Source organism: Streptomyces sp. NPDC050658 (genome assembly GCF_044457025.1).
Taxonomy (GTDB): domain Bacteria; phylum Actinomycetota; class Actinomycetes; order Streptomycetales; family Streptomycetaceae; genus Streptomyces.
Window position 1 is genome coordinate 1 of record NZ_JBITGM010000015.1, and the last position, 49,150, is coordinate 49,150.

Annotated in this window: 47 protein-coding genes and 7 pseudogenes; 23 read left to right on the plus strand and 31 right to left on the minus strand. The window is 68.4% G+C overall.

The window, feature by feature from the left end; all coding sequences use genetic code 11:
* The first annotated feature begins 300 nt into the window (after positions 1–300).
* A complete protein-coding gene (locus ACIBKX_RS36755; RefSeq protein ID WP_363277996.1) occupies positions 301–1,134 on the plus strand; it encodes an IS5 family transposase in 834 nt (277 codons plus the stop codon).
* A gap of 337 nt (positions 1,135–1,471) precedes the next feature.
* Here ACIBKX_RS36755 and ACIBKX_RS36760 read toward each other — a convergent pair whose 3' ends face one another.
* The gene (locus tag ACIBKX_RS36760; RefSeq protein ID WP_363277997.1) at positions 1,472–2,065 is read right to left on the minus strand and encodes a TetR/AcrR family transcriptional regulator; all 594 of its coding nucleotides are present in this window, start codon (positions 2,063–2,065) and stop codon (positions 1,472–1,474) included.
* 154 nt (positions 2,066–2,219) lie between these two features.
* On the opposite strand from ACIBKX_RS36760, the gene ACIBKX_RS36765 reads away from it, so the two are divergent.
* Positions 2,220–3,239, plus strand: a complete 1,020-nt coding sequence (locus ACIBKX_RS36765) for an aldo/keto reductase (RefSeq protein WP_363277998.1) — start codon at positions 2,220–2,222, stop codon at positions 3,237–3,239.
* Positions 3,240–3,623: 384 nt separating this feature from the next.
* On the opposite strand, the gene ACIBKX_RS36770 is transcribed toward ACIBKX_RS36765, so the two are convergent.
* Together ACIBKX_RS36770 and ACIBKX_RS36775 are read right to left on the minus strand one after the other, a co-directional pair.
* Positions 3,624–4,052 (minus strand): Dabb family protein, encoded by a 429-nt coding sequence (locus ACIBKX_RS36770; RefSeq protein WP_363277999.1) that lies wholly within the window; start codon positions 4,050–4,052, stop codon positions 3,624–3,626.
* On the minus strand, positions 4,049–4,696 hold the full coding sequence (locus ACIBKX_RS36775) for a TetR/AcrR family transcriptional regulator (RefSeq protein WP_363278000.1): 648 nt from the start codon (positions 4,694–4,696) through the stop codon (positions 4,049–4,051). Before ACIBKX_RS36775 ends, ACIBKX_RS36770 begins: the two co-directional genes overlap by 4 nt.
* Positions 4,697–5,215: 519 nt before the next feature.
* Here ACIBKX_RS36775 and ACIBKX_RS36780 point away from each other — a divergent pair.
* From ACIBKX_RS36780 to ACIBKX_RS36805, 6 genes and pseudogenes are all read left to right on the plus strand, one after another.
* On the plus strand, positions 5,216–7,537 hold the full coding sequence (locus tag ACIBKX_RS36780) for a hypothetical protein (protein ID WP_363278001.1): 2,322 nt from the start codon (positions 5,216–5,218) through the stop codon (positions 7,535–7,537).
* Complete coding sequence (locus ACIBKX_RS36785) at positions 7,534–7,935, plus strand: hypothetical protein (RefSeq protein ID WP_363278002.1); 402 nt, start codon at positions 7,534–7,536, stop codon at positions 7,933–7,935. The genes ACIBKX_RS36780 and ACIBKX_RS36785 overlap by 4 nt, the downstream gene beginning before the upstream one ends.
* 19 nt (positions 7,936–7,954) lie before the next feature.
* The gene (locus ACIBKX_RS36790; RefSeq protein ID WP_363278003.1) at positions 7,955–8,419 is read left to right on the plus strand and encodes a hypothetical protein; all 465 of its coding nucleotides are present in this window, start codon (positions 7,955–7,957) and stop codon (positions 8,417–8,419) included.
* Between the two features lie 117 nt (positions 8,420–8,536).
* Positions 8,537–8,764, plus strand: coding sequence for a hypothetical protein (locus ACIBKX_RS36795; RefSeq protein ID WP_363278004.1), 228 nt, complete (start codon positions 8,537–8,539; stop codon positions 8,762–8,764).
* A 1,078-nt stretch (positions 8,765–9,842) separates the two neighbouring features.
* Complete coding sequence (locus ACIBKX_RS36800; RefSeq protein WP_399377048.1) at positions 9,843–10,508, plus strand: helicase associated domain-containing protein; 666 nt, start codon at positions 9,843–9,845, stop codon at positions 10,506–10,508.
* Between the two features lie 107 nt (positions 10,509–10,615).
* Positions 10,616–11,526 (plus strand): annotated as a pseudogene (locus ACIBKX_RS36805) (transposase).
* 7 nt (positions 11,527–11,533) lie between these two features.
* Here ACIBKX_RS36805 and ACIBKX_RS36810 read toward each other — a convergent pair.
* Entirely contained in the window at positions 11,534–12,463 is a 930-nt protein-coding gene (locus ACIBKX_RS36810; protein WP_363278008.1) for an NADP-dependent oxidoreductase, read from the minus strand.
* A gap of 50 nt (positions 12,464–12,513) precedes the next feature.
* Between ACIBKX_RS36810 and ACIBKX_RS36815 the strand changes: the two genes are divergently transcribed.
* Positions 12,514–13,140, plus strand: a complete 627-nt coding sequence (locus tag ACIBKX_RS36815) for a helix-turn-helix domain-containing protein (RefSeq protein ID WP_363278009.1) — start codon at positions 12,514–12,516, stop codon at positions 13,138–13,140.
* A gap of 154 nt (positions 13,141–13,294) precedes the next feature.
* On the opposite strand, the gene ACIBKX_RS36820 is transcribed toward ACIBKX_RS36815, so the two are convergent.
* Both ACIBKX_RS36820 and ACIBKX_RS36825 read right to left on the minus strand, forming a co-directional pair.
* Positions 13,295–13,978 (minus strand): response regulator transcription factor, encoded by a 684-nt coding sequence (locus tag ACIBKX_RS36820; protein WP_363278010.1) that lies wholly within the window; start codon positions 13,976–13,978, stop codon positions 13,295–13,297.
* A complete protein-coding gene (locus ACIBKX_RS36825; protein WP_363278011.1) occupies positions 13,975–15,165 on the minus strand; it encodes a histidine kinase in 1,191 nt (396 codons plus the stop codon). Before ACIBKX_RS36825 ends, ACIBKX_RS36820 begins: the two co-directional genes overlap by 4 nt.
* A gap of 141 nt (positions 15,166–15,306) precedes the next feature.
* On the opposite strand from ACIBKX_RS36825, the gene ACIBKX_RS36830 reads away from it, so the two are divergent.
* The 4 genes from ACIBKX_RS36830 (at position 15,307) to ACIBKX_RS36845 (ending at position 18,662) form a co-directional block, all read left to right on the plus strand.
* Positions 15,307–15,453: a hypothetical protein gene (locus tag ACIBKX_RS36830; protein WP_363278012.1), complete on the plus strand. Its 147-nt coding sequence runs from the start codon at positions 15,307–15,309 to the stop codon at positions 15,451–15,453.
* Positions 15,454–15,458: 5 nt separating this feature from the next.
* A complete protein-coding gene (locus ACIBKX_RS36835) occupies positions 15,459–17,558 on the plus strand; it encodes a multicopper oxidase family protein (RefSeq protein WP_363278013.1) in 2,100 nt (699 codons plus the stop codon).
* 145 nt (positions 17,559–17,703) lie between these two features.
* The gene (locus ACIBKX_RS36840; RefSeq protein ID WP_399377052.1) at positions 17,704–18,180 is read left to right on the plus strand and encodes a helicase associated domain-containing protein; all 477 of its coding nucleotides are present in this window, start codon (positions 17,704–17,706) and stop codon (positions 18,178–18,180) included.
* 125 nt (positions 18,181–18,305) lie between these two features.
* Positions 18,306–18,662, plus strand: coding sequence for a helicase associated domain-containing protein (locus ACIBKX_RS36845; protein WP_399377053.1), 357 nt, complete (start codon positions 18,306–18,308; stop codon positions 18,660–18,662).
* Between the two features lie 226 nt (positions 18,663–18,888).
* Here the strand turns inward: ACIBKX_RS36845 and ACIBKX_RS36850 are convergent, their stop codons facing one another.
* The 16 genes and pseudogenes from ACIBKX_RS36850 to ACIBKX_RS36925 form a co-directional block, all read right to left on the minus strand.
* Positions 18,889–20,103 (minus strand): NADH:flavin oxidoreductase, encoded by a 1,215-nt coding sequence (locus ACIBKX_RS36850; protein ID WP_363277862.1) that lies wholly within the window; start codon positions 20,101–20,103, stop codon positions 18,889–18,891.
* Positions 20,104–20,480: 377 nt separating this feature from the next.
* Entirely contained in the window at positions 20,481–21,071 is a 591-nt protein-coding gene (locus tag ACIBKX_RS36855; RefSeq protein ID WP_363277863.1) for an NAD(P)H-dependent oxidoreductase, read from the minus strand.
* Between the two features lie 151 nt (positions 21,072–21,222).
* The gene (locus ACIBKX_RS36860) at positions 21,223–21,699 is read right to left on the minus strand and encodes a GNAT family N-acetyltransferase (RefSeq protein ID WP_363277864.1); all 477 of its coding nucleotides are present in this window, start codon (positions 21,697–21,699) and stop codon (positions 21,223–21,225) included.
* Between the two features lie 164 nt (positions 21,700–21,863).
* Positions 21,864–22,184 (minus strand): SMR family transporter, encoded by a 321-nt coding sequence (locus tag ACIBKX_RS36865; protein WP_363277865.1) that lies wholly within the window; start codon positions 22,182–22,184, stop codon positions 21,864–21,866.
* Between the two features lie 144 nt (positions 22,185–22,328).
* Positions 22,329–23,219: a LysR family transcriptional regulator gene (locus ACIBKX_RS36870; protein WP_363277866.1), complete on the minus strand. Its 891-nt coding sequence runs from the start codon at positions 23,217–23,219 to the stop codon at positions 22,329–22,331.
* A 44-nt stretch (positions 23,220–23,263) separates the two neighbouring features.
* The gene (locus ACIBKX_RS36875) at positions 23,264–24,037 is read right to left on the minus strand and encodes an SURF1 family protein (RefSeq protein WP_363277867.1); all 774 of its coding nucleotides are present in this window, start codon (positions 24,035–24,037) and stop codon (positions 23,264–23,266) included.
* Between the two features lie 298 nt (positions 24,038–24,335).
* A complete protein-coding gene (locus ACIBKX_RS36880; protein ID WP_363277868.1) occupies positions 24,336–25,238 on the minus strand; it encodes a sigma-70 family RNA polymerase sigma factor in 903 nt (300 codons plus the stop codon).
* Positions 25,238–26,174: pseudogene (locus tag ACIBKX_RS36885) on the minus strand (IS5 family transposase). Before ACIBKX_RS36885 ends, ACIBKX_RS36880 begins: the two are co-directional and overlap by 1 nt.
* A gap of 211 nt (positions 26,175–26,385) precedes the next feature.
* Positions 26,386–26,565, minus strand: coding sequence for a hypothetical protein (locus tag ACIBKX_RS36890; protein WP_363277869.1), 180 nt, complete (start codon positions 26,563–26,565; stop codon positions 26,386–26,388).
* A gap of 191 nt (positions 26,566–26,756) precedes the next feature.
* A pseudogene (locus tag ACIBKX_RS36895) lies at positions 26,757–26,921 on the minus strand (transposase); the annotation flags it as partial.
* A gap of 19 nt (positions 26,922–26,940) precedes the next feature.
* Positions 26,941–27,093, minus strand: coding sequence for a hypothetical protein (locus ACIBKX_RS36900; protein ID WP_363277884.1), 153 nt, complete (start codon positions 27,091–27,093; stop codon positions 26,941–26,943).
* A complete protein-coding gene (locus tag ACIBKX_RS36905) occupies positions 27,042–27,611 on the minus strand; it encodes a transposase (RefSeq protein WP_363277870.1) in 570 nt (189 codons plus the stop codon). The genes ACIBKX_RS36900 and ACIBKX_RS36905 overlap by 52 nt, the downstream gene beginning before the upstream one ends.
* The gene (locus ACIBKX_RS36910) at positions 27,566–28,039 is read right to left on the minus strand and encodes a hypothetical protein (protein ID WP_363277886.1); all 474 of its coding nucleotides are present in this window, start codon (positions 28,037–28,039) and stop codon (positions 27,566–27,568) included. The genes ACIBKX_RS36905 and ACIBKX_RS36910 overlap by 46 nt, the downstream gene beginning before the upstream one ends.
* Positions 27,949–28,494 carry a transposase gene (locus ACIBKX_RS36915; RefSeq protein WP_363277871.1) on the minus strand — a complete coding sequence of 182 codons (546 nt, stop codon included), beginning with the start codon at positions 28,492–28,494 and terminating at the stop codon, positions 27,949–27,951. The genes ACIBKX_RS36910 and ACIBKX_RS36915 overlap by 91 nt, the downstream gene beginning before the upstream one ends.
* Before the next feature lie 184 nt (positions 28,495–28,678).
* Positions 28,679–29,247, minus strand: a pseudogene (locus ACIBKX_RS36920) (transposase); the annotation flags it as partial.
* A gap of 387 nt (positions 29,248–29,634) precedes the next feature.
* A complete protein-coding gene (locus ACIBKX_RS36925) occupies positions 29,635–29,925 on the minus strand; it encodes a DUF6479 family protein (RefSeq protein WP_363277885.1) in 291 nt (96 codons plus the stop codon).
* Between ACIBKX_RS36925 and ACIBKX_RS36930 the strand changes: the two are divergent.
* Together ACIBKX_RS36930 and ACIBKX_RS36935 are read left to right on the plus strand one after the other, a co-directional pair.
* A pseudogene (locus ACIBKX_RS36930) lies at positions 29,891–29,971 on the plus strand (hypothetical protein); the annotation flags it as partial. The gene ACIBKX_RS36925 and the pseudogene ACIBKX_RS36930 sit on opposite strands and share 35 nt — an antisense overlap.
* A gap of 34 nt (positions 29,972–30,005) precedes the next feature.
* Positions 30,006–30,149, plus strand: a complete 144-nt coding sequence (locus tag ACIBKX_RS36935; RefSeq protein ID WP_363277872.1) for a DUF5958 family protein — start codon at positions 30,006–30,008, stop codon at positions 30,147–30,149.
* 140 nt (positions 30,150–30,289) lie between these two features.
* Here the strand turns inward: ACIBKX_RS36935 and ACIBKX_RS36940 are convergent, their stop codons facing one another.
* Positions 30,290–30,745, minus strand: a complete 456-nt coding sequence (locus ACIBKX_RS36940; protein WP_399377058.1) for a hypothetical protein — start codon at positions 30,743–30,745, stop codon at positions 30,290–30,292.
* 877 nt (positions 30,746–31,622) lie between these two features.
* On the opposite strand from ACIBKX_RS36940, the gene ACIBKX_RS36945 reads away from it, so the two are divergent.
* Positions 31,623–31,892, plus strand: a complete 270-nt coding sequence (locus ACIBKX_RS36945; protein ID WP_363277874.1) for a hypothetical protein — start codon at positions 31,623–31,625, stop codon at positions 31,890–31,892.
* A gap of 88 nt (positions 31,893–31,980) precedes the next feature.
* Here the strand turns inward: ACIBKX_RS36945 and ACIBKX_RS36950 are convergent.
* Positions 31,981–32,579 (minus strand): annotated as a pseudogene (locus ACIBKX_RS36950) (TSUP family transporter); the annotation flags it as partial.
* Positions 32,580–32,804: 225 nt separating this feature from the next.
* Between ACIBKX_RS36950 and ACIBKX_RS36955 the strand changes: the two are divergent.
* A complete protein-coding gene (locus tag ACIBKX_RS36955; RefSeq protein WP_363277875.1) occupies positions 32,805–33,371 on the plus strand; it encodes a hypothetical protein in 567 nt (188 codons plus the stop codon).
* Between the two features lie 13 nt (positions 33,372–33,384).
* Here ACIBKX_RS36955 and ACIBKX_RS36960 read toward each other — a convergent pair whose 3' ends face one another.
* From ACIBKX_RS36960 to ACIBKX_RS36980, 5 genes and pseudogenes are all read right to left on the minus strand, one after another.
* The gene (locus tag ACIBKX_RS36960; RefSeq protein ID WP_363277876.1) at positions 33,385–33,804 is read right to left on the minus strand and encodes a hypothetical protein; all 420 of its coding nucleotides are present in this window, start codon (positions 33,802–33,804) and stop codon (positions 33,385–33,387) included.
* Entirely contained in the window at positions 33,801–34,154 is a 354-nt protein-coding gene (locus tag ACIBKX_RS36965; protein ID WP_363277877.1) for a hypothetical protein, read from the minus strand. Before ACIBKX_RS36965 ends, ACIBKX_RS36960 begins: the two co-directional genes overlap by 4 nt.
* Positions 34,155–34,809: 655 nt before the next feature.
* On the minus strand, positions 34,810–35,595 hold the full coding sequence (locus tag ACIBKX_RS36970; RefSeq protein WP_363277878.1) for a class I SAM-dependent methyltransferase: 786 nt from the start codon (positions 35,593–35,595) through the stop codon (positions 34,810–34,812).
* A complete protein-coding gene (locus tag ACIBKX_RS36975; RefSeq protein WP_363277879.1) occupies positions 35,592–36,638 on the minus strand; it encodes an MFS transporter in 1,047 nt (348 codons plus the stop codon). The genes ACIBKX_RS36970 and ACIBKX_RS36975 overlap by 4 nt, the downstream gene beginning before the upstream one ends.
* Positions 36,635–37,180, minus strand: a pseudogene (locus ACIBKX_RS36980) (enolase C-terminal domain-like protein); the annotation flags it as partial. The pseudogene ACIBKX_RS36980 and the gene ACIBKX_RS36975, both read right to left, overlap by 4 nt.
* A gap of 992 nt (positions 37,181–38,172) precedes the next feature.
* Here ACIBKX_RS36980 and ACIBKX_RS36985 point away from each other — a divergent pair.
* The 5 genes from ACIBKX_RS36985 to ACIBKX_RS37005 all read left to right on the plus strand — a co-directional run bounded on the left by ACIBKX_RS36985 (position 38,173) and on the right by ACIBKX_RS37005 (position 45,302).
* Positions 38,173–38,409: a hypothetical protein gene (locus tag ACIBKX_RS36985; protein ID WP_363277880.1), complete on the plus strand. Its 237-nt coding sequence runs from the start codon at positions 38,173–38,175 to the stop codon at positions 38,407–38,409.
* 181 nt (positions 38,410–38,590) lie between these two features.
* On the plus strand, positions 38,591–38,980 hold the full coding sequence (locus ACIBKX_RS36990) for a hypothetical protein (RefSeq protein WP_363277881.1): 390 nt from the start codon (positions 38,591–38,593) through the stop codon (positions 38,978–38,980).
* Between the two features lie 1,035 nt (positions 38,981–40,015).
* Entirely contained in the window at positions 40,016–40,171 is a 156-nt protein-coding gene (locus ACIBKX_RS36995; protein WP_363277882.1) for a hypothetical protein, read from the plus strand.
* A 172-nt stretch (positions 40,172–40,343) separates the two neighbouring features.
* A complete protein-coding gene (locus ACIBKX_RS37000; protein ID WP_399377062.1) occupies positions 40,344–41,084 on the plus strand; it encodes a class I SAM-dependent methyltransferase in 741 nt (246 codons plus the stop codon).
* Between the two features lie 1,698 nt (positions 41,085–42,782).
* Positions 42,783–45,302 (plus strand): Helicase associated domain protein, encoded by a 2,520-nt coding sequence (locus tag ACIBKX_RS37005; protein ID WP_399377064.1) that lies wholly within the window; start codon positions 42,783–42,785, stop codon positions 45,300–45,302.
* 1,054 nt (positions 45,303–46,356) lie between these two features.
* On the opposite strand, the gene ACIBKX_RS37010 is transcribed toward ACIBKX_RS37005, so the two are convergent.
* Positions 46,357–47,031 (minus strand): DUF6766 family protein, encoded by a 675-nt coding sequence (locus tag ACIBKX_RS37010; protein WP_363278029.1) that lies wholly within the window; start codon positions 47,029–47,031, stop codon positions 46,357–46,359.
* Positions 47,032–47,193: 162 nt separating this feature from the next.
* Positions 47,194–47,625 (minus strand): hypothetical protein, encoded by a 432-nt coding sequence (locus tag ACIBKX_RS37015; RefSeq protein WP_363278030.1) that lies wholly within the window; start codon positions 47,623–47,625, stop codon positions 47,194–47,196.
* 462 nt (positions 47,626–48,087) lie between these two features.
* Between ACIBKX_RS37015 and ACIBKX_RS37020 the strand changes: the two genes are divergently transcribed.
* On the plus strand, positions 48,088–48,924 hold the full coding sequence (locus ACIBKX_RS37020) for a VOC family protein (RefSeq protein ID WP_363278028.1): 837 nt from the start codon (positions 48,088–48,090) through the stop codon (positions 48,922–48,924).
* Positions 48,925–49,150 lie beyond the last annotated feature (226 nt).

Below are 49,150 nucleotides of genomic sequence, written 5' to 3' on the forward strand. Positions count from 1 at the left end.
GGCGGCCCGCCACCCGCTATGACGTGGGCAAGACCGCGAAACGGCCCGAGAGCATCATCGAACGAAACCGACTCAGACCTTAAAGAACAAGCTGACTGAGCGTTTCGCCCTGTCTGATGCCGTTCCATGATGGTTCGAGGAGGTTGGCAGGGCGGCACTGAAGTGAGAGGCGGGCCACCAGTTCACTGTGAGGCGCCAGAGGGCTGTTTGATCCCAATCCCTCCTGTCTGATCCAACCCGGGCCCGCTCGTTGGTCTTTGGCCGCTGGTCGGAGCGGCCACCTCGCAGTACATCTGAAACATGACCGCCAACAGCGGCTACCCCAGCGACCTGTCCGACGAACGCTGGCAGCTGATCGAGCCGGTGCTGTCCGCCTGGCGGGCCGAGCGCCGCGGCCGTGGGTTGGACATCGGCCGCCCGCCCGAGCACGACCTGCGCTCGCTGATGAACGCGATCTTGTACGTGGACCGCACCGGCGTCCCCTGGCGCTATCTGCCGCACGACTTCCCGCCCTGGTCCACGACCTACCACTACTTTGCCTGCTGGCAGGAGGACGATGTCTTCGCCCAGCTCACCGGCCTGCTGCGGCACCTGGTCCGCACGACCGAAGGACGCGACGGTGAACCGCCCGCCTGCGTGCTGGACTCTCAGACCATCAAGACCTCCGCCAACGTTCCCCTTGCCGACCAGGGCACCGACGCGGGCAAGCGGATCATCGGCCGCAAACGCCACCTCGGCTGCGACACCCTGGGCCTGCTGCTGACCGTGCTGGTCACCGCCGCGAGCGTCTCCGCCACCGCGGCCGGTGTCACCCTGCTCACCCGCATCGCCGCCGCCCATCCGCAGATCCGCAAGGCGTGGGTGGACGCCGGCTACCGGACCACCGCCATCACCCACGGCGCCCGCCTGGGCATCGACGTCGTCCAACGCCCGCCGGGCGTCAAGGGATTCACGGTCATTCCGAGACGCTGGACGATCGAGCGGAGTATCGGGTGGCTCATGCACCACCGCCGACTCGCCCGCGACTACGAAACCCATCCGCACCGGTCCGAAGCCATGGTCCACCTCGCGATGATCGACCTCATGGCCCGCCGCCTCACCGGCGAAGCCACCCCCACCTGGCGCGGAACCTGACCTGGGATCAAACACACCTCACACGATGAAACACTCAGTCAGCCTCAGCCCTGATGACTCGTCATGAAGACGCAGTGACAACGAATTTGGCGGATGTGAACAGGCGACCGGGTCCATAGTGTTGCGCTGTCTCGCTACTGGGACAGGTCCGATTCCCAGCGTGGAGGCTTGAGTCCGCGCAGGCCGTAGTCGGGCGGCAGCCATCCCTTCCTCCTGTCGATGGTCTTCTGGGTGTGATGACGACGACAGCGCGGATGAGGGCGGGTAGTGGGCCGGGCTTGCCCTGTCGAGGTGACGGATCACGGATTCGGGTATGGCCTTTCCGATGGCGCCGAGGTCAGTGGTGTGGTCGGCGCAGTCCTGCGACGAGGAGTTCGATCATGCGGCGTGCGTCGTAGCGGGGATCGCTGTCCGCGCCGATGCAGAGGTTACCGACGCCGCGCATGAGCTGGTACGCATCGATGTCGGGGCGGATCTCGCCGGCGACGGCTGCGGCTTCGAGCAGTTCGGTGCAGACGGGTACGAGGCGGTCGAGGAAGTAGGCGTGCAACGCCTCGAAGCCGGCGTTGTCGGCCTGCAGCACTGCGGCGAGTCCGTGTTTGGTGACCAGGAAATCAGCGAAGAGGTTGATCCACTGCCCTAGTGCGGAGTGCGGAGAAGGGCTAGTCGCCAGCAGGGCCGGACCGGCATCGGCGCAGGCGTCGACCTGGTGTCGGTAGACGCCGATGATGAGGTCCGCTCGCGTCGGGAAGTGGCGGTAGATCGTGCCCACCCCGACGCCGGCCCTGGCCGCGATGTCGCGTACCGGCGCTTCCACGCCCGACGTGACGAAGACCGCGGCGGCCGCATCGAGCAGGGCCTTCTGGTTGCGCTGGGCGTCCTTCCGCCGGGCCGGGGCCGCCTGCCCTGCGCCCTCGTCGCTGTCGTTCACCGCGCCGCTCCTTCCACTCGCCTCTTGCGAAAACGGAACGAGGTTCCGTATCGTTCCGGAACGAGGTTCCGTTTTGCTCATGATGCCAGAGCAGGGACCCGGCAACCAAGCCATGCCATGCATCACGCTTCACCCACGATGAGGAGACACGGCCATGCAGTACCGCACTTTGGGCCGCACCGGTGTGCAGGTCAGCACCCTCGCGCTCGGGGCGATGAACTTCGGAAAGATCGGGCGCACCACCCAGGAGGAGGTCACCGCCATCGTCGACGCCGCCCTGGAGGCGGGGGTCAACCTGATCGACACTGCCGACGTGTACAGCGGCGGCGAGTCGGAAGAAATGGTCGGCAAGGCCATCGCGGGCCGCCGCGACGACATCGTGCTGGCCACGAAGGCGACCATGCCGGTGGGCGACGAGCGCAATCGCCAGGGCAGCTCGCGCCGCTGGCTGGTCACCGCGCTGGAGGACAGCCTGCGTCGGCTCGGCGTCGACCACGTCGATCTCTACCAAATCCACCGGTGGGACCCGAACACCAGCGACGAGGAGACCTTGTCGGCGTTGACCGACCTGCAGCGCGTGGGAAAGATCCGCTACTTCGGCTCCTCGACCTTTCCGGCCTACCGCATCGTGCAGGCCCAGTGGGCCGCCGGCCAACACCACTTGAGCCGTTACGTCGCCGAACAGCCCAGCTACTCGATCCTGCAGCGCGGCATCGAGGCCCATGTACTGCCCGTGGCAGAGCAGTACGGGCTCGGTGTGCTCGCATGGAGCCCGCTGGCCTCGGGCTGGCTGTCGGGCGCGATCCGCGAGGGCAGCGCGATCACCACCAGCCGCTCAACGTTCATGCCGCAGCGCTTCGACACCGCCATCCCCTCCAACCAGGCCAGGCTCGACGCCGTCGAGCAACTGGCCAAGGTCGCCGACGAGGCGGGCCTCACGATGATCCAGCTCGCGCTCAGCTTCGTGACCGCGCACCCCGGCGTGACCAGCGCGCTCGTCGGCCCCCGCACACTGGACCACCTGCACTCGCAGCTCGCCGCCGCGGACATCACGCTCTCCGCCGACGTACTCGACGCGATCGACGCCATCGTCGCCCCCGGCACCGACCTCGCCGCACACGAGAAGAACGACACCCCGCCCGCGCTGCTCGACCCGTCCCTGCGGCGCCGCTGAGCTTGACTCTGACGGGGATCTTGGCGGCCTGCTCAGTCTCTGGCGGACCGCCAAGACCTCGGCCTGGCATGCCGCGAATCCCGCCTGGGGCCCCGGCCCGCTGCTGCAGCGACTGCACCGCCGCTTCAGCGGAGCGGGAAGTTGAGCGTGAAAAGCACTCGCCGTGAACGCGTGCCGAAAGGCTCCAACCGCTACCGGACTGGGTCGGGCAAAGGCCCTGAAGCGCACCAGACAACTGGTCCCCACCGCGCCTCTGGTTGCCGCCAGGGCGCTCATTGGTGACGCACCCCTCACTGGCTCGCCGCCTGTCAACGGTGGTGACGCCGTTGAGGCGCTGGCGTCCCCGGTGTCCGGAGGGGCGGCCTGGCAAGGCCCGGCGTCCGGTCAGATCTTGCTGCCCGTCCCGGTGGGGGCTGGTGTGCCGCTGCCGCTGTAGGAGGGGAGATCGGCTACCAGCTTGGTGAGGACCGGGTCGCCCGTATAGCGGCGGGCATGCAGATCGGCGATTTTCCGGGCGATATCGGGGTCATTGCTGTCGGTGGTGTCGTAGGAGACGAAGGTCTCGAGCAGCGGCAGGCCGATCCGGTCGGTGTGGGCGTGCGAGGGCGCCATCAGGTACTCCCAGTATCCGTCGAGGTCCTCGATGACGAAGACGGCGCCGTACTCGAACTCGCCGCCGACGTCCCTGCCGACGACGTATCGCACGACGGCGTCGATCGACTCGCCCTGGTGACGCAGGCTCGCAAGGGCCTCCTCGCGCTGCTCGGCGGTGACGGTCTCTTTGAAGGCAAAACGGTTGTGGTGGTAGATCATTTCTCTCTCCCTGCGGTCGGACGGTCGGCGGAACGAAGGTGCTGTTCGGGGTTCGCTGGCGGGCTGGACCAGTAGCCGAGCAGGGCCGACACCGCCTGCCCGGCCAGGCGCACGGCACGATCGAATCCCACGTCCTCGATCGATCCGATGCCCGCGAGGCCGTGCAGCGTGCCCCATAGCAGGTCGCAGGCATCCTCCAGGTCGGCCGGGGCGGCTCCGGTCGCGGCCGCCCATGCGTGGATGAGCTGCCGGGTGAAGACGAGCACTTCAGCGGCCGACGCGCGGCGGGCGGACGCGTCGACGTCCGTGCCGAAGGCGCCCGAGACGAGCCGGTACAGACCCGGCCGCGATCGAGCGAACTCCAGGTATGCGGCGGCCGCCAGATATGGCCCCCGCGACGCCGGTTCGTCGGCCACCGCGGTCCGCATCCGTTCCAACAGGTCGGCGTTGGCCCGCTCCAGCAGCTCTCGCAGTACGGCCTCTTTGCTCGGGAAGTGCTGGTAGATCACGGGCGCGCTGTAGCCGATCTCGGCGGCGATCCGCCGGATCGTCACAGCCTGCCAGCCCTCGGTTTCGGCCATCCGGCCTGCGGTCTCCACGATCTCGGCGAAGGTCCGCCGGCGCACCTCGTCCCGCTTCCCCACCTGAACTCCTAACGACGTTAGAATATCTAACATGGTTAGGGTTTATCCTGCGTTCGGATCTGTCAACCCTTGCGACGCATTCCGGCGAACCTCGCCGTGAGCTCGACGGGCCATCAAGGTCCGACACCGCCTCGGGCCGGCTGCGTCAGCTGTCCGCCCCTGACGCCCGACCGCTCTGGAGCCTGCTCACCGAAGGCGACGCCGCCTACACCTGGGGGAGAAGCCCGGCTGAGGCGACCCCGACGGCGACTGGTCTCTTCACGCATGGTCTGGCGCTGACACACCGCGGCCATCAGGAATTCCCCATCATCGCCCGCCCTTGGGGGGGACGGGCCTGTCACTGGAGCGCTCGATCGGGTGGCTCTGGGCCTGCAGGACGCAAGGGACCTGGCCTGCGCGTGCGCTGGGCCTTCCCCGGCGCCCGGTGTGGGGTGGGGTGGCGTAGTGCCCGGCAACGTCCGTACCGTGTAGGGACGTTGAGCCTCCACTGATCCTGCGACGGGCGCGCGGAGAGGGCTGATGATCAAGGGTCGGGCGGGAATGTCTGCGCGTGATCAGACCGTGGTCGATCGTGTGGAGTCTCTGCTTCGTCGCCATCCCGGTCAGGCCGGGGCCTGGCCTGTCACGGTACTGATGGGGCCGCGGGGCAGCGGCAAGTCGAAGCTGCTGCAACGAATCTACCAAGACGTCTATCCGGGCCCATCGGCCGTCGTCGACCTGGGACGCTTCCAGACCAAGTCGGCGGCGGGTGCGATGGCGGAGATCGCGTTCGGTCTCAACGAGAGCCGCCACGGGGTACCCCGCATCTCCTTCCCCTCCTTCGCCTTGCTGGCCATCACCCTCGTCGCTGACCCGGTTCCCAACCGTGTCGAGGAGCTACGGCAGCTCGCTGCCTCGGGGAGCACGAGGCTGGACCTTGTGTCCGCCGAACTGATGCAGGCCGCTCGGGAAACACCGGCTGTGACGGGCGCCTTTCGGCTGCTGCCCCGCCGCTTGACGGGCCGAAGGCGGGGATCATCGAGATCCGTGCGTGACGCGCTTCCCGACGAGTTCGCGCATGCTCTCGACCAGGTGTACAGCCACTTGGCGGAGCCGGACCGCAGGGACATGACACAGCTTCTGCTCAACGCGCTGCTGACCGATGTGCGATCCGCCTACACGAATCGATGGCGACCGGACGGACCCTGTTTGGTCTTGCTGGACAACGCCGACGGAGCGGCCGGACGTGAGGTGCTGCAGGCGCTGCTCGAAGTACCTGCAGAGGCGCAGGGCGCAGCCCCCCTTGTCGTGGTGGCGGCCGTCACCGCATACCCCTACGCGCTCCGGGACAGCCGCGTCGACGAGATCGAGATCCACCGTCTGGGGGACCTGACCCGCTCCGACGTACTGGCTGCCACCCGGACAGCAGCAACCGGGCGCAACGTCGACGTCCACTGGCTCAGCTGGGCTGTGTACGAACTGACCCGCGGCCAGCCGGCGGGTACCGGTCTCGTACTGCGAGCGCTGCTCGACTTCGACGACTCCGTGCCCTGGGACCAACGGCTGCGCAGGATCCTCAGTCCGGCACACGGCCTGGTCGAGGAACTCCTTGACCGACTGCTCCCCCATGACCGACCGCTCCCCCGTGACGGGCTGTTCACGGACGATCTGCGGCCAGGTGCGCTGCTCCGGGCAGCCAGCCGGCTGGCTGCTGCCCCAGACCTCGAAAGGGCCTCTCCCGGCCCGGTGTTGGACATGCTGCTCCTCGACGAGGGCGCTGACCGCTCCGCCTGGCAGACTCGCGCCCTGCACCCGCTGTTGCGTCTGCTCCTGCTGCGCGTGCTCGAGGATCCAGACTCAGTCCATGCCCGGCTGCGGGCGGAGGCTGCCGACCGCGGACAGGAGGGCCGGGTCGCCTATCACGCTCTGGCCGAAGGTGACCTGCCGACTGCGGCGGCCTACCTGGACGGTCTTTTCGAGCGGGCGGATCCGGATGTGTGGTGCGCCGAGTGGTGCCGGCTCCGCCGCGCACCCCTGCGGGCGTCGGAAGATGACCAACCCGCACGCGAACGGTACGAGGGATATGTCCGGCACCTGAACGACGGCACGATCGCCCCGCGGCTGCGCTGCATCACCCGCCTCCTGGCGGCTAGTTGGATCAGTCCGGAACCGCGGGAGGCTCCGTACACAGGACGCGTCGAAGACCCCTACCGGGACCCACTCGGCGACCCGTTGGCCACTCTCTACCCGGAGATCATTGACCACCTGGCGGCACTGTCGCAGGCCCACAGCAACTCCCGGGGCATGCGGCGGGCGCTGTACGAAACGGCCGTCCAGTACGACCAGGCCCCGTGGTCCGGACGCGCTTCCCAGACTGCAGAGGTCGCCAGATCCGAAGCGCTGGCAGCCTCCGCCGGTGGCTGGCGCTTCGCATCGCCCCGCCGCAGCCGGATTCATTCGACCGCTCTGGTGTGGCTGGCCGCGTTCGGGGGGATGCTCGCAGTCTTTGCTCTTGTGTCATGGCTGCCGCGCGTCCACGGCTGGTGGTGGCCCGCAACACTGGTCGCCGTATGGGCGATCCTGACCGTCGCCCAGCTGCGCTGGGCCCGCCCTTCAGGTCCAGCTCCACCAGCCTCCGGCGCACGCGTGGATCCGCACCCTCCGCGATCGCGTCACCGGGCCTTCCTGGACGGCGTGCTGACGGCCTGGGCATGGCCCGGGCCATACTCTCCCGGTCCGCGAGCGCCGGCTTCGGTGGAGCCACCCCGCCGGGAAGACAGCCGTGCAGCGGTAGAGGCCTCACTGCGGCATCTGTATGACCGGCTCACCCGTCCCTCAGATGACCGCCGGGAGGCGCCGTGAGCAGCCCGGAACCTCCCACGCCATCGGAGCCGGAAAGGCCGGGCCAACCTCCCTCCGAGGAACGCCAGTTACCGCTGGCCGCGGAGGCTGAGCACTGGAACCGGATGCTGCCGGACTCCGCCAAGCGGATGATGGACTTGGTCGAGCAGGACTTCGAGCTGAAACGCCGGCGCGTGGAGCAGCAGATCCTGGATTCCGTGCACCAGCGGCGCCTGGACATCGTTCACACCTGCTTCCACGGCCTGGGAGTGGCCGTGGGCACCGGGATGCTGGTCGGCTTCGTCTGGCTTGCCAAGTACGCCATCGACCACGGCGCGGCGAACGCTGGGATGCTGGGGGGTGGGATCGCCGCGGCAGCCGCCTTGGTCGCGGGTAGCCGCTACCGCAAAGGTCCATGACACCTGAAGAGGAACCGCAGTGTCCCGCCGGGCCGTCCACAGTGGACGCAGCGGAAGGTGGGCCAAGAATCCGCGCCGCACCGTCTCCTACCTCACCCTGCGCGATCGCTTCGCCGCTTTCCAGGGCGACGACGCCGAACACATCATCACCGCGCCCGCGACCCGCGGCAGACGCCGAACACCAGCCCCCGACGCACCGACGCAGCGCGAACCGCGGCGCTGCCACAACTGCGAACGCCCCGTCACCACCGACGACGCCCGCTCCCGGTGCCACGACTGCACACGCAAGGGCACCGGAGCCGACTTGGCCCACCGCAAGGAGATCGCCGACGCGATCTTCTCCGAGACCACGCGCACCAAGCTCCTGCAGCGCCTGGCCCGCGGCGAACTACTGCCCGATGTCTGCAACGAGCTCGACCTCACCCCGCACCGCGTCCACGGCTACACCGCCTACGACGACATACCTGGCGCGAGCAGCAAATGAGGGCGGTCGAGTCCACCTTCAACCTCCTGGCCCACCTGGAATAGCTCCACGGAAGGCAACGGGCCGCGGCCGCCCAGCAGTTGGCTCCCCTCCCCGCGGTCGCGGCCCGGCCCTGCCATGCCGTCCCTGCCGCGCTACCGCTATCCCTCGGACCTGTCGGGCGGGCGCAGGGTGACGGCACGCGGGCAGATCCTCGGTCTCGCGCACAGCGACCGCGACGTGATCGAGTTTCTCCGCCATGCCGGACTGCCGGACGCGGAAGGGCTGCTTGATGATCCGGCGTGGGTGAAGTGGCGGGGCGGGCGGGCCCACCACTACGAGGCCCGCCTAGCGGCGCGAAGATGACTCCTGAGGGGTTGATGCCGCACGATCTCCGTCAAGGAGTCGTCCAGCGTTTGATCCGGCGGCCCGAAGTGCCTTGAGGATCTCGTCTTCCGGGCAGTTGCAGTACAGATGCCGATTGTCGGAAAGTACTGCCAGCCATCGGCCAGCCGGAGGCTGATGCTCCAGCGTCCACGCGATCTTCCATGTCCCGCCGGAAAGTAGGTCCGCCTTCGGTGAGACGAGCCACTTCGTGCCCTTTGGGGCTCCGTACGCTGGGGCCGACTTTGTCTCTGGTAGGCGAATGATGACCCGGACTTCCGCCCCCTTGGGCGGATTGATCACGCTGCCGTGGAAGACGTAGGCCCAGCTCGTCGAGGAAGAAGCAGCGCGAGTCTCCGTCCAGGAGGCGATGCTGACCTCCGGAGGACGCGGATCTCGTCCGTGGTTGGGGCCGGAGCTGATTAACCCACCAGCTATCGCGGTTACGAGCGCCGCGGCTACTGCTCCAGCAGCGCCGATCACTGCCACCCTGGTCGCCGTCTGCCATCGTCGCCAAGGCTGGAAGCGGGGACCGGCAGGCGGGTTCGGCTCGGGAGGCTGTGTGCTGGACGAACTCCCGTCCCCGGCCCCTGTCGAACCTGTCGCCCCCGACGCCATCAGCTCCCCTTGGCTTCAGAACTTCGCGACTGCCCAATTCATGATGCTGGAGCGAGTGCGATCCGTCCGGCGTTCTCCCCATCACGTGCCAGCTGTCCACAAGCACGCCTGTTCTCGTGCCCTGCCGGGCCGAGGAGGTCGGTGTGGTGATGACCCGATCCACCCTCGGCAACTTTGCGGCGCTCGACGCAGGCATCCGCTTCGGCGGATTCGCGACCACGCCGCGTCCATGGACCGTGCGCGGCTCCATGCCCGACCTCGTCCAGGCCGTGGGCCGCGCGCTGCGGATCCAGCCCGGCGAGGGCAAGGTCGCCTCACTCGTCGTGCCCGTCCTGCTCGGCCCCGGGGAGACGGCCGACAGCATGCTCACCTCCCGGGCATTCGGTGGGCTGGCAAAGTTGCTGGAGACACTTAGGGCACACGCCGCCCGGGTGGTGGAGAGTTGGCGCAGCAGCAGGCCCCCAGCGCCTACAAGCCCGTCCAGAAGGCCGCGCAGGGCCAGGAAAGCCGGGGCGAGGGGAACAGGTCCGGCAGGCCGTCGGCCCCGGCGCGCAAGCTGCTGAAGTTCTCCACTCCCCTGCGGGTCATCAACCCGGAACACGCGCACTGGCGGCGCGGCGTGGAGGCCGCCGTCATCTTCGCCCGCGCCCACGGGGACCTGAAGGTGCCCTTCACCTACCGCGTACCCGAAGGCGACGAGGCCGAAGGGATCGGATGGCCGGTCTCCCTCGCCGACTTCCCTCTCGGACAGTGGATCGCCGACAACCGCCGCTTCTACGCCCGCGGCGACATGGACGAAGACCGCATCGCGCAGCTCGAGAAACTCGGCATGGTCTGGTCGCACTTCGACGTCGCGTGGGAGGAAGGCCTCGCCGCCGCCCGCGGATGGGCCGCCGAACACGGACACCTCCTGGCCCCCTCGGACGCCACCTTCCAGGGCTACAAGGTGGGCATCTGGCTGAAGAATGCCTGCGCCGCCGCCCGCAAGGCTGCCGAGATCGAGCAGCGGCCTGCCCAGAGCCTGCCCGTGGAGTCGTCGGCCGGGGCGCTGTCCGAGGAGCGGCGCGAACAGCTAGTGCCGGATCAAGCAACGTTTGCCCTGTTGTGATGTGACGCGCCGTCCGGGGCCCTTCTCCAGATAGTGGGCGGCGGTCACCTGGGCGGGTCGCGGAACGAGTACGTGTACGCGAGATCGATGATGGCGAGGGGCGGCGGCTGCTGCGGATCATTCGCAGGGGCACCGGTTCGGTGGTGACCTGGCGGCGGGCTCAGATGGTCCTGCTGTCCGCACAGGGCATGCCGGTGGCGAAGATCACCGAGGTGTCTTTCACCAGTGACGACCGGGTCCGCGATGTGATCCACAACTTCAACACCGACGGCTTCGACTGCCTCTACCCGAAGTACAAAGGCGGCCGGCCCAAGACTTTCACCCTGCCCGAGCGGCGCGAGATCAAGAAGATCGCGAAGTCGAGGCCGACAGAGCATGACCTGCCGTTCTCGACCTGGAGCCTGACCAAGTTGACGGCGAGGTCATACCCGAGGACGGCGAGCCCCAGGTCGTCCTCCGCATGGATGAGTTCGGCCCGCTCAACCTGATGCCCCACCCCGGGAGGCAATGGGCCGAACGCCGCGGCAAGCACAAGGACCCCGACCGTGAACCACGCCGCAGGCGGCGCGCGACCTACAACCGCTACGGCGGAGTACGCCACCTGTTCGCCGCCTACGACCTGACCAAGGACAAGCTCTACGGCCACATCAAGCCGATCAAACGGCGAACGCAGTTCCTGGAGTTCTGCCGATACCTTCGCACGCTCTACCCGGCACACGTCCGCATGGCGATCGTCTGCGACAACTTCTCCCCGCACCTGACCACGAAGAAGTGCCAGCGCGTCGGCGACTGGGCCACCGCGAACAACGTCGAGATCGCCTACACCCCGACCAACAGCTCCTGGCTCAACCGCATCGAGGCCCAGTTCACCGCCCTGCGCTACTTCACCCTCGACGGCACCGACCACGCCACCCACAAGGCGCAGGGCAGCATGATCCGCCCCTACATCATCTGGCGAAACCGTCACGCTGACGATCAGCGGCTACTCGCCGTCGTCGGCAGAGCGAACGTTGCCTAATGCGGCACTAGAGAGTGAGTACGATCTTTCCCCGGGCGTGGCCGGTCTCGCTCAACTGGTGTGCCGCGGCCGCGTTCTCGATGGTGAAGGCGGCCGCGACCGGCACGGCAAAGCGGCCCTGCTGTGCGAGGTCGGCGGCCGCGGCGAGTCCTTCGACCGCTTGCGGGTCCGCTCCGGGGCCCGCCGAGCGCGACAGGTGGACTCCGTACTTCGCGGAGTCCAGGTCGGCGACCGTGACCACCCGGTCCGGGCTTCCGGCGAGATCTACCAGGTCGGGCAGCGAGCCGGATCCGGCGCAGTCCAGGACGACGTCGACTCCGTCTGGTGCCAGGGCAGTGACCCGCTCGCCCAACCCGGGGCCGTAGGTGGTCGGGGTCGCCCCCAGCCCCGCGACAAACTCGTGGTTGCGTGCACTGGCTGTACCGATGACGGTCGCGCCGCGGGCTGCCGCGAGCTGGATGGCGACCGTGCCGACCCCGCCTGCCGCGCCCTCGATCAACAGGGTCGTGCCGGTGCCGACCTTCAGCCGGTCGAGGGCCCGCGTGGCGGTCTCGACGTTCCCGGCCGCGCCGCCGGCCTGCTCCCAGCTCAGAGCGTCCGGCTTCAGCGCCCAGGCTGCCAAGACGGCGTACTCGGCGTTCGCACCGCCGAGCTCCGCGACGTCGACGATGCCGAAGACCTCGTCGCCCGGCCGGATACCGGTTACCCCTGTGCCGACCTCGTCGACCACACCCGCGGCATCCATGCCGAGCACATGGGGCAGGCGCAGCGGCGCCATGTCGCGGAACCGGCCTGAGCGGAGGTGGCAGTCGGCGGGAGTGAGGCCCGATGCCCGCACGCCCACCCGGATGTGGCCTGGTCCCGCGTGTGGTTCCGGTACGTCGGCGACCTCCAGGACGCTTGCGGGACCGTACTTGGAGAATGTCAGTGCTCTCATGGCGTCGGACGCTATCGGAACACCCCGTCCGTTTGGCTAAAGTGAGAGCGGTGACGAACCCTTTGCCTCACTCCCTGCGCTCCGATGCCCAGGACAACCGGGAGCGCATCCTCGCCGTGGCCGGCACGACGTTCGCCGAGCAGGGGCTGGACGTGGCGATGCGCGAGATCGCGCGGCGTGCCGAGGTCGGACCCGCGACCCTCTACCGGCACTTTCCGACCAAGGAGGCGCTGGTCACCGAGGCCTTCCGCGAGCAGATGACGGCCTGCACAGCCATCGTCGACGAGGCACTGGCCGATCCGGACCCATGGCGCGGCTTCTGCCTGGTGATCGAGGCAGTATGTGAAATGCAGGCGCAGGACCGGGGCTTCACCGCGGCGTTCGTCTCGGCCTTCCCCCGCGCGATCGACTTCGCCGCGGACCGGGAGCAGGCACTGGGCAAGGTCGCCGAACTCGCCCGCCGGGCCAAGGCGGGTGGCAAGCTGCGCCCGGACTTCGTCCTGGACGACCTGATCATGGTGCTCATGGCCAACGGCGGCATCCGGACCACCTCGCCGGCCGCCGCAGTGGCCGCCTCACGACGCTTCGCCGCGCTGCTGATCCAGGGCATGCGGGCCCAGCCGGCCATCCCGCCGCTGCCCCCAGCGGTCCGGCTGCCACTGGCGGTTATGACCTAGTGGCGCATCAGACAGCGGCCACAGGACGTGCGCCTCCGCGCGGTCGTCAACAGGGCAAACGTTGCCTGATGCGGCACTAGTCACCTCACCTGTATCCCGCACACTGCCCCTGGTCCCAGGGCTCGCACGAGTGACGGGGCTCGCGGGCGGCGGGCTAGTCCACGAGCCCCGCATGGTGCGCCAGGATCGCCGCTTGGACGCGGTTGGTGAGGGAGAGCTTCGACAGGATCCGGCTGATGTGGGTCTTTGCGGTGGCTTCGGTCACGTGCAGGGTCGCGGCGATGCCCGTATTGGAGAGGCCGCCGCTCAGAGCGATCAGGACCTCGCGCTCCTTTTCGGTCAGGGCCTCCAGCCGGCTGCGGGCCTCGGACCGGCGGCGCTGCCGCTCGGCGGAGGGGCCGTCGTCGTCCTCCGTGAAGCGGCGGATGAGGCGGCGGGTCACCTTCGGGGAGAGCATCGCGTCGCCGCGGGCCGCGCTGCGCACCGCAGCGATCATGTCGTCCGCGGTGGCGTCCTTCAGCAGGAAGCCGACCGCCCCGTGACGTAGCGCTGTCTGGACGTATTCGTCCAGGTCGAAGGTGGTCAGCACGACGACGTGCGGTGGGCTGGACGAGCGGGTGAGGCGCTCGGTGGCGGTCAGGCCGTCGGAGCGGGGCATCCGGATGTCCATCAGAACGACGTCCGGATTCAGGGTGGCGGCCATCGACACGGCCGTATTGCCGTCCGAGGCCTCGCCCACCACTTCGATGTCGGGGGCCGACGCCATGATGGTGCTGAGCATGGAGCGCACCATCCATTCGTCGTCCACGATCAGGACCCGGGTCGTCGTCTCGCTCATCGCGTGGCCTTCATGTGTGTGGGCTGCTTCTGGGGTACGTCGTCCAGCGGGATCTCTGCGGTGATCTCGAAGCCGCCGTCCGGGGTCGGGCCTGCGGTGAGTTCGCCGCCGACGAGCCGTATCCGTTCGGCGATGCCGAGCAGGCCGTGGCCGCCGCTGGGCAGAGCGGAGCCGCTGGCGCCGACACCGTGCTGGTTGGTCACTGTGAGGTGCAGCAGTCGGCGCGCGCAGTGGACCCGGACGCGGGTCTCGGCGTCGGCGGCGTGCTTGTGGACGTTGGTCAGGGCCTCCTGCACCACCCGGTAGACCGCGTGCTCGATCAGGGTCGGCAGCTCGGGTGGGCGAGCGGTGCCTTGCTCTCCGGTCAGCTCCAGGGTGGCCGGCGTGCCCAGGCTGCGGGAGTCGGCGATCAGGGTCTCCAGCTCGGCCAGGCCGGGCTGCGGGGCGAGCGGGGCCTCGGATTCGGTGTGCAGGACCTCCACCAGCGAGCGGAGCTCGGTCAGTGCCGCGCGGCCGATGGCGCCGATCTGCTTGCCGATGTCGACGGCGGACGCGCCCTTGGTCGCCTCGAGCGCGGTCGCGTGCAGCACCATCAGGGATACGCGGTGGGTGACGACGTCGTGCATGTCCCGGGCGATCTGGGCGCGTTCGTCGCTGCGGGCCTGCAGCACCCGCTGCTGCTGCTCGCGCTCGGCCCGCTCGGCGCGCTCGCGCAACTCGGCCACGAGGCGGCGGCGGGCCCCCGTGTACAGGCCGAGCAGGGCCGGGAAGACGCAGATGCCCACGCTCATGATCGCTGCGTCAAAACCGCCGCCACACCAGATCGGCGGGGCGACCACCGCGACGGCGACCGTGGAGGCGACGGCGACTCGGCGCCAGGAGGCGGTGCGGTCGGCCAGGGTGTACTGCGCGAACACCACGGCGAACCAGGCCGACAGCACCACATAGGCGCCGAGCGCGGCCGGCAGAAGCAGCGCGGGACGGCGATGGCGGAACCATGCCGCGAGGCCGACGAGCAGCCCGACCGGGATCGCCACGAAGAGCGGCGGGTGCGCGGGAAGGTAGTCGAACCGCGTGTGCATTCCGTCGACGGTGGCCGTGGCCGCAGCAAGGGCCAGCGCCACAAGGGCACCCGCCACCGGACGCAGGCGTTTTTGATGGTCCGTGAGGCGACTGTGCCAAGTCATGGCTGCAGGCTAGCCGCGGTGCGGAAGGCACGCGTCGTTCGATAGTTGTACGTGACGGCACCCGCCCCGCAACTTTCCGCCGAGGAAGAGACCGAGGATCGGCGGATGCCTGGCCGGTGCGGTGACCGCCAGGCTGACGGCATGCCTGAGATCACCGAATCCGCCGCAGCAGGACGCCGCCGCCTCCAGGTCCTCGGCGAGCAGATCGCCCGCGACCTGCGCCGGCCGCGCAGACGTCCACCACATCCGCACCCGACCGCGGCCCGACGGTCGCAGGGCCAGGGGTGACGGCCGTGTACGTTGCCGCATCCGGACTCGAGCTCGGGCTGGGCATCTTCCTGCTCCCCGCCTGGCTGATCGCCGCCGTCACGACGGGCCTGCAGCCAGGCCGCCGCACCGTCGGCCGCATGCGGCGGATGTCCCGTATCGCGCTGGTTCTGGTGTCCCTCGCCGTGCTGCTCACCGCGGCCAGACTCGTCGCGTACGGGCTGCTTGCCCGCCATGGGTGGGTGTTCGTCGCTGACCGGCGGCTGTTCACCACCTTCGTCATGCTGCTCCCGGCAGTGATCGCCACCGTCGTCTGGACGGTGCCTTGGCTGGCATCCGCCGCCCGGGTGCGGCTGGCCGACCCGGCTGCGCCGGTGCCGTTGGAGGAGCAGTCGCGCGCCCGGTCCCCGCGCCATGTCGTGCCGCCCCGGCTCGCGGCCTTCGGCGGCCTCGGCTGCTTCGCGCAGATGTTCCTGCCACCGGACCGGTCGTTCTGGATCAGCCTCGGCGCGTACGGGTTGATCACCGCCGCGGTCGCCGGGCTGCTGGTATGGCGCGCCAACGCGCGACTGCAGCGCCTGATCACCGGCCGTGAGATCCCCCTGCGACGGGCACTGGCGGTCCGGCTGGGCACGGCCGTGGTGGCGCTTGGCACCGTGGTGGGGCTGGTCAACTACGGGATCGTCGGCAGCCGACTTCCGCACACCTTCTCGATGATGAAGGGTGAGGCCGACTGGGGCGGCGGTGCCGCCGGGCAGCACCATGACATGGCCGGCGGCCACCACATGGCCTCCGGAACCGGCGGTGCCGACGAGGTCTCCGTCGACAAACTGCGCGGTCCCAGGAGTGGTACGCCCGACCGGCGCTTCTCCCTCACCGCACAGGCGAAGAAGGTGCAGCTGGCCTCCGGCAAGACGGTGGACGCATGGACGTACAACGGCCAGGTCCCCGGGCCCCAACTGCGGGTCACCGAGGGCGATCTGGTCGAGATCGAGCTGCGCAACGAGCTGCCCGGCAAGACCCCCGTCACCATCCACTGGCACGGCGTCGACGTCCCCAACGGTGAGGACGGTGTGGCCGGCGCCACCCAGGACGCGGTGCTGCCCGGCAAGTCCTTCACCTACCGCTTCCGGGTCCAGGAGTCCGGCACCCGCTGGTACCACTCCCACCAGGCCGCCTCCGAGCAGGTCGACCGCGGACTTTTCGGCGCCCTGATCATCGAGCCGAGGAAGCAGACTCGGCCGGTGGACAACGACGTCAGCGTCCTCGCCCACGACTGGCAGACCGACAAGGGCACGGTGCCCGCGATCGGCGTATTGGACGAGCTGGAGCGGCGCCGCGCCGAGCCGGGCGAGAAGGTGCGGATACGGCTCACCAACACCAGCGGCAACACTCGCGAGTTCGCAGTCGACGGCGTCCCGTACAAGGTCACCGCCCTGGACGGCACGGACGTGCACAAGCCGACGGCGCTCAAGGGCAAGCAGCTGGTGCTCGGCGGCGGGAACCGGATGGACGTCGAATTCACCATGCCTGATGGCCCGGTGCGGGTGACCGACGGCAGCGCCCCGGACGCGGGCATCGTGTATTCCCCGGACGGCAAGGGGGAGTTGAAGGCGGATCTGAGCGGCCCCGAATTCGATCCGTACAGCTACGGCAGCCCGAAGAGGACGGAACTAGGCCCGGACAGCGACTTCGACCGCGACTACAAGCTCGTCTTCGACGAGTGGCTGGGCTTCTACGACGGCAGCTTCGGGCTGAAGCAGACCATCAACGGCCGTGTCTTCCCGGACACCCCGATGCTGATGATCAAGGAAGGCGACGTCGCCCGCGTCACCTTCATCAACCGCGGGAACGAAGACCATCCAATGCATCTGCACGGCCACCACATGCTGGTGCTCGGCAAGAACGGCAAGCGCGCCTCCGGCAGCCCGATGTGGCAGGACACCGTGCTCGTCCGGCCGGGCCAGGAGGTCCAGGTCGCCTTCAAGGCCGACAACCCCGGCATCTGGATGGACCACTGCCACAACTTCTGGCACAGCAAGCTCGGCATGGTCATGCACCTTGCGTACGACAACGTCACCACGCCGTACGAGATCGGCGGCCCCGTCGGAAACAAGCCCGAGTGAGGAGTCCTGATGCGCCAGAAACGAGTCGCAGCCACCATGCCGACCGGGGCGCTGTGTCTCACCACGGCGACCTACAGCACCGCCGCGCCCCCGAAGGCGGCCACCTGGGGTACGAGCCCTCCTGTCTCAGCACTGGTGGCTCGGCGTGGAGGCCGCCGTCATCTTCGCGCGCGAGCATGGCGACCTGGAGGTGCCCTTCACCTACCGCGTGCCCGAGGGTGAGTTGGCGGAAGGGGTCGGGTGGCCAGCCTCGCTCGAGGGCTTTCCCCTCGGGCAGTGGATCGCCGACAACCGGCGCTTCTACGCCCGCGGCGACATGGACGAAGACCGGATCACGCAGCTGGAGAAGCTGGGCATGCTGTGGTCGCACTTCGACGTCGCGTGGGAGGAAGGCCTCGCCGCCGCCCGCGGATGGGCCACCGAACACGGACACCTCCTGGCCCCCTCGGACGCCACCTTCCAGGGCTACAAGGTGGGCATCTGGCTCAAGAACGCCCGCGCCGCCGCCCGCAAGGCTGCCGAGATCGAGCAGCGGCCTGCCCAGAGCCTGCCCGTGGAGTCGTCGGCCGGGGCGCTGTCCGAGGAGCGGCGCGAACAGCTAGAGGACATCGCCCCCTCCTGATGCCCCACCTGGCCTGTCGAGTGGCAGCATGCCTCCACCTCGTCCGGCTCCACCTGAACGCGGGCGAGGCGCTGCCCACCGAGGCGGGCGACGTCGTGCGCCAGGGCGAAGACCTCGGACGGTGAGTGCAGTCGGTCCGGTACGGCTGGGACAAACTCACCACCGTGCAGCAGTGGATGTGCGAGGAAGTCCTCGGAATCACACCCGCCGCCAAGGACGAGAAGCCCAAGCCACGCACCAGCCAGGCCGACAAATGGGCCATGCATTACGCAGCCGCCCGTCAGTTCTACGAACGCGAGGGACACCTCCGCGTCCCCCGCAAACACATCGAGACCATCACCGTCGGCAAGGCCACCGGCGAGGACCACGAGCAGCGGGAACTCCGGCTTGGATCCTGGATCAGCAACCAGCGCAGCAGGGCCGCAACCCTGTCCCCCGAGCGAGTGGAGCAGCTGTCCGCGATCGGCATGCGCTGGGCGTAGCGATCGCTGTGAGGACCGGGGCTGAAGGCTAATTCAGCTGGCAGCCACGCTCAGCTATTTGAGAGCCACCCAGGCGATGATCGCCGTCGCGACCGTGGCCACAGCTCCGATGGCTGTCCAGACGACGCTGCTGCGGTCCCAGAAGGGCTGCGGCGCTGGTGCCGGCGCAGGTTCGTTGATGTTCGCGCTCGCCGTTGCGCCGCGGTCGGCATGGGCCTGCCACGTCTCACTCCGTCTCTTGCGCCATGGGCGCCAGAGGGCATCGGGTGCCTGTGTAGATGGTGGGCATGCACTGGTTGCAATGGATGCACAGGGAGCGTGTGGCCGGTTTGGCGGCGATGGAGTTGATCAGGTCGGGTTCGCGGAGCAGGGCGCGGCCCATGGCTACGAAGCCGAATCCCTCGGCCATGGCCTGGTCCATGGTCTCGCGCTGCGTGATGCCGCCGAGGAGGATCAGGGGGATGTCGACTGCTGCCTTGATCTGGCGTGCCGACTCCAGCAGGTACGCCTCCTGATAGGGGTAGGTGTGCAGGAAACGGCCGCCGACGAAGCGGACACCGAGGCGTTGCGGTTGGGGGAAGTTGGCGGCGAATTGGCGTATCGGTGCGTCGCCGCGGAAGAGGTACATGGGGTTGAGCAAGGAGCTGCCCGCGGTCAGTTCGAGGGCGTCGACGATGCCGTCCGACTGGAGCCACTGGGCGACCTGTGCTGCCTCGTCGAGCCAGAAGCCACCGGGCACTCCGTCGTCCATGTTCAGCTTCGCGATGACGGCGATGCGGTCGCCGACCGCGTCCCGCACCGCCCGTGCGGCGCCGCGGGCCACCTTGGCGCGGTTGGCGAGGCTGCCGCCGAAGGCGTCGTCGCGGTGGTTGAGGCGGGGGCTGAGGAATGAGCTGACGAAGTAGTTGTGCCCCATGTGGATCTCGACGGCGTCGAAGCCGGCGTCGACGGCCAGGCGGGCTGCCGATCCGTGGGCTCGGATGATCCGTTCGATGTCGTCGCTGGTGGCGGGGCGGGGCATGCGCATGCTGATCGGGTTGAACCGTCTGCCGGGAGCCAGGGCCGGAGCCTTGTTGGACACGGAGTTCGCGACCGGCCCGGCATGGCCGATCTGCGCGCTGATTCCGGCCCCCTCGGCGTGTACGGCGTCGGTGAGCCTGCGCAGGCCCGGCACCGCGTCAGGGCGCATCCAGATCTGGTGGCGGTCGGTCCGGCCCTCCGGGGCCACCGCGCAGTAGGCGACAGTCGTCATGCCCACACCGCCTGCGGCAGTTCTGCGGTGAAATTCGATCAGCTCGTCGGTCACCAGCGCGTGTGGGGTGACGCCTTCGAAGGTGGCCGCCTTGATGATGCGGTTACGCAGGCGCACTGGGCCCAACTGCGCGGGCTCCAGGGGGTCGGAGACTAACGGGGTGGGAGGAACCGTCGGGTCGCTGGTCATGGAGCGTCACCTCTCAGTGGGCGGCATGGTGGGGTGTTTCGCGGGTCGGCCATGCGTGCTCAGTTCATCGCCTGTCGGCACGACCGACGCCTCCGGGTTCCCTTGACCGGGACGTTGGGACCCGGCCTGGCTCTCGATCATCGGGGGGTGCACCGGCCTGTAGCCCGAGAACATTGCACGGTCGGTGCAAGATCGGAATGCCCGTCGTCGTTCCGGCGCCGAGTGCTGGTCTTCGGAGTGCTGGTCTCTAGAGTGCCGCCCGTGCCCCCCTCTGGGGATGACCAGAGGTGAGGTACCGACCGCTGGGTGCGTGAGCCCACAGGGCGATGCTCGATACGCCACGTGTTCACGGCTGCCGGTGGCGCACATGGTGCGATTCACAGCAACGCGGCGGCGTGCTCGCGCGCTTGGCGTAGCCAGGACGCGCGTTTCTCGCCGCTCGCATCGGAAACCGTACGGAAGACCACCCGGCGAATGTCGTTGATCCCCACGTACGGCAAGACACAGGACGCCCAGATCCTTTGCAATGGATCGCCGAATTCCCTCTCCTCCCGGACGGCGGCAGTGTCCGAGGTGTTCAGGATCAGCGCCCTGTCCGCATTGAGCAGTCCCATGGGCTCACCCTCCGCGGTACCCAGCTTGTAGGCGACACCGGGTGCCACAACGCGCTGCACCCAGCCGGCGAGAATCGCGGGCGGCATGCCCCACCAATTGGGGTGAACGAACACCACGGCATCGAGGGTGGCCAATTCCCTCCTGTGGAACTCCACCTGCTTGTCGGTGACGGATGAGGCCGACTGCACCGTATCCGTCTCGTCGCCGGTCAGTAGGGGTGGAAACTCTTCGGCGCACAGGTCGTGGGCAAGCACCTGACAGTCAAGACCACGCAGTTCGTCCACCACCGCTTCAAATACGGCATGGTTGAAACTTCCCGTTCGCGGGTGCGCAAGATAGACACCGACTCGCATTTGTCATCCTCGTGAAGAATCGTCGTACGGCACCGCGCCCGCCGTCACAGTGCGGACACAGGTAGGAACTCCCGCCCACTGAAGCCGATCGCTCACGACATCGTCCACGCGGAAATGCCGGAAGCCCGTCCGGAAGAGGCGAAAGGCCTGCTCATAGTCGTCGGTGCAGGATCAGCAGGTCCGTGGGGCCGTGTTCGGGATGGTGGAATGCCGCGGGGATCGTGCCGACGACGGCGAATCCCAGGGAACGCCACAGGCCCATCGCGGGATTGGTCGCCACCACGGAATTGAAGACCATGCCCTCGAACCCGGCCTGCTCGGCGCGCTCCATCACATGCTCGGCCAGTTCACGGCCGATGCCACGTCCGGCGTACGCGGGATCGACCATGAACCCCGCGTTCGCGATCCGCCGCGCCGGGCCACCGTAGTTCGCCCGCAGGTAGGCGGAACCGACGACGGCCCCCGACTCCTCGGCGACGAACACCCGTGCCCCCCGCGGCATCCACAGCTCGCGCGCCACTTCGTACGTGGCGTCCTCGTCGAAGGCGAATGCGGCCCCGGCGCGGACGATGCGCTGCCAGAAGGGCCAGACGGCGGGCCAGCAGGAAGGATCGGCTTCTTTGATCATGCGGACAGTGCATCGTGAGCGGCCGGGCGCTGTCCACGAGGATCCCCCGTACACATGTCCGGCGGATCCTGACGCGCCGCGTGGCCAGGCTTGCCCCTGCCACGGGTCATAGCAGGCGCGGCAGCAGCACGGCAACCACAGCCCGCCACCGCCCGCACCGGCCCTCAGTCCCCCGACGTCGCCTTGAGCCCGACGATCGACACGGCCATCAGCGTCAGGAACGCGAGCCGCGCGGCCGACGCGGGCTCGCCGAGCACCGCGATGCCGACCACGGCCGTGCCGACCGCCCCGATCCCGACCCAGGCCCCGTAGGCGGTGCCGATCGGGAGCGACTTGGCGGCCACGGACAGCAGGAACATGCTGCCCGCGATCCCGGCGACGGTGAGCAGGCTCGGGATAAGCCGGGTGAAGCCCTCGGTGTGCTTGAGCCCGATGGCCCAGCCCACTTCGAGCAGTCCCGCCACGATCAGCAACAGCCACGGCATCAGGCACACCTCCATACCGCACGGTGCGCCAGGGCACGCATGCGCAGACGGTTGATCAGGAACTCGCCCACTGAATCCGACCAAGATCACCGCTGTCCACGCGGAACTCCCGTACGGGCTTTCGGCGTTGCCTGCCGCTCCAGCTCAGGCCGGGTGCAGCAGCGCCGAAACACCTTCCATGGTCTCCGCCACACCGCTTCCGCGACGCTGGCCGCCATCGGCCCGCCACACCAGGGCGTGGCGCAGTCGCGGCGCTCCGGACAGCGGACGCCACGCCAGGCCCGTACCGTCCGCGAGCGCGGTGCGCGGGCGCAGGGCGATCAGGTCGCGGCCGGCCCGCAGTTCGGCCGTGAAGAGTGCCCGCCGCGGCGGGCGGGCCCGCAGCCGCGGCCACCATCCGGCGGCGTGGCAGGCGGCGAGCACGTCGTCGTGGTAGCCGGGCGCGAACTCGCGCGGAAACCACAGCAGTTGCTCCTCGAAGAGGTCATCCCAGGTCAGCCGGACCGTGGTTCCGGCGGCGGCGAGTCGGTGGCGCTCCGCCATCAACACACCGAGCGGTTCGTCGCTGACGACCCGGCAGGACAGCCTCCGGTCGTCCACCGGCAGACACACCAGGCCCGCGTCCAGGTCACCGCGGCGCACCGCGCCGACCTGCTCCGCCGTGGACGCGTCCACCGGTTCGGCGACGGCGCCAGCATCGCGCAGCAGATCCCACAGCCGGGCGATCACAGTGTGCGGACTGCCGGGTGTCACGCCCACCCGCCAGCGTCGCTCGCTCGCGGTATCCCGTACGCATTCCTCGGCGGCCGACGCGGCGGCGATCACCGCGCGGGCGTGCGGCAGCAGGGCTGTACCCGCGGCGGTGGGTGCCATGCCCGCCGGAGTGCGCCGGAACAGCTCGACGCCCAGCTGTCGCTCCAGGGCGATGATCTGCTCGCTCAGCGACGACGACCTGAGCCCGAGTGTCTCCGCCGCCCGCGAGAGGTTCCCCTCGTCGGCCACCGCCCTGAAGTACCGCAACTGCCTCAGTTCCACGGCCTGACCTTATGCGGGCGGCACCCGGCCGCCCTGACCGGGGGCTACCCGGTGGAACCGCCGAGGAGGCGCGCGTCCCGGATGGCCTCCACCTCGCGGCGGAAGAAGCGGTGCCACATGATGACCGCGAAGCCGACGAAGAGGAACCACTGCAGGGAATAGCCAAGGCTCTGGAACGCCTTGCGGTCCAGGCCGGTGTCCTGCGGCAGCTGCACCGGCACGGCCTCCATCCCCCCCGACGGCACGGTCAGCGAGATCCAGGCGTCATACACGTGGCCCGCTTCGCCCTGCAGCTGGTTCACCAGCGCCGCCCCGCTGATCACCCCAAGCTGTCCCTCGGGCAGTCCGCTGCCGGAGCCCGCGCCCCGCTCACCGGGAACCTCGGTCCCCTGCACCACGCCGGTGACGGTGACCCGCCCCCGCGGCACGGCCACGGTGCGGTGCGCGTCCGCGTCACCGGCCCGCCATCCGTGGACGACCGGCACGATGCCGCGGTCATCGTCCGTGCGCAGGACCGAAAGGACGTAATACCCCTTCCTGCCCGCCAAATAACGGTCAGGGACCACGAACTCCTCGGCATAGCGGCCGCTCACCGTCGTCAGGCGACCGACGCTCTCCTTGGTCAGCGGCAGCAGCTGATCGAGCGGTCGCGTGCCCTGCCCGCCCCGGTCCGGCTCACGCTGGGCGGCCCGGTGGGTGTCGATCCGCTCGTTGAACCTCTCGATCTGCCACCAGCCCATGAGCAGGCAGAACGGCAGGCCGAGCAACAGGAAGACGTTGAGCCCCCACCAGCGGGGGGTGAGCAGGAACTTGTACACGGGGCGACCATACGAGCCCACCACACCGCCCGGAGCAGCAGGGTCGGTGCACCCATGCGACTGCGGCGGCAGCAACTCCCTCCACTATCACAACAGTTGCTCCTGCACAAGGTTGTCAACCAGGCACGTTTACCCAGACGCGACAGGCACGCTCACGTCAGCCGAGACGTGTGCCACACCAGGCCGGAAGCCGACTTCACCGGTGCTCTACGAGGAGTGTCGAGCGGCGAGGCGGCGATCGCTCACGTTCTACGTCGACAGCTGGGTACTGACCGCCCCAGTCACGGCCGCGCGTGGACTACGCACCCACGATCACGTGTGGCTCATCCCAAGGGCGCGTGGCTGGTTCACCCAGCCGATCATCAGATTTGGGCACCCGTACGGGACCATTGAAGGGACGCTTATTGAACACCGTACGGAGAGTGCGGCAACCCTCCGCTGTGCACGTGAGGTAGTGATCACCGACTTCTCCGCCTGCGCGTTCCATCACCCAGCGTTCTTCATCGGGGCGCAGGTTCCTGTGGAGCTGGTGGCTCTGGCATGTCACGCAGTACGTGCGGTGTTCCACCCGGGGGAGGGCTTGTACGGCATGCCTCATGCGTCGGCGCAGCGCAAGGAGCCGGATCAGCCTCATCGCACCCAGCCCCGTGCATGCGGTAGCCGTGGTGATCAGCAGGACCAGAAGCGTTACCGACATCCCGGAGAGGGTCGAGTCCAAGAGGTCTGACGCTGGCTGCGAGGTTCCAGGAGCTGAGCGTTGAGCCTTCATCATGTTGTCCACGGCGGCCGTCAACGCGGTGATGACAGCGATGAGGACAGCGGCGAGGCTGGCCTGGAGCGCTCGTACCGCCCGCGATACGTGTGTGGCGACCGTGCCAGGCGTCTTGTCCATCGCCTGCGCAGCATCCAGTTGGGTGCGGCCCACGGCCTTGGTCGCCCACACCGCTGTGCGCTGCTGTTGGGGCAGTTGCCCGAGTGCCTTGTGAACGGCCAGGCGGTTGGCCACCAGATCCGCGAAGTCCTCGCTCGTGGGCGGATCGAAGCGGGTGGGATCGGCCGCTCGTGCGGCGTCGATTCTGCGGTGCTGTTCCTGCTGGCGCACGCTATGGCGCACCTGAGTCTTCATCACCGCGTAGATGTAGGCACTCGGGTGCTGGATTGTTTCGGGGTTCCTCAGTGCCCTGTCGAACGCGAGATGCACTAGGCCGTTTCTGATGGCTCTTGGACGGTGTCGCGGAGCCAGATGACGATCGCGGTGACAGTGAGGGTGCCGTTGAAGATGTAGTCGCGCTTGTCGTAGCGGCTGGCCACCGCCCGGAAGTGCTTCCACTTGCTGACGCAGCGCTCAACCGCGTTGCGCCGTCGGTACTGGGCCTTGTCGAAGGCGGGTGGACGGCCGCCAACCCGGCCACGGTTGCGGCGGTTGGCTCGCTGGTCGTCCGGCTCGGCGATCGTCGCCTTGATGCCTCGCCGTCGCAGGTAGGCGCGGTTGTCGTAGCTGGAGTACGCCTTGTCGCCGCGCACCCGGTCCGGGCGGCGGCGTGGGCGGCCGGGCCCGCGGCGAAGAACACGCAGCGTTTCCAGTACCGGCAGGAGCATGGGGCTGTCACCCCGCTGGCCCGGCGAGGTGAGCCAGGTCAGCGGGCGGGCCCGGTCGTCGGCCAACAGATGGACCTTGGTGGTCAGTCCGCCCCGCGAGCGTCCCAGTGCCTCCCGCCCATCGGCCTCCACACGCATCCCGCCCCTTTTTCGGGGAAGTCGCGGGGCGGCCGGTGCCGGGCACCGGCCGCGTGCTGGTGAGCCCGGCAGGAGGTGGAGTCGATGTTCACCGCCCACTCCCGCTCCAGTTCGCGGGCCAGAGCACCGTCGGGATCGCCAGCGTCGGCCTCGATCTGCAACTCGGCCAGGATCCGCTGCCAGGTGCCGTCCGCCGACCAGCGGCGATGCCGTTCATAAACGGTCAGGGCCCGTACCGCTCCGGCAGGTCCGGCCAGGGCACCCCGGTGCGGGCCCGGAATAGCACCCCGTTGACCACCGTGCGGTGCTCGGACCACTGGCCACCAGGCCGGCCGTTGGCCGGCATCAAGGGCTCGATCGCCCGCCACTGCGCGTCAGTCAGTTCGTGTCGCCGCACCATGCACGACGCCTGCCCGCCCCAGAACCTGATCCACCCAACCGCACAAGAGCCATCAGAAACGGCCTAGTCGGCATCCCAGACAGACTGCGGAATACGGTGGTCAGTGAGCAGCCGCCGGGCATATCCGATCAGGCTCCGCCGACTCGACGCGTACAGCACCTCCAGAGACTGCCCCTCCAGAGACTGCGCGGCAGGCCGTGGCATCTCCTGTTCAGACATCGCTCCTCCCGTGTTCCCCGGTGCCGTCAAGGCAGTGTGCAGGGCTCTGCTGGGCGCGCAGCACAGCTGCCTTGCCCTGAGCCCTATTGCGGTAGGCAAGGCTGTCGAGCAGCCTTCCCACACTCAGGGCCAGCACCACCAGGACGAACACCACTACGCTGGCAAGCTCCACCGAGCAGCCCTCCTCGTATCGACGGCGTCCCTCTGCCCCCACATGTGGGGCGATTCGGCCGTGCAGAGTGTTGAGGCGCCAGCTGCCGGTTCCCTTGACTCCCTTTCCAAGATTCTTCTCTTGCTCTGCCAGAACCTGCTCAATACATCTGGTGCGTGAGGTAGGGCCCGCGGTCGGCCTTAGCTTGTTCTTTAAGGTCTGAGTCGGTTTCGTTCGATGATGGTCTCGGGCCGTATCGCGGTCTTGCCCACGTCATAGCGGGTGGCGGGCCGCCGGTTCTTGGAGCCAAGTGGCCGTCCAGGTCCGGGCGTCGATGGTTTCGGTGCACGGGCCGGACAGTGCAGAGGCTGTCGCACGACTTTCTCTCGGTGAAGGTCAAGAGCGCCTTCTGGGCGTGTGGCTGATGAGCTTGTTGAGGTTGTGCACCGTGCCGAGGAGCTTGATCTCGGCGTCCACGGCTCTGCGACCCCGGTAGTTCAGATGGCGTCCGAAGCGTTGGAAGAGCTGGGCGAATCCCGGCTCGACCAGGGCACTTCGCCGACGGTACTGAGCCCGCCCTGCTTGGCTGGCGAGACGGGCCGCCATGCCGGCTGGCCGGCAGGGGCCTGCTGACGTCGCGCGGGGAAGCCTGCCTGGTCGGCATCGCTGGTGACCGAGACCAGCAGCGGGAGGTCAGCGAGGGCCTCAAACGCGTCGGCAGAAGCGTATCCACTGTCGGCGAGCCAGAGCTCGATGTCGTCGGGGAGCCCGGCGGCCTGGTGATTACGCTGCGTCGTCCTCACCATCGGGACGAGGGCCGTCCTGTCAGAGGGATTGTCGTGCGCCTCGATCGCCAGCAAGAACTGACGGCGGGCGCATACGATCTGGATGTTGTATCCCTGCAGGTAGCCGCCTCGTTTGCCGGGAATCAGCCGAGAGTCAGGATCGCTCAGACAAGCACGGGACTCCGGAGAAGCCACCGGCCGTGGCGTGCGGGCCCGCTCCAGCCAGGCCCTCATCGTCACCAGCCGCGCCCGCTGCCGGACCAGAACGGTCTTGTGCTCCAACGGACCGGTGGCCGTCCATTTGCTCCACGACGTCCTGCCGCCCGGTCCGCCCGGACCCGGAGTTCGTACTTCTTCAGCTTCTCCTGGTGAGCCTCGGTCACGGCGGCCAGGCGCTTCTCCGCGCGAGCCACCATCCGCTCGGCGGCTTCAACCTTGATCCGGATCTCGATGGGTGACGGCATAGCCCGTCCATGCAGCTTGTCCCTGGCCAAGCGGGCCCGGCTGAGCCGGTCGCACAGCCTGGACAGACGAGGCCAGTTGTTGCACGTGTCCTCACCGTCGCCCCGTGCCGCACCGTCGGCCTCGGCTCTCCGTGCGTCGTCGACGGTCTCCTCCATCAGCGCATGGATCTCGCTCTCACACTGGGAAATGGTCTCGTCCAGGCGCTGGAGCCGCTGGTTGGCGTCGCGTGATGCGTTCGCCTCCATCGGTGAACCGTCCACGGCCACCGCGGAAAGATCGACCAGACCACGCCGTCCGCACAGTGACAGCACCTGTACGAACAGCGCAAGGCGGCACGATGGCGCCGTACGAACCGGGCGACGGTGGAATGGTCCACTCTGCGGTTCGCGGCAATGACCCGGCAGCCCACGTCGTCCCAGCACGCCTGCTCGATGCGGCGGGAGGAACGTATGCCCTTGCTGTAGCAGTACAGGAGCAGCGCGACCAGGCTCGCGGGAGGGTAGGCCGCCCCTCCCTGCCCGTCGCCGCGATAGCTGTCCTCGAACGCCGAGAGATCAAGCTGGTCGACGGCGTCGAGCACCTTCCAGCACAGGTACTCGGGCGGCAGCCACTCCCTCACGCTTTGCGGCATCTCAAGATCACATTCACGGTCCCACGACAAGAAGTTCCGCCCCACCAGGCAAGATTCCGACGTACCCATGGCCTACGGAACCGAACAACGAATCGCTCTTGACCTTTACCGAGAGCAAGTCGTGCGACAGCCTCTGCAGGTGCGGGCGGAGGTTGCGAAACCCTCGACGGACTCGGGCGGGGGTGAGCCGACCAGGTTCGGCGGGTTTCTCCCACGGCCGCCGCAAGTCGGCGACGGCCCGGCGCAGGAGGCGCCAGCGGTCCATCTCGATCAGATCCGTGACCACACGGCGGAGCTGGACGGCGGTGACCTCGGTGATGTCGTCCTCAGGCCCGAGACGGACGGCGTCCAGGAGCTGACACCAGGACGTCCGGCCCGATTCGAGGGCGGCGACGAACGAGTAACGCCAGCCGGGCACGAACTGGTCCGAGGACCGGCCGCTGCGGCCGTAGACGCGGCAGAACAGGCGATCCGCGCTGGTGGGGGCGTCCGGGCGGAGCCAGTGGCTGATGTTCGACCGCGAGGACCAAGCGCCCGTCGGCGGCCCGCGGCATGGGCAGCCCGGCCAGTACCTGCCGCAGCCGGGGCATATCGACGCTTCCGCAGTTCAGCGCGTCGTACATGGCGCCATGTCCGCGCCGGTGCTCTGCCACCAGTGTCAGGTCCACCGGCGCCTTCACCTGCCCCTCCGCACACAGCAACGCATCCACCAGCTCAAACAACTCGTCCGCGCACGGTCAGGCAGTCGAATAAGTCGTACCGGAAGTGGGACGCCTTCATGAACGCCTCCCCCGGATCGATGTCCGGAAGCAGTCTCACCATCACGGACTTCGTCTCTATCGGTGCACTGCGGACGGAGTACATGCTCGAACGAAGGCCACTGCAGTGCCTGGCGGGTACCCGGGCGCGTCGGCGAGGAGCAGCCGCGCCTGCTCCTCGACCTGGGGGCTGATTCCGCGGTGGCCCGTGATCCCTACGCGCATCAGGTCCCCTACAGGTGCATGCCGTGCAACTCGCGGACCGCCTTGGGCGGCGTGGCGGTGGTCAGGGAGCGGCGCAGGGCGCGGGCGCGTTGCACGATCCGGCCCAAGCGCTAGTCCAGGCCGGTCTGCAGGGCGTGCCCGGCGAGCGCGAAGGCGGTCTCCAGGTGCCCGTCGGAGAGGTGTCCGGCCGCGATGTCGAGGACCAAGAGCGCGTGCTGCTTGGTGGTCACGACTTCGTGTCGTCGTCCGGGGTATCCCACGAATCCGACCGCGGTTGGGGAGACTGCGGCGGCTCCGGGCGCTGCGCCAGCCGTCGGCGCCCCGACCACAGCAGGACAAGCAGCGCGATCACGATCACCACGCCGACAACCGTGAAGATCCAACTGGTTCCAGATCCGGCAGCAAGAACAATCGAAGGACTCATACGCTGCCTGTACCTCGCTACCACCATGGCACGCCTGCCCACGCACGGGATCACCCATATGCCGGACCGACCCCGACGGCGTACCGCGGGCATCCGCCGTGCCGGTCTACGCCCGACGCGCACGCCCGCAGTCCTGATCACGCGCGGCCGGATCGAGCACCGGCTGGGGAAGATTGCCTCTCTCGCCCCTCGACGGACGCCGCGAGGCGTTTCGGCTGCTGGTCGCGGTGCTCGCGATCGCCGACGGACGGCGCCGCGAACGCTACTGCTCGGACGGAAGCGGTCACTGGTGGCACAGCCTGTCCGCTGCTGACTGATCCCGCATTGGGCCACCACTGCGGCAGCGCGGCCGAGGAATTCCGATGGGGACGTACAGATGCATGCAGCCGATACGACTGCCGGACACACGTAACCGGCACCGGCTGCCCGATTGAGATCGAACACAAAGCCAGGCCCGTCATCGCAGGTTTCCCGATTCCTTGGCCAGCGCCCACACGTAATACCATTTCTCATCTCGCAGGGGTCGAGTGCTATTTTCCACAAGCGCGTTCAGCAATGTCCACGCTCCCGCACCCGCCCCGAGCGAAGTGACGACCGCCTGCAGGGCCGGCCCGTACACGGCGACGAGCGTCGCCCCAAGAGTTCCGATCACCGCACCAGACGCCTGGACCGCCCTTTTCCTCTTGACCTGCCCCATTCGAGAGTCGATGTCCCGTACCTGGTCAGAGATCTCTAGCCCGATCTTCACCAGTTCCGTTTCCGAATCCACGGCATCTAGGGTCGAGTCCAGGTCCAGCATCTTCCCGCGCAGGAAATCCCGGAAGGACGCGTAAGAAGCAAACTCGTCCATGGTGATATTACTGAAGTCCCTCAGGGTGGTTCCTTCAATAATCGGTATTTCCAGCTGGATCACAGGTCGAACCATCCTGCTTTTCACTGGATTCACTCCGGAGACCTCTACAGCGCGCCCGTCCCGCACAAGGAAGTCGATGGACCTGACGGGCTCATAGTGAAATTCGAAGCCGTCAAGCGTGAATGCATCGCCATCTATCCCAACCCCGAATGGGTTATCACCGCTTGTCGCAAAGTATTGCGGCAGGTACCAGACCGCGCCGGAGGAAAGGAGTGGTTTCGCTCCTGCGAGCCACCAGCCCAACGAGTCCTCCGTCAAGGCGTGGACACTTCGAGGGACTGGGCCACTCCTGTCTGACTCTACTGTGTATACACTAGCCAACCCCATTCGAGGATCTGTTAGCTCACGAGACAGTACCAGCGTGTCAGTTATGAGTGCTGCGCGCTTAGTGAGCGACGACAGGTCACCCCTCCCTACACCCAGGGCGACGTGGTAGGGCGAATCGGTGGTTTCCCCGGCCAGCATTTCCGCGGCTCCGGACCGCCACAGGTACTGCATATACGCTTGACCCAGCACACTCGCTCTAAAATCCGAGCGGGATTGCCGCACGAACTCTGAGTGTCGCCCTAACCGCTCCCTCCAGCCTCGGCGGTAATCCGGGCCCTCTCTGGCCCGCAGGACGCGTCGAATTTGTCGACGGCTACTGAAGTTGAACCCGGCAGATTCTGCGAAATCAGGAGAGTCCAGGAACCTCATGGCATTGGAAACAGCCGGATTCCGGATCATGGGTGGCCTCGCCGTCGGCATGTCGGCAGTATGCCCAGTTTCCTCTTCCTGGGTAAAGGGGAATCCAGCGTCTTAGCGGTTTGCCGCCAGCCGTGAGGGGGCGCACCGTGCGCCTGGCTCTCCCGAGACCGTCGAGGGCTTGTCGGCGGGCATGCGAAACCTGTACGCGGATGCCGAGGAACGGACGCTCGGTATCGCCGCCCGCCAGCTCACCGACGAGTTCGAGGCCCCAGGGCGGGCGCGGGGCAAGCTCGCCGCGATCCAGCCGCCGCGGCGGGCGGCGCAGCCGGTCGTCGACGAGCTCGGTGGAGCTGTGCAGCTTGAAGTCTGGAACGTGGTCCCCACGTCGTACAACCGCCGGCACCGTGCCGCAGTCACTGAACGCCCGTGGTGCCCACTGAAGTGCCGACCGCAGGTGTGACCGAGCACGACAGTTGGCGTTGTTGGACAGCTGCGGTGCTCGGCTTGGCGGCGGAGTCAGGCAGGAAGCGGATTCCCTTGTGTCACTTTCAGAAGAGGGCTTGGCCGGCATCGAGCGTGCCGAGGGCAGCGGCAAGGGCACCCAGCAGGAGTCGCAGGGTGGTTTCGGGGAGGTGGGGTTGGAGGCGCGCGCCGAGGTAGCCGCCGATAAGTCCGCCGAGGCCGCAGGCCAGGCCCAGTGGCCAGTCGGGCGCGACGGTGCCGGACTGTGGCAAGGACCGTGTAGGCGGCGGCTCCGGCGATGGAGGTGGTGAAGGTCGCTGCGAGAGTGGCGGATGCGAGACATGGGCATGCCGCGGGCGGCGAGGATGGGGCTGAGCAGGGAACCGCCACCGATTCCGTAGATCCCGCCCACCACACCGACGGCTAGGGCCAGCGCGGCGAGCGCGGGCGCCGAGGGCTCGCCGGTCGTCGGGCCGGATCGGCGTGCCGGGCGCAGGGTGCACAGGCATAGCCAGGTGCCGAGTGGTAGGAGGAAGGCGGCGACCAGGAGGCGGAAGACGCCTGGGCCGGGGAGGGCGAAGACGCGGATGGCGGCACCTGCCAGGACGCCGGGGAGTGTCCAGGCGACGAGTCGGCGGGCGAGGCCGCCGCGCAGGGCTCCGTCACGGCGGTAGCGCCAGAGGGCGACCCCTGCCGAGCTGGAGGTTCAGCGGACGGTCAGTGCGCAGAGCCTGGTGTCCCTTGACGGCAACTTCTACTCGGTGTCGCCCGGGCTCCCGGGCGTCCAGGTTCATGTCCGGCACCGGCTCGGCGAGGACTTCGTACGCATCGCGACCGCGCGCCGTGCATCATCGCCCAGCACCGTCGAGCCCCGCGCCGAGCGGGTCAGACCGTCCGCGACAACGGACACGTGCTCGCCCTGGAGCAGTCGGTGCTGGCCTCGTTCACCGACCGGGCGCCCTGCAAGACCAAGGTCCACAGGCCGCCGTCGGCCGCAGCTCTTGCCGAAGCCGAGCACCTGCGCGGCCAGCCGGGTGCCGTTGATCCGGCGCAAAAGGTCGTGATCGACCTTTCCGCCTATGCCGTCGTGGCCGACCAGCTGCGGAATCCCCGTCACCGAGGGAGGAAGGTTCGCAGTGAGTACGTCGCCGACGCAGATGGGCGAAGCGCGCCGCTTCCAGCAGCTGCGAGGTCATTTGCCCGGGAACGCTTCGCCTGCCTGCCCGAGCCCTGGACGCTGAACGACTTCGTCTTCGCCGCCCAGCCCGGCGTCGACGAGAAACTCATCCGCGACCTGGCCCCCCTGCGGCTCGACCACCGCGGCGACCTGCTCGTCGGCCACGGTCCGCGGACTACCGGGCGCGGCATGTCGCCGAGCCCGGCAATCCGGTCCGATGACCAGAAGGTCCCGGTGTCGAGGGCGAGGATGTCGGGGCAGGTGTCCCCCGGCCCGGGCCTACGCTGTGCCGGGTTGTAGCGGCCGGTGATCTTCACAGGGTGGGCTCCTTCTGGTCGTGATGGCCGGTCGCTTGGGTCGCTGGCGGGCCGGGCGGCGCGAGGTCGGTGAGGGCTTCGTAGGTAGGGCAAGGCCATCGGTTCGGGCCGCAGATGGTGCAGTCGGGGGCTTGGCCGGACTCGGCTGCCGCCACGACACCGACAGGCCGGTGCAGCGCGCGCACGCACTCGATGGCGGCCTCGGCCCGCTCGGCACGGCTGCGCTGGGCCATCAGGTTGCGGTGGCAGCCGCGATGCGCGAGGGCATCGGCCGCAGTCGACTCCATCGCGCGTTCCATGGCCTGGGCACGGCGGCGCGCATCGGCGAGGAGGCTGGCCGCACGCTCGGCCTTGGCCAGGCGCACGTACAGGGCGTCGAGTTCGTCGTCCGTGATCCTGCCGGCGGTGTGCCTCATGCCGTGCTCCGGCGATCGTTCTTCGGGCAGTCATCGGCGTGCTCGGCTTCCATCGACGTCCACCACAGCTCGCAGCAGTCATCGGCTAGCTCGGTTCGCGCGAGTACGGCGGTGTCCTCGTCGGCCCACGCGCGCAGCCGTGCCTCGCGCTCGGCACGGACCGCCACGGCCCACTGCTGATCGGCCAGTTCGCACTCCCGGACGACCGCGAGCACGGACAGCGCGGAGGCGGCGGTGAACAGCAGCGCCGGCAACGCGGCGTTGTTGCGGGCCGACTGCACGGTGCAGTAGCCGAGCCATAAGAAGGCGGTGCCATGGAGGCTGCACAGGGCACGCGCGAGTCTGCTCATAGGTATCTCCGAAGTTGTCTGGCGGCCCAGGAAGGCGGGGCGCGGCTCATAGGTTCATGCCTTCCGCGGCTCTCGGGGGTGGCCGCCCGCCTCGCCGGTCATACAGGTGGCTTGTCTTCGCCGGTGAGACTTGCGGCGGGTGGGGCATCGGTGAGGCCGGTGTCTGACCAGTCGGGTTCGCAGCCGAGGGCGAGCTGCCCGGCGGTCATGGCGTCACTCCGATCTCACCGAGCGGGAGATCGTTGAGGCCCTGATCGGGAACTACCGGATCGTGCTCAAGAATCGACGCCGACGGCCCCGCCCAGGAGGCAGCCCAGAGGGCTACCGTCATGACCGCCGAGATCCGTTGCGCGCTGGAGGGTCTGGGCGAGGCGGCGTCGGTGAACGAGATCGCCCAGCGCCTGGGCCGCAAGGTCTCCCCCAAAGTCCTGAACATTGCCAAGGCCCTGGTGGTGCAGGCCGCCGCAGCCTCTCCCCCTGAGAGAGCACCGGCGGGCAGGCCGTCGTCAGCGTCAGGGACCTTCACCAGCTCGCACTGGCTGCGGCCGCAAGCCACGGTCCGGGGCACTGGTGCACCTCTCCAGTGCCGCGGCCACCCGCCGCTGGGTCCACGACGAACATCACCCTTCCAGACTGTCGCTCGCTGTCAGCAGCCCTACATGAGGCGGGCGATGAGGTGTAGTCGGTCGGCGTCAGCCGGGGCTCCGGGCTGGTCGCCCTCCTGCCACGGAGGCTCGGTGCGCGGTCCGGGCTGGTCGTACAGGCCCAGCACTTCGAAACCATGGATGGCGAGAGTCTGGCGTAACTCTTGCGGGAAGAGCAGCCGCCAGGCGGAACGGTGCTCGAGGGACGGTGACCCGTCGTCGACGGACCACACTCGGGTCCGCCGCAGCAGCTGGGCCGCGCGATCGATGTACAGGGTGGTGGTGGACTGGTGCGTGGTGCCCTGCCAGGTGAACTCGTTGAGGGTGGGGGCGTCAAGGAGTTCCGTACGACCGAGGGAGAAGGCGCCGTTGCGCATCTCCGCGACGAGTAGGCCGCCGGTGGGCAGGGCGCGGCGGCACGAGGTCAAGAATCCGTCGAGCTGGTCATTGGTGTGGCAGTACAGCTTGGCGCTGTCCAGGCACACGACGGCGTCGAAGGCGTGTTCTCCGAGGTTGAAGCCGTGCAGGTCGGCGCGGACGTAGTCGGGGCCAGGGTGGTGCTCGCGGGCGTATGCCAGCATCGCGTCGGACAGGTCGGCGCCCACGACGCTGAAGCCGGCGTGGTGGAGATAGGCGACATCACGGCCGGTGCCGCAGCCCATGTCCAGGACGCGCGGCCCGGCACTGTGCCGACGCAGGCAGTCGTCCACCCAGCGTCCGGCGATCCGGTCGGAGTCGGGGAAGCGGGCCTCGTACAGCGCGGAGTTGTCGGTGAGCAGGTTCGCCATGGTGGTCATACCCGTCGCCTCGCATCTTGGGGTTCGTTCCGGGGGTCCGTCTGCCGTGCCTGCTCCGGAAGGACTCGCAGCCGGTGCAGCCACACCATGCCCACGGCGGAGAAAAGGCCGAAGGCCAGGCAGCACGCCCAGGGGAGCCAAGGCACGCCGTGGTGCTCGCCGGTGTCCATGGCCCATCCGACGGCCGTGTTACCCAGGGCCGCAGCGGCGCCCGACACGACGTAAAACAGCCCGAAGTAGGTGCCGGTGGGCTCCCGGCGGCCGAAGCTGGGGATCAGCTCCATCACGAAGGGCTGCGCGACCATCGTCCCCAGATAGAGCAGCAGCGCACCGACCAGCACGGGCAGCAGCAGGTAGAGCTGGTTCTCCATGGTGAACATGCCGACCGTGGCGAGGGAGAAGGCCACGAACCGGCGGTCGCCGACGACCTCACGCCAGTCCCCGAGGACGCTGCTGTTGACGGGCGAGGCGACCTCACGCGCCGGGAGCACCAGTGCCTGCACGATGGTCAGCAGCGCGAAGATGCCGGCAGCAGTGAGGGCAGAGGCACGGAAGTCGACCAGCAGCAAGGCGCTGCCCAGAAGCGGGCCGACCAGCGCGCCGGTGGTCGCGAACACGTTGAACAGAGCGAACGCTTCGGCCTTGCGCTCCCCTGCTTCCTGGGCAAGGTAGGCACGGACGGCCGGGTTGAACAGCGCACCCGCCAGCCCACTCAGTACGGAGGCGGCCAGCAGTACCGCCAGGCCGTCTCCCAGAGCGAACAGTCCGAAGCCGAGGGTCCGCAACGCGCATCCGGCGATGATGACCTGGCGCGCCCCGAGGCGGTCCGACGCAGAACCGCCGATGAGGAACAGGCCCTGTTGGCTGAGGTTACGGACGCCGAGGACGATACCGACCACGGCAGCCGACATGCCCAGGTCGTCGGTGAGGTGCAGTGCGAGGTAGGGGATGAGCAGGTAGAAGCCGGTGTTGACGCCGAGTTGATTGACCAGGAGGAGCTGGACCGCGAGCGAAGACTCACGTATCTCGTGGTAGATCCTCATGCTCTGCCGTTCTCCGTTGGCTTCAGTTGCCGGACGCCAAGGCCGGGCCGGTGGCTGGCGCGTACGGTGCCGTCGGCGCCGCTGATGCCGGTCCACGGGTCGTGGGAGAGCAGCAGGTGGCCGTCCAGATCGGCCCACCGCGCGCGGTCGGCGAGGTGGACGGCGGGGGCGATGCCGAGTGTGCTGGCGGCCAGGCAACCGAGCATCAGCTCCGTGCCGCTGCCTTTGATCACTTCCGCGATCCGCAGGGCGGCCGTGACACCGCCGCACTTGGCGAGTTTGATGTTGACGCCCTGGACACGTCCGGCGAGGCGACGGACGTCCTCGATGCCCAGTGCCAGGAAGAACGGTAGTAGCCGCTCCGACTCGGCGACGGTCCAGGCGCCATTGGCGTCGAGCAACAGCCGCGCGTAGGGGGCAGCCTCACGAACGGCCCGTACGCGTACGACGTCGTCCTGCGGGTCAGGGGCACCTGCCTTGAGCTTGAGGACGGTGAAGCCGTCTCGGATGAGCCGGCCGGCCCGGGCCCATGCGAGCCCCGGCCCGGCCAGCCAGCGCGGGGAACGGGGGTGATGATGGTGGGTGGTGTCGTCCGTCCGCGATCACAGGAACCCCGGCGCCGACGGGGCGGACACGGCGGAAGTTTGCATTGTTGAGATGATCTGCGCTCCCGCCCCCAACTGGGGCCAGTACACCACAAGTTTCCCACGCCAGCGCCGCTGACCTGCGAAGATCCCGATTGTGTGAGCTTCCATCAGGCAGGTCCCTGTGAAAGGGATACGCCCAACTCGGCGTCGCCGCTTGAATCGGCTGCAGCACCCGAACGGCGGCAGACGCTGTACGACCACGCGTGGGAGATCCCGGACGCGGACGGCTACCACCCATACGAGGACGCCGAGTGGGGCCTTGCGGCGGTTCTCTTCTGCGGTGAGCCTGTCCAGCTTCTTGTGCCTGGCCATCGGCCTGTGCCCTCACGAGGGATACGCGGTCAGTCTGAGCGTGAGTGACAGTCCTGGACGTGGCATTTCGCGACGGCGGTCGGTGGGCCCTGTCATGAGGCGCGCGCCTAAAGGGAGGCCTGGCCTAGCGGTGACGACATCTCCACGAAGGTCTCCGAGTCCGAGGTGGTGCCGACGTCGAGTCCGGCACCGCCACCGCCACCACCCCCATCGCCGTCATAGAGGACCACCAGCTTGTGGTGGGCGCCTCCCCCTCCACCGCCGCCTGGCGGGGTGGGGCCAGCGGTAGCGGTACCTGCGGTACTCATGAGGACGGCGGAACACAGGGCTGCCGCAGTGACGAGGCGCAGGCGCACGGGCTTCTCCTTGCTGGCGAGATCAGGGGCTGTGGGATGCATACCGGCTGCCACGAGGGGCCAAGCCACGTTTCACCCGCCTGATCGGCGATGCACTCAACCAAGGCTTCGGTCGTGCTCTATTCGGCGCACGCGGTACAGCGCGCTGGTACCGCCGCGCTCCCAGCGGCGCGTGATGGCCGGACGACCCGCCCCGGCCATCCGCGTGCGGTGCTTCGTATGACGTCGCACCCTGGACGTGTGGCCAGCACTACCCCGATAGTCGTCCATCCACCGCTCGGAACCGGGGGTCGGCGGGTGGTCGTGCGAGGGGAGATCCTCGGCCTCGCGCACTCCGACGCCGACGTGACCGAGTTCCTGCGCCGTGCAGGCCTGCCGGATACGGAAGGGCTGCTCGACGATACGGCATGGGTGAAGTGGCGGGGCGGGCGGGAGCACCACTACGCAGCAGCCTAGGACTTCTGAGGTTCCGGCCTGCAGGCTGCGCGCCTAGCGTCCACGGCACACGCAGAAGTCACGGTCACCGGGCGCGGCTGGCTGAGGCCAGGTTGTTTCGGCCGGGTCCGAAAGGAGTAGCCCGCGGCCTGCTCGGCGATCCAGCATCAGCGCATTCCGGTACGCGAGAACGGGGAATCTGATGGTCAAGACGATGGTTGTCCGCGCCGCTGTGGTCGCGCTCCTTGCCGGGGGCGGCATCACCGTCACGACGCTGCCAGCGACAGCCGACGACAACGCCGGCGCTCCGACCGGCTCCATAGCGCCGATATATCAGGGGAAGGCACCGTGGGGCCTGGACTGGGAGGGCGCGGACCGCTCCCAAAACGACGGGACTCCGGGTGGCGGGATCGCGCCAGCTGAACACGACTGGGGCCTCGTGCCACCAGGCGAGAGTGACGGTGCGCCCGGTGGCGGCTTCGCACCTGCCTACGACGACGCCATCATCAACCTGACGAGCGCCAGCACCGACGGCGACGGTGACCAGGACTACGCGTCGGCCGAGAATGGCGGCTCGCCGGGCGGAGGTTGACCGAGGTCGGCAGTTGTCCACAGGCCCGCACGGGATTTCCGTGCGGGTCTTACTGTGCTGCTCCTGTGGATCACAAGGGGGTGTTATGCGCAGGGTGGACCTGGCTCGCGCGGCCGATGAGGCACTCACTGCGATGCCGGACGACGTGCACGAGGAGATGCTCGCGCTGATCGACGACATCGCCGGCGCAGTGCGCGCACTGCGCCGGGCCGATGGCGGCGGCCGATCGCGTGCTGCGGGGGGAGGTGCCGGTTCGTCTACACGGCGATCGGCGGGCTCCTGTCGGTGCTCGATGCCGGGCGTGTGGGCTGACACGGCGAGCCGCCTGCCCGGTAGTCCGTGGCAGACGGCTTCGCCTTTGCTCAGCAAGGCCGTGCGGCTCGCCGGGGGTGGTTGACGGCCGATCAGAGCGTGTAGGCGCGAACCCCACCAAGCCGCCTCCGATGACCGGAACGAGAAAGACCAGCCGGCCACGCACGCCCACAGTCGGCGGCTCTTCCTGACGGATGATCAGTGCGAGTGACATGCCGGCCATGGCGGGGAGAACAACTCCCAGAGAGGCGAGCGAGAGCAAGCTGAACACGGGGCGCTGGGTGAGCGTCCACCCCAAAACCAGGCTGAGTGCCGCAGTGGTGACTAGCCGCGCAGTCGGCAGGATGAGGCCCAAGCGAGACTGGTCGGACCCGGCAACCCGCGCCTTGGTCCGGACGACAGCAGTCATCCAGATGATGCTTTGGCGGCAAAAGGCGACCGGGGAACTTGAGTTGCAGTATTTCGGCACTACGGTCGCTTAGGTCCGTACCAGTGAAGTGAGTCGCTTCGGTCGCCTCAGCTCGCTTTCCGCTGCTGACTGCCGGGCCCTCCACCGGCCGGGCATCACCGAGGAGAGCAGGAACATGTCCAACATCCGCGACCCGCAAGCGATCCTGGCCCGGCACGCGGGCCCGGGCAAGCAGGACGCCCGCAGGCTCCCACCTCACCGTCAGCTGCCAGGTCCTCACCGCCGAAGACGGCGTCGGAGACCACCGGAGCACCATGCCGATGTGCGCGTGGGCCGACGACGACACCGGCGCGTCCGTGGGCATCTTCACGGACGAGACCGCGAAACAAGACCCCAAGGACGTCGACCTGGAGACCCTCGCCCGGACGACCTTGCACATCCGCAAGGGGATGCGCCAGCCGATCGGCTGACCCCGCCGAGCGGCAGGCGGATCGCGATCTGTGACCTATCACGAGATCGTGATGCGTCGATGCGGTCGATATATGAACGCGGGTGCACGTCTCGGCCTAACCGGGGCGGGGGGGGCCGGCCAGTGCTCTAATCGTGTTGACCGCCCTCGGCCGGCAGTGCTGGAGTCGGCACGTGGACAGCATCCCCGCCAACCGGCGACTCTGGAACCGGATCAGCGGCGCCTACCAGCACAGGCACGACCCGCGGATCGGCGCCGCACCCCGGCTGTGGGGCATGTACTCCATCCCCGACGCGCACCTGCACGCCCTGGGTGACGTCACCGGCAAGCGCGTCCTCGAACTCGGCTGCGGCGCCGGCCAGTGGTCCAGGGCGCTCGCCGCCGAGGGCGCCACCGTGGTCGGGCTCGACCTGTCCGAGGCCCAACTCGCCGCGGCCGCCGATGCGATGGGAGGGGCCCGCCACCCGCTGGTGCAGGGCGCCGCCGAACATCTCCCGTTCGCCGACGGCAGTTTCGACCTGGTGTTCTGCGATTTCGGCGGGCTCAGCTGGGCGCCCCCGCAGCTGGCCGTCCCGCAGGCCGCACGCGTCCTGCGCCCAGGCGGGCGCCTGGTGTTCAACGTCGCCAGCCCCTGGTTCGAGGCCTGCTACGACGAAGCCGCCGCCCGCGTGACCACGACGCTGCGGCAGGACTACTTCGGGCTGCACACCATCGCCGAAGGCGACGGCGCGACCAGCTATCAGCTCACCTACGGCGACTGGGTCAGGGTCCTGCGCGGCGCGGGTCTCGTCATCGACGACCTCATCGAGCCCCGGCCCGAACCCGCAACACCCAACGGCTACAACAAAACTGACCCACCCGACTGGGCACACCGCTGGCCGGCGGAACTGCTCTGGGTAAGCCACAAACCGTGAGTTCCGCCGCACCGAGACGTGAAGGCCTCCTGCGCCTGCGCGAGCAGGCCGCCGAGATCGCCGACCTCAAAGCTCTGGTCAACCGCCGCGCCTCATAGGGACTCAGACAGCGCCGGAAGCTCGGCTGTCGGCGGAGCGGGGGACGTCGCAGCGGTCCAGCCAGGTCACGTGCGCGCGGGCACGATCTCACCGGTGACTGAAAGCGGGGGCTTCGTTCCAGGCTTGCCCGCTTCAAACGTCCGCGCGGCGTGGCCGGCCACGAAGATGATCGCGGCAAGAACCTCGACGCTTATCAGTAGTAGAGGCTGACGGTGAACAGGACGTACGCCGCTCCGGCCGACGTCAGCGTGACGAGGGGTGCGACGGCCGTGAGGGTTTCGGTTGCCATCTGCCAGACCGTGTAGCCGATTCCAAGAATGCTGCACAGACATAAGACGCTAGCTATACCCAATAACATGAATTTTCATCCTTTTAGCAATGTATGCCGGTCTTCCATGTTGATCGATGCTGGGGCAGGTGCGCAGAGGGCTGGGTCCGCATGGGTGACCCACGATGGCTGTGCTGCTCAGTTGCATCCGGTGCCGACCGGTAGCTGAGGCGCTCGAGCCTCCTGGTGCGGGTGCTACTGCCGGGGGGCGTGAGTGGTGCTAACAGCTAGCCTGGCCGCGCTTCGGCACCAGATCGCCTGGCGTGGAGGCGCTGGGATCAGTACCGCATCACCTGACCTGCACGCGTGCCCGTGAATCAAGAATCTCCGCCGGTTCTCCTTGCCCACGGGCTGAGCTGAGGCGCAGTCGGCAGCCGTCGTATGAGGTGGTCGTTCATTGACCGCTACATGTCGCGCGCCACATTGCACCGCAGGCAGGGCATCTCGATCGACACAGGGGAACCGTTCAGGTCACCAGGTCATTCGCTCTGACGTTGAGCGGCGCGTGCGCGCCATGCCGGATGAGACCGTGATGGCGTACGACAGGGACGAACTGATCGGCGTGTCGTGCATCGTGGACGGCCCCGACTCTTGGTTCGCGGAAGGGGCGCTAAAACGCGGCGGCCGTATCGAGGCCGTTCTATGCACCCCACCGGCATGACCGAGTCGTCATGGACCATGCCGAGCGCAACGGCACCCCGGTACGCGTCCTGTGGCCGGAGGGCGCCATCCGCTGACCGGCTCGCCCTCGCCAGCTCCACCAAGGCATGGCGCAACAGCGAACAACGGAACAACGGAACAGGCGTACGCAATCACCGAGGACGCGTTCCGGCTGATGGGCACCGCCCCTTTGCCGGGCCGAAGGCGGGTCCTGCGAGCGCGGCCTCTACCGTGACCTCACTGATCGTGCGGCCTACCTGACGCAAGACCGGCGTCGCCGAGCGACTCCACACCCCGCGCCTTGCCGACCGGCCCGAACTGCGGAACTGGGCGTCGCCCCTGCATCCACTCCAGGCGAAAGGACTCACGCCCACGCGGCTAGCCCGCCGCAATGCCCGCCCAGCTGTGTGAAGCTGCACCACGTTGACGAGCCAGGCGTCAGCACCGTGACACTGCCATGACACAGCCATCACGCCGCCCCGATGACACCACCGGTCCCCTCACTCAAGGCGAGATACCCCAGAGCTTTCCTGTGACATCACATGCACACCAGTGACATGCCCACTCAGATTCACACCACGGACGCAGCACGCCGGACAAGGCAGATCGGAATGGAAGTGAAGGAACTCCGTCCCCACCAGCGAGAAGCCGTGGACTCGGTACTGCGCGCGCTCGAGTTGCCCACAAGATCTCTTGTGCCCCCGCGAGGGCTCCGGACTCAGGTGATCATGGCGACCGGATCGGGCAAGAGCCTCGTCGCCGTGCGGAGCGCTGAGGAGCTCCGTGCGGGCCGGGTGCTGGTCCTCGTCCCCTCACTGGATCTGCTCGCGCAGACCGAGGCCGCTTGGCGTGAGGGAGGACGTACGGGCCCGATGATCGGGGTCTCGTCCCTGCGGGGCGAGGACGTGTCTTTCCCCAACACCACGGACGTGGAGGAAGTGGTCGACTGGGTGCGGCCGTTCGCCAAGGTCACGGTGTTTGCCACGTACGCCTCGCTGGGACTGGGCACGCTGGAGCGCGCGCACGCGGCCGGCCTTCCGGGGTGGGATCTGATCGTGATCGATGAGGCACACAGGACATCGGGCCGACTGGGCAAGCCGTGGGCGGTCGTCCACGACAACCAGCGGATGCCCTCCCTGCGCCGGCTGTACATGACGGCCACGCCCCGCGTGTGGATGCTGGACGAGGATGCCGAGGGCGTACCGGGCGAGCTTGCCGCGTCCATGGAGGACGATCCGGACGGGCCGTTCGGCGCCCGCTGCCACACGCTGACGCTGTCGGAGGCGATCGACCGGGGAATCTGCGCGCCGTACGAGGTGGTGTGTGTGGACATCACCGACACCCAGCTCCAGGCGGCGCAACTCCTGGGCACTGAGGGCCGCTCGGACGAGGTCCGCGGGGCCCGGCTCGCCGCGCTCCAGACCGCCCTGCTCAAGGCGTCTTCCGAGGAGGGCTTCCGGCGCACGCTCGTCTTTCACCACGCCGTCAAGGAGGCCGAAGCGTTCGCGGTCGGTCTTCCCGACGTCGCCGCGCGGCTGTACGACGCTGATCCGCAGTCGTACCCCGAGACGATCTGGGCCAACTGGCTGTGCGGCGAGCACAAGCCGCTTCACCGACGGCGCGTGCTGGGGGAGTTCACAGACGGCAACGCCGCCGATGGCACAGTCGCGAAGAAGGCCTTCCTGAGCAGCGTTCGCATTTTGGGCGAGGGGGTCGACACCAAGAACTGCGACAGCGTGTACTGGGCCGACGTACGCGGCTCCATGCCGGACCTCGTCCAGGCCGTGGGCCGCGCGCTGCGGATCCAGCCCGGCGAGGGCAAGGTCGCCTCACTCGTCGTGCCCGTCCTGCTCGGCCCCGGGGAGACGGCCGACAGCATGCTCACCTCCCGGGCATTCGGTGGGCTGGCCAAGCTCTTGGAAGCGCTCAGGGCCCACGACGCCAGGGTCGTGGAGCAGCTCGCGGAGCAGCAGGCCCCCAGCCGCTACCAGCCTGTCCAGGAACGTGAGGAGAGCCAGGAGCAGGGCGGGGCCGGGGAGGGAGCCAGTGGGCCTTCTGCCTCGGCGAAGGCGCTGCTGAAGTTCTCCACCCCACGAGACCCGGCCCAGCTGGCCGCGTTCATCAACCTGCGGGTCATCAACCCGGAACACGCGCACTGGCGGCGCGGCGTGGAGGCCGCCGTCATCTTCGCCCGCGCCCACGGGGACCTGAAGGTGCCCTTCACCTACCGCGTACCCGAAGGCGACGAGGCCGAAGGGATCGGATGGCCGGTCTCCCTCGCCGACTTCCCTCTCGGACAGTGGATCGCCGACAACCGCCGCTTCTACGCCCGCGGCGACATGGACGAAGACCGCATCGCGCAGCTCGAGAAACTCGGCATGGTCTGGTCGCACTTCGACGTCGCGTGGGAGGAAGGCCTCGCCGCCGCCCGCGGATGGGCCGCCGAACACGGACACCTCCTGGCCCCCTCGGACGCCACCTTCCAGGGCTACAAGGTGGGCATCTGGCTCAAGAACGCCCGCGCCGCCGCCCGACGCGCCCGCACGCTCGAACAGCGTCAGGCGGAAGGGCTCCCCGTCGGCTCTTGGTCCGGGACACTGCCGCTTGAGCGACGCGAACAACTGGAGGACATCGACCCGTCCTGGTGCCCCACCTGGCCCGTGGCATGGCAGCGCGCCTTCCGCCTCACGCGGCAGCACCTGGACGAGATCGGCGGCGAGCTGCCCACCGAACCCGGCACCGTCCTGCACCACGGCGAGGACCTCGGCCGATGGGTCCGAACACAGCGACTCGGCTGGGACAAACTCACCACCGTGCAGCAGTGGATGTGCGAGCAAGTCCTCGGAATCACCCCCGCCGCCAAGGACGAGAAGCCCAAGCCACGCACCAGCCAGGCCGACAAATGGGCCATGCATTACGCAGCCGCCCGTCAGTTCTACGAACGCGAGGGACACCTCCGCGTCCCCCGCAAACACATCGAGACCATCACCGTCGGCAAGGCCACCGGCGAGGACCACGAGCAGCGGGAACTCCGGCTTGGATCCTGGATCAGCAACCAGCGCAGCAGGGCCGCAACGCTGACATCACAAAGAGCGCAACAGCTCTCCAACATCGGCATGCGCTGGACATAGCGTGCAGGCCAGTGGGCCGGGCACCTTCGGGACCGGGTGACGCGGCTGTCTTCGCCAAGCGGTTGTCTTCCTCAAGCGGTTGTTTCCCCAAGCGGAAGAGACCCTGCAGAGTTCAGGCTTTCAGGAGGGGTGGGTGTGCGGGCCCATCGGCCGGCACCCGCCGAACCTCACGTGGTTACTCCCACCTGATTCCCGCGGACAAAAGCCAGGAACACCTCGACAACAGTGTCTTCGTCCAGTTGGTGCTCCTTGAGCCAACGGATGAGCCGGTCGCTCGCCTCTTGCCACTCTGTCTTGCGCTGGTCCAGCGCCGCTCCCCCTCCGCCAGGCCACCGCCGCACGCCTTCGCGGAGGCTGCCAGCGTCAGGAGCAGGGACGGCAGCGTCTCGCCCGTAGCCGCACACCGACCCGGCCTCCGGCCCAGGCCACCAATTCTTTTGTCTACCAGCACAAAAGCGGGCTGCGAGAAAACCAGGTGGCCACTGGAATCACCGGGGAACGGCCGGGAACGCCGCTCCCGACCGGAGGTGTGGTGCCTGCGCCCCAAGGGGGAGGGGCGCAGGCACCGACGCCAACTTGCGATGACATGCCTGACAACCCGAGGACGGATCACAATTGCTGACACGCCGCCGGCCGTCCGCGCGACCTGTCCGTGACGGAGCCGACCGCACGTCTGGGGGACCGCTTCGCCGTACTCGGTGACACGGAATGGGTAAGCGGATGCGGTGCAGGACGGGGCCGTCCTGGACAGGGGTCTCCTGAGCAGGGGCGCGGGCTTGACGATCACTTCACACAGTTCGTCCGCCGTCATCGGGCCGACGGGCAGACTTGCCTCCCCAGGAGCGCGGCCAAGTCCTCGTGCGCAAGACAACGGGCGTCAATCCGCGCACCATGCCCTGGGGCCGTGGCACGCGCCCGTGCCACGGCCCCGGCCGCTCACCCGAGACCCGGGTATCCCCGCACCCGCCGGTTCAAACAGCGCCGTCGCCAGCGCCGTCGAACGGGGCCTTCGCAGTGGCTGTTTCACCACGGGCTTCGCCACGGAACCAGTTGTTCACCCCTCCACTCCCGTGGCCTCATGGGCCGCGCCCACTGGCTTGGATTCTGGTGAGCCACGCTGCCGCAGATATACGGAGAAGATGGCCATGGAGGCCACTGCGAGGAACTCGGACTGCCAGTTCTGCAAGGTGCGACTCCAGAAGTCCGCGGACGCCAGATAGCCTCCCCAGCTGATCGGGGCCTGGAGTTGACGCAGTTGTTGTTCGTTGTAGGCAGCGACGCCCGCGATCGACTGAGCGAGCCAGGACAGCAGGAACAGGCTCGCCATCACCAACCCGAGCGAGCGGGAGAACAGCACCTGGCGGAGGCCGCCGATCCCCGCCCACCGCGGAGAGTCGTCCCGGGCATGAGAGCCCATCCGCTGCTGCCGGTCGGACTCAGGGCCAGCCTCGTCCATCTTCTTCGACTCCGGTGAGCCGCGCTGCAGCAGCCACACCGTCGCGAACACGTAGAGGAAGAACTGCAGGTACTCCGACTGCCAGTTCTCCGTGACGTCAACGGCGAAATCCGATGAGGTCAGATAGTCGCCGAACGACACCTGCGAAAGCCCGTCCGTCACCAGGTGATTGTTGAACTCGACGTGGCCTGCGACCGCCTGGCCGCCCAGAGCGAGCAGGAACGCAAGACCGAAGCCGAGACTCAGACTGTTGTCATGCAGGAAGCGGCGCACGCCCCTCCTCCTCTTCGATCCACGCCTTCCATCGGCGCGGCCTGTCGCAGTGGAAGCAGGCACGGCGGAGGCTCAACGGTGCAGCAGCCCCAGCACGGTGAAATACACCAGGCCGGCCAGCACCACGGACAGACAGAGAGTGAACACGACCCGCATAGCTCATCATCGTCCCTTGACCGTGCAGTCGTAGGGCTGACCCGATTGAGGCCGGCATCCGGCCGCGACGACCTTCCAGCCGCCGTCGAACTGCGACAGGAAGAGCGTGTCCGACGTCAAAATGACCCGGGCCTGTCGTCCGTAGACGTCCACGGTGCGGGTACGTCCGGCCGGACGTACGTCCTCGAAAGGAAAGCTCTCGTCGCAAGCTGCCTTTTCGGTGCCCTCGAGCTCCTGCCGGGTCGACGGCGCCAGCGCCGCGCACACAGCTGCCGCGTCGCGCACGCCCAGCGAGCGCTCGAACGCACTTGCCGCATCGGCCGCGTCCGCACCGCGCTCTCCGGCGCCCGCACAACCCACGAGCAGCGCCCCCATCGCACCCATCACGAGTGCTGTGGGCCGCGGCGGCTGTCTTCTGGTCACCATGGCGCTGGTCACGCTCAACGTACGACCATTTTCATCGATCTGTTGATGTTCTCGTGCCTGCGCTCACATTGCGAGCTGGAATCCGCGGGCATGGGGGGTCTCCTCACTCAGTGGGCTGCGGGTGCGTGTGCGGCTTGGCGTTCGTCCACAGTGACAATCCACGCCTAGAAGGGGCGGCCCGCGACCTGGCGCCCCCGGATGGTGGTCGGAGAACCCTCTCCGGGGGGGGATACCCTCGCCCCGATGACCGGGGCCCTGATGCACCGGGCGCACCCATGTGATGGACCCTGCTCGGCAGGGGTACGCATGCCCAGCAGGGGTGCGAATGCACAGCTCACACGGCGTTTCGCGGTCGTACAGAAGACCAGGGCCGCGCACGTCGCCGAGACGCCTCCGGCTCGGCCCGGACCAGAGACTCCGGCATCATCATGATGAGAGCCATCAGAGCCAACAGCCCTCCGGAACGGTACGAGGATGAAGCGCCAAAGCTCAGCGAGAAGCGGGACCGTGGCCAGCCGTTCAGTGTTCGGCGCACCCTGCTGGGTCAGCCTGGGCACTCGTGACCTGCCGGCCGCGCAGAAGTTCTACACCGCTGTACTGGGGTGGGACTGGCGCACCGGAGGGCTGGGAAGCCAATACCGGTTTGCGAGTGTGGGCGGTGTGCCGGTGGCCGGTGTGTCGGCCGTCGAGGCCATGGACGCGAAGGCCTTTGCCTGGACCCCGTACTTCGCGACGTCCGACGCTGACGAGGCCGTGGCCCGCAGCCACGAGCGAGGGGGGACAACCGCTGTGGGGCCCATCTCCTTCCCGCCAGGGCGGGCCGCTCTGCTGGCCGATCGCGACGGGGCGGTCTTCGGCGTCTGGGAGGGCGCGTTGGTGGCCGACTTTGAGGAATGGCGCCGCGCGGCTCCCGTCTTCGTCGAACTCCACACGCGGGACGCCTTCGACGCGGCCATGTTCTACGCGGAGGTCCTCCGCTGGGCCTGCGAGATCGAAGGCTGCTGCGAAGTCCACTACGAGGACGAGAAGGTCGTGCTGCGCAGCCGGGGCGATGTCGTGACCCACATTCATTCGGGCGCGGTGGATTCCGGGCGTGATCCCTCGATCTGGCCCCGCTGGCAGATCCACTTCGCGGTCACCGATGTCGATGGGTGCATCCAGGCCGCGAGAGCCAACGGCGGCAGCCTCGTCCGGCAGGCACATGACAGCGACAAGGCGACTCTGAGTGACCCCGACGGGGCCCGCTTCGTGGTGACCGCGCGTGAGCGCTTCTCCACCAGGGGCAAGTCGAGCGATCCCGGGGTTCAATGACCACCGCCTGTCAAGGGATGCGAAATCCTCACCCGACCGCGCCGCACGGCCGTCAATCACCGGCAGCCGTCCACCTGGTGATGGGGCGTGGCGGCCAGCGCCTCGTGAGCCGTGGGGGGGGCGGGGGGGGGGCCCCCCCCCGCCCGCCCCCCCCCCCCGCCGGGCCGGCCCCCCCCGCCCCCCCCCCCCGGGGCGGGGGGGGGGGGGGGGGGGGCCCGCCCCCCCG

What these genes read in the sequence shown, in the direction of transcription:
- ACIBKX_RS36865 (WP_363277865.1), bottom strand. Translation starts at nt 22,184, where the DNA reads ATGCCGTGGCTGTTGCTGATCGTGGCGGGACTGCTCGAAGTGGGCTGG.
- ACIBKX_RS36825 (WP_363278011.1), bottom strand. Translation starts at nt 15,165, where the DNA reads ATGACTTGGCACAGTCGCCTCACGGACCATCAAAAACGCCTGCGTCCG.
- ACIBKX_RS36915 (WP_363277871.1), bottom strand. Translation starts at nt 28,494, where the DNA reads ATGGGTACGTCGGAATCTTGCCTGGTGGGGCGGAACTTCTTGTCGTGG.
- ACIBKX_RS37005 (WP_399377064.1), top strand. Translation starts at nt 42,783, where the DNA reads ATGGAAGTGAAGGAACTCCGTCCCCACCAGCGAGAAGCCGTGGACTCG.
- ACIBKX_RS36795 (WP_363278004.1), top strand. Translation starts at nt 8,537, where the DNA reads ATGCCGTCCCTGCCGCGCTACCGCTATCCCTCGGACCTGTCGGGCGGG.
- ACIBKX_RS36855 (WP_363277863.1), bottom strand. Translation starts at nt 21,071, where the DNA reads ATGCGAGTCGGTGTCTATCTTGCGCACCCGCGAACGGGAAGTTTCAAC.
- ACIBKX_RS36970 (WP_363277878.1), bottom strand. Translation starts at nt 35,595, where the DNA reads ATGACCACCATGGCGAACCTGCTCACCGACAACTCCGCGCTGTACGAG.
- ACIBKX_RS36945 (WP_363277874.1), top strand. Translation starts at nt 31,623, where the DNA reads ATGCGAAACCTGTACGCGGATGCCGAGGAACGGACGCTCGGTATCGCC.
- ACIBKX_RS37020 (WP_363278028.1), top strand. Translation starts at nt 48,088, where the DNA reads ATGAAGCGCCAAAGCTCAGCGAGAAGCGGGACCGTGGCCAGCCGTTCA.
- ACIBKX_RS36860 (WP_363277864.1), bottom strand. Translation starts at nt 21,699, where the DNA reads ATGATCAAAGAAGCCGATCCTTCCTGCTGGCCCGCCGTCTGGCCCTTC.
- ACIBKX_RS36820 (WP_363278010.1), bottom strand. Translation starts at nt 13,978, where the DNA reads ATGAGCGAGACGACGACCCGGGTCCTGATCGTGGACGACGAATGGATG.
- ACIBKX_RS36850 (WP_363277862.1), bottom strand. Translation starts at nt 20,103, where the DNA reads ATGACCAGCGACCCGACGGTTCCTCCCACCCCGTTAGTCTCCGACCCC.
- ACIBKX_RS36770 (WP_363277999.1), bottom strand. Translation starts at nt 4,052, where the DNA reads ATGATCTACCACCACAACCGTTTTGCCTTCAAAGAGACCGTCACCGCC.
- ACIBKX_RS36780 (WP_363278001.1), top strand. Translation starts at nt 5,216, where the DNA reads ATGATCAAGGGTCGGGCGGGAATGTCTGCGCGTGATCAGACCGTGGTC.
- ACIBKX_RS36910 (WP_363277886.1), bottom strand. Translation starts at nt 28,039, where the DNA reads ATGGAGGCGAACGCATCACGCGACGCCAACCAGCGGCTCCAGCGCCTG.
- ACIBKX_RS36765 (WP_363277998.1), top strand. Translation starts at nt 2,220, where the DNA reads ATGCAGTACCGCACTTTGGGCCGCACCGGTGTGCAGGTCAGCACCCTC.
- ACIBKX_RS36755 (WP_363277996.1), top strand. Translation starts at nt 301, where the DNA reads ATGACCGCCAACAGCGGCTACCCCAGCGACCTGTCCGACGAACGCTGG.
- ACIBKX_RS36925 (WP_363277885.1), bottom strand. Translation starts at nt 29,925, where the DNA reads ATGCCCGCGGTACGCCGTCGGGGTCGGTCCGGCATATGGGTGATCCCG.
- ACIBKX_RS36960 (WP_363277876.1), bottom strand. Translation starts at nt 33,804, where the DNA reads ATGAGGCACACCGCCGGCAGGATCACGGACGACGAACTCGACGCCCTG.
- ACIBKX_RS36810 (WP_363278008.1), bottom strand. Translation starts at nt 12,463, where the DNA reads ATGAGAGCACTGACATTCTCCAAGTACGGTCCCGCAAGCGTCCTGGAG.
- ACIBKX_RS36830 (WP_363278012.1), top strand. Translation starts at nt 15,307, where the DNA reads ATGCCTGAGATCACCGAATCCGCCGCAGCAGGACGCCGCCGCCTCCAG.
- ACIBKX_RS36965 (WP_363277877.1), bottom strand. Translation starts at nt 34,154, where the DNA reads ATGAGCAGACTCGCGCGTGCCCTGTGCAGCCTCCATGGCACCGCCTTC.
- ACIBKX_RS36995 (WP_363277882.1), top strand. Translation starts at nt 40,016, where the DNA reads ATGCCGATGTGCGCGTGGGCCGACGACGACACCGGCGCGTCCGTGGGC.
- ACIBKX_RS36975 (WP_363277879.1), bottom strand. Translation starts at nt 36,638, where the DNA reads ATGAGGATCTACCACGAGATACGTGAGTCTTCGCTCGCGGTCCAGCTC.
- ACIBKX_RS36985 (WP_363277880.1), top strand. Translation starts at nt 38,173, where the DNA reads ATGACGTCGCACCCTGGACGTGTGGCCAGCACTACCCCGATAGTCGTC.
- ACIBKX_RS36990 (WP_363277881.1), top strand. Translation starts at nt 38,591, where the DNA reads ATGGTCAAGACGATGGTTGTCCGCGCCGCTGTGGTCGCGCTCCTTGCC.